We start from the raw sequence: 56,073 nt of genomic DNA, 5'->3' as shown, positions 1-56,073 counted from the left end.
GATCTCGTCGTCCGAGGGGCGCAGATCGGAGGTCTCCACCGCCTTGCCCTCGGAATCGTCCGTGTCCGTCTCGGTGCCGAAGCGCACGGTGAAACGGTAGGTCTTGCGGCCGTCCATCACATAGGGAACGGTCTTGGTGGCCTCGCCGAAGGCGATGGGCAGGCAGCCGGAGGCCAGCGGGTCGAGGGTGCCCGCATGTCCGGCCTTCTTGGCCCCGAAGATGCGCTTCACCACCGCCACCGCCTGGGTGGAGGTCATGCCGGTGGGCTTGTCGAGCAGCACCCAGCCATCGAGGTCGCGCTTGGGCGCGCGGGGGCGGTTGTCCTGCTCGCGGCTGGCGCGGGGCGCGTCGCCGGCGGGGGGCGCTTCGGCCGCTTCAGGAGCGAGGGCGGTCTCGACAACGGATTCAACGATGGGCTCGGCGGCGGCTTCAGCCGCGGCTTCGGCAGTGGCTCGGACGGTCATTCGGCGTCGGTCTCTTTGTCGGTCGGAGTCTGGTCGGGCGCGTCCTCGGAATGGCTCTCAAGGGCATCGAGGTCGCGCTGCACCTGGGGGGAGCGCAGGAGGGCATCCATGCGCGCGCCTTCGTCGAAGGACGTATCCTTGCGAAAGCGCAGCTCGGGCACGCTCTTCAGCTCCACGCGCCGCGCCACCTCGGTGCGCAGGCGGCGGGCATTGTCGGCCAGCGCCTTGATGACGGGCGTGATGTCCTTGCCGCCGAGGGGCATGACGTAGCAGGTGGCGATCTTGAGGTCCGGCGACATGCGCACCTCGGGCACGGTGATGATGTGCCCGGCGAGCACCGGATCGATATGGTCGCCGCGGGACAGCACGTCGGCCAGGGCGTGGCGGACAAGCTCGCCCACGCGCAGCATGCGCTGGGAGGGGCCGCCTCCCGTGCGGGTATCGGGTTTCATTTTTGCTTCTGCTTCGTTCGGCGCCGGCAAAGCCGTGGCGCCTTCTCCTCGATTGTGGAGCGGACGGGCTTGGACCGTACCGTTCCGGTTAAGCGTCGACGCCTCCGGCCTTTTCCCGTTCGGGGAAGAGACCGGAGGCGGAAACGTCGAGCGTTGTGCCCGTCGTCAGGTCACAGCGAGCGCTGGATCACCTCGACGCGGTAGCACTCGATCACGTCGCCCGCGCGCATGTCCTGGTAGTTCTCGAAGGACATGCCGCAATCCTGGCCGGCGTTCACGGTGTTCACCGCATCCTTGAAGCGGTTGAGCGTCGCAAGCTTGCCCTCGTGGATCACCACGTTGTCGCGGATCAGGCGCACGTGCTGGCCCTTCTCCACGATACCGTCGGTGACCTGGCAGCCCGCCACCTTGCCCACCTTGGAGACCAGGAAGATCTCCTTGATGAGGGCGTTGCCCAGCATGGTCTCGCGGTTGATGGGCGCGAGCAGGCCGCTCATGGCCTTCTTCACGTCATCCACGAGGTCGTAGATGATGTTGTAGTAGCGGATCTCGATACCCGCCCGATCGGCCGCGTCGCGCGCTTCCTTGTTGGCGCGCACGTTGAAGGCGATGATCGCGGCGCCGGAGGTTTCCGCCAGCGTCACGTCGCTTTCGTTGATGCCGCCCGCGCCGGAATGGATGATGCGGGCCTGCACCTCGTCGTTGCCGACCTTCTCCAGCGCGCCGATGATGGCTTCCACCGAGCCCGACACGTCGCCCTTGATGATGAGGGGGAATTCCTTCCGCCCCGAAGCCTTCACCTGGCTCATCATCTGCTCCAGCGAGCCGCGGATGGTGGCGGAACGGGCCGCCGCCTTCTCGCGCTTCTGGCGCTGGCGGTAATCGGTGATCTCGCGGGCGCGGGCTTCGTTCTCCACCACCGCGAGGCGGTCACCCGCCTCCGGCGTGCCGTTGAAGCCCAGCACCTCCACGGGCAAGGAGGGGCCGGCCGCGTCCACGGTGGCACCGGTATCGGAGATGAGGGCGCGCACGCGGCCCCACTCGGCACCGGCCACCACGATGTCGCCCACGTGCAGGGTGCCGCGCTGGACGAGGACGGTGGCCACGGGGCCCCGGCCGCGATCGAGCTTGGCTTCCACCACGGTGCCTTCGGCGTCGCGGTTCGGATTGGCGCGCAGATCGAGCAGTTCCGACTGGAGGGCGATGGCCTCCAGGAGCTTGTCGAGGTTGAGGTGCTCCTTGGCGGACACCTCCACCTCGAGCGTCTCGCCGCCCATGCTCTCCACCTGCACTTCGTACTGAAGCAGTTCGGAGCGCACGCGCTCGGGCTTGGCGCCGGGCTTGTCGATCTTGTTGATCGCCACAATCAGCGGCACCCGCGCCGCGCGGGCGTGGTTGATGGCTTCCACCGTCTGGGGCATCACGCCGTCGTCGGCCGCCACCACCAGCACCACGATGTCCGTCACCTTGGCGCCACGGGCACGCATGGCGGTGAAGGCGGCGTGGCCGGGGGTGTCGATGAAGGTGATCTTCGAGCCCGAGGGCGCGGTCACCTGGTAGGCGCCGATGTGCTGGGTGATGCCGCCGGCCTCGCCGGAGACCACGTTCGCCTTGCGGATGGCATCCAGCAGCGAGGTCTTGCCGTGGTCGACGTGGCCCATGATGGTCACGACGGCCGGGCGCGGCAGCAGGGTCTCGGGGGCGTCCGGAGTATCGAACAGGCCTTCCTCGACGTCGCTCTCCGACACGCGGCGGACGGTGTGGCCGAGATCCTCGGCGATGAGCTCGGCGGTATCGGCGTCGATCACGTCGGTGATCTTCACCATCTGCCCCTGCTTCATCAGCATGCGGATCACGTCCACGGCCCGCTCCGACATGCGGTTGGCGAGTTCCTGGATGGTAATGGTCTCGGGCAGGATCACCTCGCGGGCGATCTTTTCCTTGCTCTCCTGCTGCCGGTGCCCGGTCATGCGCTGGGTGCGGCGGCGGAACGAGGCGACCGAACGCTGGCGCTCTTCTTCACCCGACTGGGCGGTGACGAGCGTCAGGCGGCCGCGCTGCTTCTCCTGGCCGGCGGGGGCACGGGGCACCTTGACCGGGGCGACCGGACGCGCGGCGGGGCCGCGGCGGACGGCACCGCCCCCACGGCGCTCCTCTTCCTCGCTGCCACCTTCCGCCGGAGCGGTGGTACCAGCCGGACGCGGGGTGAGCGGACGCGCGGTGGTCGTGCCGGCGGGACGGGCGCTCGCGCCCTGCTCCTCGCCGCCGAAGCGCTTGCGCGCTTCCTGCTCGGCCTTGCGCTTCTTGTCTTCTTCCTGGGCGCGGCGGGCCTCGTCCTCGCGCTTGCGGGCCTCGGCGGCCTCACGCTCGGCGCGCTCGGCACGCTCGCGCTCGGCGCGGCGACGGGCCTCCTCCTCGGCAGCGCGGCGCTCCTCGGCCATGCGCTGCTCTTCGACCGCGCGGACGCGGGCGTCGGCCAGCGCGCTGGCGCGGGCGTTGCGCTCTTCCTCGGTCAGCGTGCGCAGCACCACGCCCGAACCGCCGGGACGCTGCTGGCCGGGACGCGAGGGACCACCACCGCCGCCGGGACGGCGATCACGATCCGAACCCGGACCGCCGGACCGCGGCGGCTGGCCGGGACGCGACGGAGCGTTGGGACGCGAAGACGACTGGCCGGACGAGCCGGTACGGGACGGCTGGCCGGAACCCGACCGCGATCCCTCGGCGGGACGCGGGCCGGAGGCCGCCGCAGGACGGGCCGCGGCGGGAGCGGGCGCAGCCGGCTTCGGCGCGGCAGCAGGGGCAGCGGCGACGGGAGCGGGCGCAGCAGGCGCCGCCTCCGGCTTGGCGGGAGCCGGCTCGGCAGCGGCAGGCGCCGCGGGCGCCGGAGCGGCCACAGGTGCAGCGACCGCCTCGGCAGCGGGTGCGACCGGGGCCTTGGCTTCTGCCGGAGCGGGCGCGGGAGCCGGAGCGGCATCCGGTGCAGCCACCGGGGCCTTGGCCTCCACCGGAGCGGCGGGCGCAGGAGCGGCAGGGGCGACAGCCGCGGGCGCGGGAGCCGGGGCGGGAGCGGCCGGCGCCGGACGGGCGGCCGCAGCAGGGGCCGGAGCCGGAGCCGGAGCGACAGGCGCCTTCGCCTGCGCAGGCGGGGCAGCCGGAGCCGGCGCCGCAGGCGCGCTCCCGTGGCCAGCCTCACCTGGGGCGATGACGCGGCGCTTCACCTTCTCCACCACGACCGCCTTGGAGCGGCCATGGCTGAAGCTTTGGCGCACCGTTCCCTGCTCCACCGGGCGCTTCAGCGTGAGCGTCTTGCCGGGGGCGGGATGCAGCGTCTTGTCGCCTGGGGTCTTGGTGTCGTTCATTCCGTATCCGTTCCTTGCATCCGGCCGGGGTCATGCGGGAGATCAGCACCATGGCTCAAATCGTTGCCATGGCTGGGGTTTGGACCCTGCCCGAGCGTCTCGCCGATGGACGTACCCGTCCGCCAGCGCGAGAGCCTGTGGCAGCGCTCCAGAAACCCTTTGGCCGTCGGATGCGCGAGCAGCGCCGCATGTACCACATTTGACCGCCCTAACGCCAAGTCCAAATCGATGCCGGGAAAGCAATCGACCACGGCAGCCGCGCGGAAACCGGCAGCCTCGACCTGTCGCAGGAGGGCATTGAGCTTGCGCACCCCGTCCGGGCGCGCGTCACTGGCGTTGAGGACGACCAGCACATCGCCGGTGCCCAGGGCCGCCTCGACCTTGGTGTGGCCCGTCACGACCCGTCCCGCCTTGTTGGCGAGGGAGAGGGCGGCGAGCGCGTCTTTATAGATGAGCCGGTCCACCAGATCGGCAAGATCGGGCGCAGCCTTGCCACGGCCCTTGAAGGCGCGGCCGAAGGCCTTCTTCTTCAGCGCCGCGTCGAAATCGGCCCGGGTGGCACCCACCCAGGCCCCACGGCCGGGAAGCTTACGCGAAAGATCCGGGATGATGGCGCCGTCGGGCGCCACCACGAAGCGCATCATGTCCGCCACCGGCAGCACCCGCCGCGTGGCGAGGCACAGGCGCGACAGAGGCGCCCGCGCCGCAGACAAGCTGCGCGGCCCCCCGTCCGTCTCGTCCTCGTCCAGTATCGCGGGCACCAGTGGTCATCTCCTTAGGCTCAGGCGTCTTCGGCCGGGGTGTCTTCACCCTCGGCTTCAGGCTCGGCCTCGATCCAGCCCGCGGCGACGCGGGCCTGCATGATGAGGGCTTCGGCGTCCTCGCGGGAGAACTCGAAACCGTCCAGAGCGCCGGCATGGCGGATGGTCTCGCCGTCCTTGCGCTCGCTCCAGCCGACCAGATCGTCGGTGGCGCAGCCAGCGAGATCCTCGATCGTCTTGATGTCGTTCTCGCCGAAGGCCACCAGCATCTTGGAGGTGACGCCGGGCACGGTCTTCACCTCGTCCTCGACACCCAGCTCCTTGCGGCGGGCGTCGAGCGCCTCTTCCACTTCGGCGAGGTGCTTGAGGGCGCGGGACTGCAGCTCGGCGGCGGTGTCCTCGTCGAAGCCTTCGATGGAGGCGAGCTCCGAGATCGGCACGTAGGCGATCTCCTCCACCGAGGTGAAGCCCTCGGAGGTGAGCAGCTGGCCCATCATCTCGTCGAGATCGAGGGCCTCGGAGAACATCTTGGTGCGCTCGGCGAATTCCTTCTGCCGCCGCTCGCTCTCCTCCTGCTCGGTCATGATGTCGATGTCCCAGCCGGTGAGCTGGGTGGCGAGGCGCACGTTCTGGCCGCGGCGGCCGATGGCCAGCGACAGCTGGGCGTCGGGCACCACCACCTCGATGCGCTCGCGCTCCTCGTCGAGCACCACCTTCACCACCTCGGCGGGGGCAAGGGCGTTGACGATGAAGGTAGCGATGTCCGGGTTCCAGGGGATGATGTCGATCTTCTCGCCCTGCAGCTCGTTCACCACGGCCTGCACGCGCGAGCCGCGCATGCCGACGCAGGCGCCGACCGGATCCACCGACTGGTCGCGGGAGATGACGGCGATCTTGGCGCGGGAGCCGGGATCGCGGGCCACGGCCTTGATCTCGACGATGCCGTCGTAGATTTCCGGCACTTCCTGCGCGAACAGCTTCGCCATGAACTGGGGATGGGTGCGGGAGAGGAAGATCTGCGGGCCGCGCGGCTCGCGGCGCACGTCGTAGATATAGGCGCGGATGCGGTCGCCGGTCTTCACCGTCTCGCGGGGCAGCAGCTCGTCGCGGCGCAGGATGCCTTCGCCGCGGCCGAGGTCCACCACCACGTTGCCGTACTCGACGCGCTTCACGAGGCCGTTCAGCACGTCGCCGATGCGGTCCTTGTATTCGTCATACTGCCGGTCGCGCTCGGCCTCGCGCACCTTCTGCACGATGACCTGCTTCGCACTCTGCGCGGCGATGCGGCCGAAATCGAAGGGCGGCAGGGTGTCGGCGATGGTGTCGCCCACCTGCGCCGCGGGATTGTGGCGGCGAGCGCCGTCCAGCGTGATCTCGGTGGCGGTATTCTCCACCTCGTCCACCACGAGCAGGTGGCGCGCGAGGCGCAGTTCGCCGGTCTTGGAGTTGATGTCGGCGTGGATGTCCGTCTCCTGGCCGTAGCGCGAGCGCGCGGCCTTGGCGATGGCATCTTCCATGGCGGCGATGACGATGCTGCGGTCGATGGACTTCTCCCGCGCGACCGCATCGGCGATCTGCAGGAGCTCCAGCCGGTTTGCGCTGACGGCGACCATCAGTGCTTCTCCTTCACGCTGCTGGCGTTGGCCGAGGAGGCGGCCGTCTCGAGGCCCGCCTTCTTCTTGGCGTTGGACTTCTTTCCATCGGGCTTCTTGCCCGCAACCTTGGACTTCTTCGCCTTCTTGCCGGCGACCTTGCCCGTGGCGCCCTTGTTGGCGACGGGGCCGCGGGCCGGCTTGGCCGGGGCCTCTTCCGCATCGTCGTCCAGATCGCCCGGCTCGAACGTGTCGTCGGCCTCCAGCGGATCGACGGTATCGAGGAAGTCCTCGGCCTCCTCGTCGATCTCCTGACCGGCGGCCTTCGCCGCGCGCAGCGCCTCGCGGATCAGCGCGTCGGTGAGCACGAGGCGGGCATCGTGGATGTCGCGGAGCGGCAGGCGGACGGTGGCTTCCTCGTCGGCGCGCGCATCGGTGCGACGCACCAGCGCATCGCCGTCCTCGGCGCCGGTGAGGATGCCTCGGAAGCGCTTGCGGCTGTCCACCGGCACGCTCATCTCCACCTTCACCTCGTGGCCCGCCCAGCGCACGAAATCCGACAACCGCACCAGCGGCCGGTCGATGCCGGGCGAGGACATTTCCAGGCGGTAGGCGCTGGTGATGGGGTCTTCCACATCGAGCACCGGCGACAGGGCGCGCGAGGCGGCCTCGCAATCGTCGATGGACATGGTGCCGTCGGGGCGCTCGGCCATGATCTGCACGGTGCCGCCGTCGCGGTTCGTCACCTTCACGCGGACCAGCCGATAGCCGAGGCCGCCGAGCACGCCGGAGGCGATGGCGGCGATGCGGGCCGCCACTCCGGTCTCGGTGATGAGGCGCGGCTCGTTGGGATCGTCGAGCACGGCGTTGATCTCGGTCATGTCACTCCGGGTGCGGATCGCTTCGCGCCGGCTTGCCGCCGGGCGTCGTCCGCTGGTTCATTTTCCGCCGGACGCGGCGGCTCGGCACCGACGCCCGAAATTCATATGGCCATCAGGCCCGCCCGGCACCCCGAAGGGCGCATCCCGATGCCGTTGGACACCGGATAAGCAGAAAAGGAGCGGGTCCCGACCGGGGCCCACTCTCATCACCTTCGACTGCGATGGCGCTGAGGCATCCCCATGGGGGACGGCGCTAATATAGACGGAAATGCCGGACACGCAAGTCCGGCGTTCAAGTTACCGCTTTGCCGGCAATGACCTGCGATTCGCGCATGGCACCTCCGCCGCCCCCGGACCGGACCGCCGCAATTGCGCCGCACGCGGGGTGTTCAAGCCCGCCGACCGCGCTCCGCTTCGACCCGTCGATGGCGACGCCCGGCGCCGAAGAGCCCGCCATCGCCCATCTCGATGGCCCGTCCGCGTCAGGCCTGCCGCGCCCGATCCGCCAAAGCTGCCGGATCAACCAGACATTCGAACCGCCGTCCCGAGCGAGGATCAAGTCCTTGCGTTTCTCGCCGGGCCGCGCGACCGCCGGGACGGAGCGATCCGTCCCGGCGGTTTACGCTCTCAGGCCAATCCGTCCAGCTCCTGATCGGTCAGCGCCCCCGGCACGATGGTGACGGGGATGGGAAACCGCGCCGCATGGCCGGCGGCGAGCGAGGCCACCAGCGGCCCCGGCCCCTCCTTTCCGGTCCCTGCGGCAAGCACCAGAATGGCGATATCGCGGTCCTCCTGGATCACGGAACCGATGGCCTCCGCCAGAGCGCCCTCGCGGATCACGGTCTCCGGGGCGACGCCGGCCACCTGCCGCGCCCGCGCGACATATTTTGCGAGCCGCGCCTCCATCTCCTCATGGGCCTCGGCCCGCATCAGGTCGGCGACGCCGAGCCATTGCTGGCTGACACCCTCAAGTTCCAGAACGCCCAGCATCACCACCCCGCCCTCGGTGCCGGCGGCACGACGGGCGGCGTAATAGACGGCGCGGTCGCATTCCGGGGTATCGTCCACCACCACCAGGAACTTGCGACGATGCCCGGGCTCGCGGCTCTGGCGCGGGGCTACGGTCCGCGTGGGGATCATGACGGCTCTCCCGGATCGGATCTCTGGGGCGGGGCCGCCCATGGTGGCACGGCGGCGGGGGCGCGGGGGAGAGGATTTTCCGCCCCTCCCCACCCGGTTCGCATCGGGCCCCGCATGGGCTAGAGGGAGGCGTCAGAGGCAATCGCGACGCCGCCCGGCGTCCGAAGGGGAAAGGACCAAGGCGTGTCGGAACTCAAGCTCGAACAGGCCCAGACCATCGTCACGACCGCGCTCGCCCATGCCCGGGCCGGCGGCATGAACCCGCTCGCCGTCTGCGTTCTGGACGCGCGCGGCGCGCTCAAGGCGGCCGGCTCCGAGGACGGCACCAGCCTCAACCGCATGGACATCGCCCTCGGCAAGGCCAAGGGCGCGCTGGCGCTTGGCATGGGCTCTCGCGCGCTGTTCAAGCGGGCGAAGGACCAGCCCTTCTTCATCGCCGCCGCCACGTCCGCCATCGGCGGCTCGCTGATCCCGGTGCCGGGCGGCGTGCTGATCCGCTCCGGGGATGGCAAGGTGATCGGCGTGGTCGGCATCTCCGGCGATACCTCCGACAATGACGAGGCCTGCGCCATCGCCGGCATCACCGCCGCCGGCCACGTGCCCGACCAGGGAGCGGACTGAGCGACCTCGCCCGACCAGGGCGCAGACTGACGAGGCCGACCGACCGGCGCCCGGAGGCGGCGAAACATTCCGCTGGCCGGGCGCGGAAATTTGGCTATAGTCCGCCGCGCGGACGGTGCCCCTCGGGGCGCCGCGTTTTCTGTTGGCAGCATAATATGCTGATAGCCATACGGAAACGGCAACGGGCGGTCGCTGGACCGGCCCTGCGTTTCGCGCAGCCTCGACCGTGCTGGACGACATCCCGGCCCGGCCGAGCGGAGACCGAGAGCCCGCCGCTACCTCCTGAAGGGACTTCTGGAGGAACGTGGCGCCAGGGCTTCCGGCTCCTTCCCACTCTCTGTTGAAAGGATTGACCGATGTCGATCACGGCGGAGCGCAAGCAGGCGCTCATCAAGGACTTTGGTGCCAAGGACGGCGACACGGGTTCGCCCGAGGTGCAGGTGGCGATCCTCACCGAGCGCATCACCAACCTCACCGAGCACTTCAAGTCCCACAACAAGGACAACCACTCGCGTCGCGGGCTGCTCAAGCTCGTCTCGCAGCGGCGCAGCCTCCTCGACTATCTGAAGAAGAAGGACGAGGGCCGCTACAAGTCCCTCATCGGGCGTCTGGGCATCCGCCGCTGACGCCGGTTTCCGGCGCCGGCCGGCGACAGGCTGGCGCCGCGCGCCCCCGCCACGGGGGCGCATATACGCAGCGGGCATGGGGCCTGCTGCGGGTCCGTGAATGGAAGAAGCCATGGCAGGATCGCCGGACGCAACCGTCGGAGCCCCCGTATGAGGGTTTGGCTTCGCGCGGCGCGTCCGGCCGTCTTGCTCATGGCTTTTTTCGTTCGCGCCTGAACTGAAAGAGCAAGACATGTTCGACATCCACCGCGAAGAGCTGGACTGGGGCGGAACCACCCTCACCCTCGAGACGGGCAAGATGGCCCGCCAGGCCGACGGCTCCGTGCTGGCCACCTACGGCGACACCAAGGTTCTCGCCACCGTCGTTTCGGCCAAGGAGCCGAAGCCGGGCCAGGACTTCTTCCCGCTGACCGTGAACTACCAGGAAAAGACCTACGCGGCCGGCCGCATCCCCGGCGGCTACTTCAAGCGCGAGGGTCGTCCGTCCGAGAAGGAGACGCTGGTCTCCCGCCTCATCGACCGCCCGATCCGCCCCCTCTTCCCCGAGGGCTACAAGTGCGACACCCAGGTGGTCGTCACCGTTCTGGCGCATGACCTCGAGAACGATCCGGATGTGGTCGCCCTGGTCGCCGCCTCCGCCGCGCTGACCCTCTCCGGCATTCCCTTCATGGGTCCGGTGGGCGCCGCCCGCGTCGGCTTCATCGACAATGAATACGTGCTCAACCCCACCGTGGACGAGGTGAAGGAAAGCTCCCTCGACCTCGTGGTCGCCGGCACGGGCGACGCGGTGCTGATGGTGGAATCGGAAGCGAAAGAGCTGCCCGAGGAGATCATGCTCGGCGCCGTGATGTTCGGCCACCGCCACTTCCAGCCGGTGATCGAGGCCATCATCAAGCTCGCCGAGAAGGCCGCCAAGGAGCCCCGCACCTTCGCGCCGCTCGACGTCTCGGAGATCGAGGCCAAGGTGAAGGAGATCGCTGAGCACGATCTGCGCACCGCCTACAAGATCAAGCAGAAGCAGGAACGCTACGCCGCCGTCGGCGCTGCCAAGTCCAAGGTGAAGAAGTATTACGAGGAGCTCGCCATCGGCGGCACGTCCGTGCCGAACCCGCAGGTGGTCTCCGAGGTGTTCAAGGCGCTCGAAGCCAAGATCGTGCGCTGGAACATCCTCGACGACGGCATCCGCATCGACGGCCGCGACGTGCGCACCGTGCGCCCGATCGTCTCCGAGGTCGGCATCCTGCCGCGCGCCCACGGCTCCGCTTTGTTCACCCGCGGCGAGACGCAGGCCCTCGTGGTCGCCACCCTCGGCACCGGCGAGGACGAGCAGTTCATCGACAGCCTGGAAGGCACCTACAAGGAGCACTTCCTGCTGCACTACAACTTCCCGCCCTTCTCCGTGGGCGAGACCGGCCGCATGGGTTCGCCCGGCCGCCGCGAGATCGGCCACGGCAAGCTCGCCTGGCGCGCCATCCATCCCATGCTGCCGGCCAAGCACGAGTTCCCCTACACCCTGCGCGTGGTGTCGGAGATCCTCGAGTCCAACGGCTCGTCCTCCATGGCCACCGTCTGCGGCACCTCGCTGGCGCTGATGGATGCCGGCGTGCCGCTGCGTCGTCCGGTGGCGGGCATCGCCATGGGCCTGATCCTCGAGGATCAGAAGTTCGCGGTGCTCTCCGACATCCTCGGCGACGAGGATCACCTCGGCGACATGGACTTCAAGGTGGCCGGCACGGAGCAGGGCGTGACCTCGCTGCAGATGGACATCAAGATCGCCGGCATCACCGAGGAGATCATGAAGGTCGCCCTCACCCAGGCGAAGGACGGCCGCGTCCACATCCTCGGCGAGATGGCGAAGGCCCTCACCACCGCCCGCGCGGAACTCGGCGAGCACGCCCCGCGCATCGAGGTGATGAAGATCGCCGTGGACAAGATCCGCGAAGTGATCGGTTCCGGCGGCAAGGTGATCCGCGAGATCGTCGAGAAGACCGGCGCCAAGATCAACATCGAGGACGACGGCACCATCAAGATCGCGTCCGCCAACGGCGACTCGATCAAGGCCGCCATCAACTGGATCAAGTCCATCGCTTCCGAGCCGGAAGTGGGCCAGATCTATGAGGGCACCGTCGTGAAGGTGGTGGACTTCGGCGCCTTCGTGAACTTCTTCGGCTCCAAGGACGGCCTCGTCCACGTGTCGCAGATGGCCAACGAGCGCGTCGCCAAGCCCTCCGACGTCGTCAAGGAAGGCGACAAGGTGAAGGTGAAGCTCATGGGCTTCGACGAGCGCGGCAAGACCCGCCTGTCCATGAAGGTGGTCGACCAGACCACCGGCGAGGACCTCGAAGCCAAGGCCAAGGCCGAGCGCGAAGCCGGCCGCACCGCCTCCGAAGGCGAGGCCGGCGCGGCGGAGTGATCCTCCGCATAAGCGTTGAATCGAGAGGGGCGGCCGCGAGGCCGCCCTTTTCTTTTCGGAGCCGCACGGCCGTCCCCAAGCGCGAAGATATTTCTATAGAAATTGTCCCGTGCTATTCTTTCCATATGAATACACCGGGAGCCCCCATGCGCGCTGCCCCTCTCGCCGACGTCCCCCTCAGCCAGGGCGCCGTGCTGACCAAGGCGCTGCTGCGCGCCGCCGACCGGTTGGGCGTCACGGGCGCGACACTCGCCGCCGTCATCGGCCTCAGCCCCGCCTCGCTGACTCGCATGAAGAAGGGCGAATTCGCGCTGGAGACCGGCACCAAGCCGTTCGAGCTGGCCATCCTGTTCGTCCGCCTGTTCCGCTCGCTGGACGCCATCGCCGGCGGGGACGAGCGCATCGCCCGCGCGTGGCTCGCCAGCCCCAACACCGCGCTGGACGCCGCCCCCATCGAGAAGATCAGGACCATTCCGGGATTGATGGATGTCATCGCCTATCTGGACGCCCGACGCGCTGTCGTCTGAGGCGCGGCCCTATGCCGGGCGCTGCTGGCGGCTGGTGGAGGCACAGCACCTCACGTCCACGCTCAAGCTGGTGGACGACACCGACGAGCAGAAGGTTCTGGAAGACCTCATCGAGGCCACCAAGCCGCCCCTGCCGCCGGAGTGCCGGCATCTCGACTACCTGCTGTTCACGCCCTTCCGCTACGAGCCGCCCTACCCCCACGGCTCGCGCTTCCGCCGTGCGGGGCGAACGGCCGGCGTCTATTACGCGGCGGAGCGACCTGAGACGGCGCTGGCGGAGCTGGCCTTCTACCGCCTGCTGTTCTTCGCGGAATCGCCGGGCACCCCCTGGCCGCAAAGCGCCGGCCAGTACACCGCCTTCGCCGCCGAGGTGCGGACGGACCGCCACCTCGATCTCACCAGGGCGCCGCTGAGCAGAGAGAGCGCGGCCTGGACCCACCCCATCGACTACGCGCCCTGCCAGCACCTCGCCGATGCGGCACGGGCGGCGGCGGTGGAGATCATCCGCTACCGCTCCGTGCGCGATCCCGATGCCGGGGCGAACCTCGCCGTGCTGACCTGCGGGGCATTCGCCGCGCCGGCTCCGGTGGAGCGCCGGACATGGCACATGCTGATTGGCCGCACGGGCGTCTCAGCCGTGTGCGAGGCGCCGCGCCAGCGGCTCTCCTTCGGACGGGAGGCGTTTTCCGCCGACCCGCGCCTTGCCGGCATGGTCTGGGAGCGCTGAAATCAGAACAGCTTCAGGCCCGGCGGCAGCGCAAGCCCGCCGGTGAGGGACTGCATCTTCTCCTGCATCACCCGCTCGGCCTTGCCGCGGGCATCGGCCAGGGCGGCGACGATGAGGTCTTCGAGGATCTCCACCTCGTCCGGCTTCACCAGCGAAGGGTCGATGCGCACCGCCTTGCATTCGCCCTTGGCCGTGACGCGCACCGAGACGAGACCGCCGCCGGAGGCGCCGTCCACCTCGACGGTCTCCAGTTCCGCCTGCATCTGCTGCATGCGGTCCTGAAGTTCCTTGGCCTGCTTCATCATGCCCATGAGGTCGCGCATGGTGCTGTCATCCCTGTCTAGAATTCGATCTCGTCGTCGGCACCGGGGCCGGCGAGGTAATCCTCCTCGGAGGGCGCGAGGCCCTCGTCGGCGGGGGGCTCCTCGCGGGTGCGCACGTCCACCACCTCGGCGCCGGGGAAGCGGGCGAGCACGGCGGCCACCAAAGGATGGGCCTTGATGCCCTCCTCCCGCTCGGCTTTGACCGCCGCATTCTCCTCCGCCAGCGTCGGCCCGCCGGACTGGGAGGAGACGGAGACCATCCAGCGCCGGCCGGTCCATTCGTTGAGCTTGCGGGAGAGATCCTGAATGAGGCTGCCCGGCGCGCCGGGCACCAGCGCCACCTCCAGGCGCCCGTCCTCCACATGCACGGGGCGCAGCTGCGTCTCGATGCCGTGCTTGAGGGCGAGGTCGCGGCGGGCTGCGGCGAGCGCCGCGACATCGGCAAGGCTGCCGAGCCGCGGTCCCTCGGCGGGCATGGCCGCGCGCGCATCGGTCCGGATCTCCGTGCGCGGCTGGGGATGGGCTTCCACCGGGCGGGGGGCGAGGGAGAGGCGCGGACCGCCACCGCCACCACCACCGCCGCCGGAGGGCAGGGACGGAGCGGCGGGCGCCGGCTGGTCCTTCAGCCGCCGCAGCGCGTCGTCCGGGGTCGGAAGGTCCGCGGCATAGGCGAGGCGCACCAGCACCATCTCCGCCGCCTGGGCGGGCTTGGGCGCCTGCTGCACTTCGCCGATGCCCTTCGAGAGCATCTGCCAGGCACGGGCCAGCACCCGCATGGAGAGGCCCTGCGCCATCTCCGACCCGCGCACCCGCTCGGCCTCCACCAGCGCCGCGTCGTCGGCCGCGTCGGGCACGATCTTCAGGCGGGTGACGAGATGGGTGAAATCCGCAAGGTCGGTGAGGATGACGGCAGAGTCGGCGCCGGAATCGTACTGGTCGCGGAATTCCGCCAGCGCACGGGCGATCTCGCCCTTCATCAGCGCCTCGAACAGGTCGATGACGCGCCCCTTGTCGGCGAGGCCGAGGAGGCGGCGCACCTCATCCGCGCTCACCGTGCCGCCGCCGTGGGCGATGGCCTGATCCAGCAGGGAAAGGCTGTCGCGTACCGAGCCCTCGGCCGCGCGGGCGACGATGGAGAGCGCCTCCGGCTCGATGGTGACGCCCTCGCGGGCGCAAATGCCGGAGAGGTGCGCGGCCAGCGTGCCCGCCTCCACCCGGCGCAGGTCGAAGCGCTGGCAGCGGGACAGCACGGTGACGGGCACCTTGCGGATCTCGGTGGTGGCGAAGATGAACTTCACATGCTCGGGCGGCTCTTCCAGCGTCTTCAGCAGCCCGTTGAAGGCCGCCGTGGAGAGCATGTGCACTTCGTCGATGATGTAGACCTTGTAGCGCGCCATCACCGGGCGGTAGCGCGCGCTCTCGATGATCTCACGGATGTCGTTGATGGAGGTGTTGGACGCGGCGTCCATCTCCATCACGTCCACATGGCGGGATTCGATGATGTCGCGGCAGTGCTTGCCCATCAGCGCGAGATCGAGGCTCGGGCCGCCGGCGGCGCCGTCCGCCGGCTCATAGTTCAGCGCGCGGGCGAGGATGCGGGCGGTGGTGGTCTTGCCCACGCCGCGCACGCCGGTGAGGATATAGGCCTGCGCGATGCGCCCCGAGGAGAAGGCGTTGCGCAGGGTGCGGACCATGGCCTCCTGGCCGATCAGGTCCGCGAAATTCTGCGGGCGGTACTTGCGCGCCAGCACGCGATAGGCGCCGGGCGAGGCTGCGGCGGGTGTTGGGGTGGCGGCCGGCGCCGACGGCGGCGCAGCCTCGGGCAGGCCGAGGTCGAAGCCCGGTCCGTCCTGCTGGTCGTCGGTGTGCTGCTCGTCGCTCATCTGGCCGCCTTAAGGGCCGGCGCTGGCCCTCCCCATACATAGCATCGCGCGCCCGCACGTCGATGGGCGGGGCGGCAAATCCCCACCGTCCACGGCTTTGCCCTTGGACGGGCCGAGAAAGCTGGCGTCCGGCGCGCGGTCGTGCTTACACCCGATCGCCCCCAAACGCCGGACCCCATCGTGACCCAGCCTGCCCCCTTCATCGCCATCGTCGGCGCCGGTCCCGCCGGGCTCGCGGCCGCCGAGGTGCTGTCGGCCGCAGGAGTGCGGGTGTCGCTCTATGACCGCATGCCCTCCGCCGCGCGGAAATTCCTGATGGCCGGGCGCGGCGGGCTCAACCTCACCCATTCCGAGCCGGCGGACGCCTTCCTCGCCCGCTACGGCACGGCGGCGGAGCGCCTCGCACCCGCGCTCGCGGCTTTCCCGCCGCAGGCGCTGCGCGACTGGGCGGCGGGTCTGGGGGAAGAGACCTTCGTCGGTTCCAGTGGGCGCGTTTTCCCGAAAAGCTTCAAGGCCTCGCCTTTGCTCCGCGCCTGGCTGGGCCGGCTGGCGGCCAACGGCGTCACCTTCCATCCCCGGCGTGAGTGGCGGGGCTTCGACACCAGCGGCGCGCTCCTGTTCGCCACGCCGGATGGTCCGGCCGCGGTGAAGGCCGATGCGGTCATTCTCGCCCTCGGCGGCGCCTCCTGGCCGCGGCTGGGATCGGATGCCGGCTTCGTGCCGGTGCTGCGCGCCCTCGGCGTGAGGATGAACGACTTCGTGCCGGCCAATATGGGCGTCTTCGTCCCGTGGTCCGAGATTTTCCGGCAGAAGTTCGCGGGCACGCCGCTGAAGCGCATCGCGCTTACCTTCAACGGCGTGACGGTGAAGGGCGAGGCCATGGTGAGCGCGGCGGGGCTCGAAGGCGGCGCCATCTACGCCCTTTCCGCACCGCTCCGGCGGGCGCTGGCGGACGGACCCGTGACGCTTCATGTGGACCTGCGGCCCGACCTTGATGGCTCCGCGCTGGCGAAGCGACTCGGCGGCGGGCCGGGCAGCGCCTCCCTCTCCACCTTCCTGCGCAAGGCGGCGGGGCTGGCGCCCGTGGCGGTGGGGCTCATCCGCGAGGCGACCGGTCCGGCGCGGCCCGATCCGGCGACGCTGGCCCGCCTCGTCAAGGCGCTGCCGCTCACCATCACCGGCCATGCCGGGCTGGAGCGGGCCATCTCATCCGCCGGCGGCATCGCCTGGGAGTGCATCGGCCGGGACTTTTCGCTCAACGGCCTGCCGCCGCACCTCCCGCCGGTGTTCGTCGCCGGCGAGATGCTGGATTGGGAGGCGCCCACGGGCGGCTACCTCCTTCAGGCGGTCATCGCCACCGGCCGGGCCGCCGGAGAAGGCGCAAGGGCGCGCCTCAGCCGCTGAAGCCGCCGTTTGCCAGATAGTCCGACTCTTCCGGCGTGGTCTCGCGGCCGAGGATGGCGTTGCGGTGGGGGAAGCGGCCGAAGCGGTCGATGCACTCCTGATGGATGAGCGCGAAGCGCAGCCCGTCCTCCTGCCCCAGCGCCCGATAGAGCGCCACGCATCGCGCCTGCGCCGCCCGGTCCTCGGCATGCATGAAGGGCAGATAGAAGAAGCTCCGCAGCGCATCCGGAATGGAAGGGTCCTTGTCGAAGCCGCGATCCACCGCCTTCTCCGCCGCCGCCAGCGCCATGGCATCCGTGGCGAAGGCCTGCGGCGTGCCCCGGAAGACATTTCGCGGCACCTGATCCAGCAGGATGATGCGGGCCAGCGCGCCGGGCGCGGTGCCCTGCCAGCCATCGAGGGCGCTTTCGGCCGCCGCCTCATGGGCCGGCAGCAAAGCGGCGCGCACCTCCGCGTCGAAGGCCGGGCCGCCGCCGAACCACTTCTCACGGCCGGCGGCCTGCCAGAAGGAGAGCACCGCCTCGGGGGTGGGGACGGGGGCGCTCATCGGGCCATCCCCGGAGGCGCCAGCGGATTGTCGGTGAGCGCGGCGCGGTCCGGCATGTCCACCTGGGGGATGCCGAGAAAGGCGTTGAACAGGCGGGCGATCACCTTGGGGTCGAGGTCGCGCACGATCATCACGAGGCGGCTCCTGTGGTCGTCGTCGGGCCAGCTGGGAAGGCGGGCGGGCGGATGCATCACATGCTGCACGGCATGAATCACCACCGGCGTGTCCGGTTCCTCGGCGAGCTTCACGATGCCCTTCATGCGCAGCAGCTTGGCGCCATGGGTGCCGCGCAGCAACTCCAGAAAGAGATCGAGAGTTGCCGCCGGGATCGCGGCATCGGTGGCGAGGGTGAAGGCGCGGATGCGGCTGTCGTGGCGGTTGGGATCGAGGCCGGCGGGATCGACCTCGGCCTGCGCCGCGGCCACATCCTCGGCAGCGAGCCAGCGGGCGACGTCCGGGATCCGCGTCTTCGCATCGAACAGGCCGGCGCCGAGCAGGGCGTCCGCCGTCGCCTCCCCCGCCGCCGCATCGACGATCTTCGCCGCCGGGGCGAGGCGATGCAGCCGCGTCTTCAGCGCATCAAGGGCCTCGGTGTCCGTCACCAGGTCGGACTTGGTGAGGACGATGCGGTCGGCCACCGCCGCCTGCTTCACCGCCTCGTCATGGGCATCGAGGGTGGCGTCGCCGTTGACCGCATCCACCACGCAGACGATGCCATCGAGCCGGTAGCGCAGGCCAAGATAGGGGTGGGTCATCAGCGTGTGGATCACCGGTGCCGGATCGGCAAGGCCGGTGGTCTCGATGACGACGCGGGAGAAAGGCGGCAGGCGATCGTTGTCGCGGCCGCGCAGCAGGTCTTCCAGCGCGGCGACCAGATCGCCCCGCACGGTGCAGCACAGGCAGCCGGACGAGAGCATCACGATGCCCTCCTCCACCGGCCGCACGAACAGATGGTCCAGCCCCACCTCGCCGAACTCGTTGATGAGGACGGCGGTGTCGGCCAGCGCCGGATCGGCGAGGAGCGCGTTGAGCAGCGTCGTCTTGCCCGCGCCGAGGAAGCCGGTGAGCACGGTGACGGCGATGGGATCAGGCGGCCCGCGGCGCGGCACGGTGGCTTCGGTGGCGGATGCGCCTTCAGAAGGGAAGACGTCGGAGGAGCCCGGCATGGGGTGTCTCCCGGAAGGAGGGATCGATTGCCTCCCTGCCTCTACGAGACGGTCTGCCGGGTCAAGGGTACCGTGACGGTTTGGACCGGTGCCTTATGTCGCCGAGCCTGTTGGGCGATCCGGCGACCGACGTCGCCGAACCTTCTGCGTGAACCGGCGACTTACGTCGCCGGTTTGGGCGCGGGAGCGGCGGCCTCGGGATTGGCGGGCGCGGGGGCCGGCTTCGGCTTGGGCTTCGGCGTCGCACTGCTGCCGGCCGCGACGGCGCCCTGCGGCTTGGCCGGCTTCTTGGCGGCATCCCCGGAAGCCTTTTCACCACCCGTCTTGGGCTTGTCGGCGGTGGCGGCCGACTTGCTGTCCGGCTTCGATCCGGCGGCGGCCTTGGGCTTCTTCGGCGGGTCCGGTTCGTAGGCGGTGGCGAAATCCTCCACCGCATTGCGCGTGCCCACATAGACCGGAACCGGCGGCATGGAGGGCGGCAGGGTCTGCAGCAGCTCGGCACCGGACTTGGGCAGAGCCGGCGTCGCGAAAGAGAAGCTGGAGCTGGTCTGCGGATCGGGCTCGTCGTCCGCCTCGGAGGCGGTCACGGCACGCTTGCCGCCGCACACTTCCGCCCGCATGTCATAGATCGGCCCGCCGCTGTTGGGGAGCGCGGACAGAAGCGGGGCGGCGGCACCGAACACCGACCAGGACGACTGGAAGCCCTTCTCGAACATCAGCGCCGCCTGCTCGGTGCGGGCGGTACCGGAGCGGGCGCCGAGGATGACGGCGATGAGGCGCTTGTTGCCGCGCGTGGCGGTTGCGACGAGATTGTAGCCGGAGCCGCAGACGAAGCCGGTCTTCATGCCGTCCGCGCCGGGATAGCGGTCGATCAGGCGGTTGTAGTTGCGCAGCACCACCTTGCCGATCTTGATGGCCGGGATGCGGAACAGCGCTTCCTGCTCGGGGAAATGATAGATGATGGCCCGCGCCAGGATGGCGAGGTCGCGGGCGGTGGTCACCTGCGCCGGGTCCGGCAGGCCATTCGGGTTCTCGAAATGGGTGCCGGTCATGCCGAGGTGCGCGGCAGTGGCGTTCATCTCGGCGACGAAGGCCGGCATGGAACCGGCGACGCCCTCACCCACCAGCCAGGCCATGTCGTTGGCCGACTTCACCAGAACCATCTTCAAGGCATTGTCGAGGGTGACGACGGTGCCGACCTTGAAGCCCATCTTGGAGGGCTGCTGCGCCGCGGCCGCGGGCGAGACGGTGATCGGCGTATCGAACTTCAGCCGGCCGTTGCGCACGGCATTGAGCGCCACATAGACCGTCATCAGCTTGGTGACGGACGCGGGATGCCAGGGACGCCCGGCCTCCTTCTGCTCGATCACCCGGCCGGTGTCGGCCTCCACCAGCAGGATCGGGTTGGCGCGGGCCGGGACACCGGCAGCAAGCACAAGCCCGAAAGCGGCCAGCAGGCAGCCGACAAACGAGGCTCGGAGGGCGAAACGTGATGTCGTGGGCGCCAACCGATCCGCTCCCTGTTGAGAAATCGCGCGCAGGAACTGTCCTTCCATAACCGGTTTCGCTTGCGCGGAAAAGGCGCAATGGGGCGCACGGCCGGTGCGGCACAGGTCGAAGCCTCGCCTAGTCTGCCACAATTCAGCCGCACTCCTTGAATGCGCGAAACCTTTACGATGAAGACTTCAGCTTGTCCTTGACGGTACGCAACCCTAAACCACCGTCCCCGCTCATGTCTCGGCGATCACCGCGGGCGCCGGCCGCGACGTCTCTTGCGCGCCGGCCATGAACTGCGCGCGGGCAAGCCCCGCGAAGCGGCCGCCGAGGCGCACCAGCTCGTCGAAGGAGCCCGCCTCCACCACCCGCCCGTGCTCGAACACCAGGATGCGATCGGCATTGCGGACGGTGGCGAGGCGGTGGGCGATGACGAAGGTGGTGCGGCCTTTCATCACCTCGTCCAGCGCCGCCTGCACCTTCACTTCCGTTGCGGCGTCCAATGCGCTGGTCGCCTCGTCGAGGATCAGGATGGGCGGGTTCTTGAGCAGCGCGCGGGCGATGGAGAGGCGCTGGCGCTCGCCGCCGGAGAGCGCGCGGCCGCGCTCGCCCACCACCGCCTGAAGGCCGAGCGGGTTGCGCTCCACCAGCTCCAGCGCCTGGGCGCGGGCCAGCGCCTCCCGCATCTCGTCCTCGGTGGCGTCGGGCTTGCCGACCTTGAGGTTGTCGGCGATGGAGCGGTTGAACAGCAGCGGTTCCTGGAACACCACGCCGATGGCGTGGCGCAGCGAGGAGAGTGTGACATCGCGAATGTCCTCGCCATCGATGCGGATGGCACCGGACTGGGGGTCGAACACCCGGTGCAGCAAGGCGAGCGCGGTGGACTTGCCGGCACCGGTGGTGCCGACGAAGGCGAAGGTCTGGCCCGGCTCGGCGTGGAACGACACGTCCGCCACCGCGGTGCGCTTGCCGTCATAGGAGAAGGACACGTCGTCGAAGGTCACGTCGCCCTTCACCGGCGGCAGGGGCTTCGCCCCCGGCCGGTCGCGCACCGCGCCCACCGTGTCCAGCACCTCGAAGAACTGGGCGAGCTGCGGCGCCGACATCATCAGCCGGTTGAAGAAGGAGACCGTATGGTCCAGCCGGCCGATCAGCATGTTGGCGAAGGCCACATAGGTGACGATGTCGCCGATGTTGGCGAGGCCCTGCATGTAGAGCCAGGTGCCGATGAGCAGGATGGCGAGAATGGTGAGCGTGGTCGCGGCGCGGGTGGCCATGGACACCATCGCCCACCACGACAGCACCGGAATCTGCACCGCCAGCACCCGGTTCACCGTGTCGCGGAGGCCGGAGACCTCGGCCTCGGTGCGGGTGTAGCTCTGGATGACCGCCACGTTGCCCAGCGCGTCGGAGGTCTGCTCGGCGAGGTCGGAATTGTATTCCTCCACCTGCCGCTGCATGGCCTCGGTGCGGCCGATGACATAAGCGGTGACGACGCCGAACACCGCCATCAGCACGATCAGCACCAGCCCCAGCCGCCAGTTGAGGTAGATGCCCACCGGCACGAGGATGACGAGGGAGAGAATCGCCGCGCAATCCTCCCGGAAGAAGGAGAGCCAGAGGCCCCACAGGGCATCGACGCCCTCCAGCATCACCTTCAGCAGGCGGCCGGAATGGGTTTCCCCGTGGAAGCTCAGGGGCAGTTGCAGCACATGCTCGAAATACTGCGTCAGCACCCCCAGCCGGCGGCGGTGGGAGAGCCGGTCGGCATGGAGCGAGATCAGCACCCCGGCGCCGATGTTGAACAGGCCGAAGCACACCCAGGCGGCGAGCAGCGGCACCAGATCGTCCGTATGCGGCAGGCGCTGGGCGGCCTGGGCGGTTGCCAGCGCATCGATGATGCGGCCGAACAGGATCGGCTCGGCGAACTGCGACACCGCTAGGGCGAGGTTCGAGCCGGCCAGCAGCGCCCCCAGCCGGGCCTCCGGTCCGAGGAGGCTGATGGTGCGGGCATAAACGCGCAGAAGGCTCATGCGGACGGGCTCCGGTCCCTTTCCGGCAGCAAAGCGAAGGCAGAGCCATGATGCAAGGGGATGGGACAATTCCGCCGGTGCCGAGCGTCACCGTGTGGGGCCTCGCTTGACATTCGCCGGCCCGCCCGCAGTCTGCACACAGCTTTGGCGGGGGTCTCGATTGGGCGAGGAACAGGCGGCGCACGCGCAGATCGCGACATCTCACGCGCCGGATCATTCCCTCGAGGCCAGCGCCGCGCGCATCCTTGCCCGGCATCGCGAGACCATCAAGGTGCGCAAGCCCCATCTGGCTGTGGCGAACCTCGCGCGCATCCTCGGCGCGGCGCTGACGCTCGCCAACCGCCACGGCTTCCACGCCATGACGCTGCGCCAGCTGGCGGAGGAATCCGGCCTCAGCATGGGCGGGCTCTATTCCTACCTCGACAGCAAGGACACGCTGCTCCTGATGATCCTGGAGGAGGTGGCAGAAGCGGCCGAAGGCGCGCTCGCGGACGCGCCGGAGGCGGTGCGCGCGGACCCGACGCGGCATCTCGCCTGGCTGATCGAGCGCCACATCCTTCTCACCGAGGCCATGCACCCCTGGTTTGTCTTCGCCTACATGGAGGCGAAGGCCTTTCCGCCCGAGGCCCGCAAGCGCGCGGTGGAGAGCGAGCGGACCACCGAGCGCATCCTCGCCGGGGCCATCGCCGAGGGCATGCGCCGCGGCACCTTCGCCGCCGGTGACCCGCTGTTCGCGGCGACGCTCATCAAGCCGCTGCTGCAGGACTGGTATGTGAAGCGCAGCAAATACCGCGAGCGCGGCATCGAGGCGCCGGCCTATGCGGCCGAGGTCAACGCCTTCGTGCGGAAGGCGCTGGCCTGATCGCTCAGGTGAAGGCCGCAGCCCGCGCGGCGAAGGCTTCGGCAAGGCCTGCGGTGTCGCCGGCCCCCTCGGAGGCGGCATTGCCGGCCTTGGCGCGCGCGGCGATGCCCTCGAAGATCACCGACCAGCGAAACAGGGCGAAGGCCATGTGGAAGTCGGTGAGCTGCGCGCCATGGGTCGCCGCCGCCTGATAGGCCGCCACGAACTCGGCGCGCGCGGGAATGCCGAGGGCATCGAGGTCGAGCCCGTCGATGCCGCCGTATTCCTCCGGCCGCGACACCCAGGCCATGGCGCAATGGGCGAGGTCCGCCAAGGGATGCCCCAGCGTGGACAATTCCCAGTCCAGCACCGCCACCACCTCCGGGCGGGTGGGGTGGAACATGAGATTTCCGATGCGGTAGTCGCCATGGGCGATGCGGCTCGTCTCGTCCGCCGGCACATGCTCCGGTAGCCACGCGACGAGGCGCTCGATATTGGCATCCTCGCGGGTCTTCGAAAGCTCCCACTGGCGGGTCCAGCGGGCGATCTGGCGGCTGAAATAATTGCCGGGACGGCCGAAGTCGGCGAGCCCCACCGCTGCGGGGTCCACGTTGTGCATGGCCGCCAGCGTGGTGGCCATGGCCTCGTACATGGCCCGGCGCTCCTGCGGGGACACGCCCGGCAAGGTGCAGTCGTGGAAGACGCGGCCGTCCACCTTCTCCATCACATAGAAAAGGGTGCCGATGACGGACTTGTCCTCGCACAGGGCCAGCACCGGCGGCACCGGCACGCCGGTCCCGGCCAGCGCATGCATGATGCGATATTCGCGATCCACCGCATGGGCGGAGGGCAGCAGCTCCCCCGGCGGCTGCTTACGCAGCACGAGGGCGCGATTGTCATAGGTGACGAAGTAGGTGGGGTTGGACTGCCCGCCCGAGATGGCCTCGAAGCGCGGCGCGCCGGAGAGGCCCGGCACGCGGGCCTTCAGCCAGCCGTCCAGCGCGGCGGCATCGAACCCGAGGGAGGAGGCCGGCGCGCTCATGCCGCCCCTCCGGCCACCGGCCAGTTCCAGAAGTCGTCGCCTTCCTTGTCCAGCAAGCGGTTGAGCACCATCTCGTGCACCGCATCGGCCCCGTCCACGATGCGGGCTTGACGGGCGTAGCGGTAGATCCACTCCAGCACCGTATCCTTGGAATAGCCGCGCGCGCCGTTGATCTGGATGGCAGTGTCGGCGGCGAGGTGCAGGGTATTGGCGGCCTTGATCTTGGCCATGGAGATTTCCTTGCGCGCGAATCCGCCGCGGTCCAGCTCGAAGGCGGCCTTCATGACGAGGAGGCGGCCGATCTCGATCTCCATGGCGATGCGCCCCAGCATGATCTGCACGCTCTCACGATCCGCCAGACGAATGCCGAAGCCCTCGCGCACCGCCGCATAGTCGCGGGCGATGGACACCGAGCGCATGGCGAGGCCGAGCCACCGCATGCAGTGGGTGAGCCGCGCCGGGCCGAGGCGGATCTGCGTCACCTTCAGGCCGTCGCCTTCCTTCATGAGCACATCCTCGGGCGGGATGGTGAGGCCGTCGAACTCCAGCTCGCAATGGCCGCCATGTTCCTCCGGCCCCATGATGGGGATGCGACGGACGATGCGCCAGCCCGGCGCGTCGCGGTGGAAGGCGAAGGCGGTCAGGCCCTTGCGCGCATCGTCCGAGGTGCGGGCGATGATGATGAAGTGCGCCGCCTCCTCCGCGCCGGTGATGAACCACTTGCGGCCATAGATGCGATAGGAGCCGTCCGGCTGCTTCTCGGCGCGGGTGAGCATCATGGAGGGGTCGGAGCCGCCGCCGGGATGGGGCTCGGTCATGACGAAGGCGGAGCGCACTTCGCCACGGGCGATGGGGGCGAGCCAGCGGGCCTTCTGGTCGGCGGTGCCGACCTGTTCCAGCACCATCATGTTGCCGTCGTCGGGGGCCGCGGAGTTGAACACCACGGGTCCGAAGATGGAGCGGTTCATTTCGGTGTAGCAGACCGCCATGCCCATGCGGCCGACGCCGAGGCCGCCATTCTCCGGCTTCAGCTGGAGGCACCACAGCCCCTCCGCCTTCGCCTTGGCGCGCAGGCGCTCCAGCGGCGCCGCCGCGATGTTTTCGTGGGCGTCATAGGCGGCCGGGTCGCTTTCCAGCGGGATGATCTCGTCCGAGACGAACGCGGCGATGCGGCGGCGGAGATCTTCGAGGGCCGGGGAGATCGAGAAATCCATGGGTGCGCCCTTCCAGGAAAAGCCAAAAACGAACGAGCGCTCGCTTTTTATCTTATCGACACGCCGATGGCAACGGGCCATCGGCGGCTCCGGCACGACTGTATCGCCGACCATCGAACGTGGCCGCAGAGAACCTCGTCAGCCGCATCGAACGCGAGGGAACCGGGTGGCACGGTTCGAGTTGATAGGCCAGCAGAGACAAGACTTCTACCGGAAGACTTCAACTTGTCTTTGCGCGCAGGCCAGTCGAGCCGGCGCTTCATTTCATGCACACGATGAGCAAGGCCTTGCGCGGATGCGTGCAAGGCAAGTGCTTCGGTGCACCTTGAACAGGGCCATGGGGCCAGAACACGTTCTCACGAGGAGGATACCATGAAGATGATGCCGATCTACGCTGCGACCGCGGCCGTTCTTCTTTCCACCACCGCCATGGCGCAGACGGCGGCGCCCACCGGCACCATGGGCGCCACCACCAGCGCGACCGCGGCCACCGGCATGGCGCCCACCTTCGTCACCCGCCAGATGGCCGACCAGCACATGGCATCCAACCTCATCGGCTCTGCCGTGCGCGGCCCGGCCGACGAGAATCTCGGTGACATCAACGATCTGCTCATCGACCGCTCGGGCAATGTCGCGGCCGTGGTGATCGGCGTCGGCGGCTTCCTCGGCATCGGCGAGAAGGACGTGGCGGTGCCGTTCCAGTCGGTCGAGGTGACCCGCGTCGACGGCAAGGACCGTCTGGTGCTGCGCAAGACCAAGGACGAGCTGAAGAACGCGCCGACCTTCACCGAGGCGGACAAGGCCCCCGCCAGCACCGGCAGCGTGAACACCAACCGTCCGGCCACCCCGCCGGCCACCCGCTGATCCACGCGGGAAGCCGGGGCGCGGATCTTGGGTCCGCACCCCGGAAGCCCTTGGGAAGACAGGCTTGCCGGCCCTGGTTTCTGGCCAGGGCCGGCTTCGCCGCGTCCGCTCGGCCCGGTCGGGCAGAAATGAACAGGGCCAGCGGCGGTTGATCCCGCGGCACATGCGGGGGCAATGTGGCGGCCCGATCGCCACAGGGAGCAGGGATGGACCTGTCCAGTCGAGGCCCCGCCGGCCTCTTCCTGAGAATCATCGCGGAGCAGCGGCCCCTGTGGTGGCGCCTCGCCTTTGCCTGCACCGTCATCGTGGCGGCGCTGGCGCTCAGGCTCGGCCTCATCCTCTGGGTGCTGGATTTCCCGCCCTACCTGTTCCAGCTGCCTGCGATCATCGTTGTGTCGCTGGTGTGCGGCGCGGAGATCGGCCTTGCGGCCATCGCTTTGCTCGCCGGCGTCAACGCCGCGCTGGTGCCGGAAAGCGGAAGCAGCGGCATCGCCAGTCCGCCGCTGGCCTCGCTCCTCTCCTTCGTCATCAATGCCATTGCCGTATGGGGCATCGCGGCCCTCGTGCGCACCACCCTGCGCCGCCTCGAATCGGCCCATGCCGCACTGCTGTCGGCGGCGACCGAGCAGACCGCCGTGGTGGCGACGCTGGAAGCGCTGCTGCATCATGCCCCCGTGGGCTTCGCCTTCTTCGATGCCCAGCAACGCTTCATCCGCGTCAACGAGATGCTGGCCCGCATCGACGGCATCCCGGCCCGCGAGCACGCCGGCCGCTCCCTTGCCGACATGCTGCCCCAGCTCGCCGGTGCGGTGACGCCATCCCTCGAACGTGTGCTCGCCACCGGCGAGGTCATCGCCGACGTGGAGCTGGAAGGCGCGACGCCGGCCGCGCCGGGCGTCTGGCGCCACTTCCTCGTCAGCTATTTTCCGGTGCGCACCTCAGGGCAGGCCATCAGCCTCGTCGGCATGATCGTGGTGGAGATCACCGAGCGCAAACGGGCGGAGAAGGCCATCGCCGCCAGCGAGCAGCGCTATCGCCTGCTCGCCGAGGCGCTGCCGAAGATGGTGTGGACCTCGTCCCCCGCCGGGAGCGGCGACTATTACAACCACCGCTGGGCCGAATATACCGGCGTCGAGGCACCGCCCGGCGAGGTGGTGGAATGGCACGCCTTCCTCCATCCGGAGGAGAAGAGCTGCGTGATGGAGGCATGGAAGGGGAGCCTTGCCAGCGGCAAGCCCTTCTCGCGCGAATGTCGGTTCCGCGCCAAGGACGGCAGCTATCGCTGGTTCCTCTGCCGCGCCGTTCCGGTGCGCGACGAGGACGGCCGGGTGGACCGCTGGTACGGCAGCTGCACCGACATCTCCGAGATCGTCGCCGCCCGCGAGGCGCTGTCGCGCACCAACGAGGACCTGGAACGCCTCGCCGCCGCCCGCACCACCCAGCTCGCCGCGGCCAACACCCTGCTCAAGCAGGAGATGGAAGAGCGCCTGCGCGCTGAATCCCAGCTCCGGCAGGCGCAGAAGATGGAGGCGGTGGGCCAGCTCACCGGCGGCATCGCGCACGATTTCAACAATCTGCTCACCATCATCATCGGCAACATCGAGGCCGCCGAGCGCCGGGTGCCGGCGGACCCCAAGGATACCCGCACGCAGGAGATCAAGACCGAGGAGATCCGCCGCTTCCTCGACTACGGCCGGCAGGGCGCGTTGCGGGCGGCCATTCTCACCCAGCGCCTGCTCGCTTTCTCCCGCCGCCAGCCCCTCGATCCCCGCCCCACCGACGCCAACCGCCTCGTCACAGGCATGTCCCACATGCTGCGCAGCGCGCTCGGCGAACGGGTGATGCTGGAGACGGTGCTCGCCGGCGGGCTGTGGCGCACGGAGATCGACCACAACCAGTTGGAGAATGCCATCCTCAACCTCGCGGTGAACGCGCGCGACGCCATGATGGACGGCGGCAAGCTCACCATCGAGACCGCCAACGCCTATCTGGACGAGGCCTATTGCGCCGAGCACGAGGACCTGACGCCCGGCCAGTATGTGGCGATCTTCGTCAGCGACACCGGCATGGGCATGGCGGAGGACGTGCGGGCTCGCGCCTTCGAGCCCTTCTTCACCACCAAGGGGCCGAAGGACGGCACCGGGCTCGGCCTCAGCCAGGTCTACGGCTTCGTGAAGCAGTCCGGCGGGCACGTGATGATCTATTCCGAGCGAGGCGACGGCACCACGGTGAAGCTATATCTGCCGCGGCTGGAGGAGGCGCCCGCATTGCCCGAGCCCGCCCCGGTGCGGACCGAAGGCGAGGCCCGCGCCGCGCCGGCCGTGGTGCTCATGGTGGAGGACGACGACCAGCTCCGCACCATGGGCGCCGCAACGCTGCGGGACGCCGGCCACACGGTGATCGAGGCCGCCGATGCTTCCGCCGCCCTCGACGCCCTGTCACGGGGCACCCGCCCCGACCTGCTCTTCACCGACGTGCGCCTCGGCGACGGGATGGACGGGCGGGGCCTCGCCGACGAGGTGAAGCGGCGGATGCCGCGAACCCCGGTGCTGTTCACCACCGCCTATGCCCGCAACGCTGTGGTGCATCAGGGGCGGCTCGATCCGGGCATGAAGCTCCTGACCAAGCCCTACAGCCAGTCGGAACTGGTCGCCAAAGTGAACGGAATGCTGGACGAACCCGCCCTCAGGGGCTCCGTCCTCCTGGTGGAGGACGAGCCCTTCGTCGCCATGGTGGCAAGCCAGGTCCTGGAAGATCAGGGCTTCAAGGTCACCATCGCCTCCCACGGCGAGGCGGCGCTCGCGCACGCCCGCGCCGTCAAGGCGGACATCGGCCGCGACGCGCTGGCGCTCGCCATCGTGGACATCGGCCTGCCCGACATGCGCGGCGACGAGGTGGTGCGACGGCTCGGCGAGATCGCGCCCGACCTGCCCATCATCGTCGCCACCGGCTATGCCGCGCAGGACATCTCCGATCTCTTCGTCGGGCGCAGCGACGTGGGGGTCATCTCCAAGCCCTATGACGGCGCCACGCTGGTGGCGGCGCTGGAGCGGCTCGGCTTCCGGCCGAAGGGGGAGGGATAAGCAAAAGCCGCCGGGGGATGGCCCGCCCGGCGGCTTCAGGAATGGTGCGACGGCCGGTCCCAGAACCGGCCAAGGCGGCGCGGATCAGCGGCGCAGCAGGATCTGGCCGAGGATGACGCCGACGCCCGCGGCGATGGCGCAGGCGGTGATGGGCTGCTCGCGGATGCTCTCGCGCAGGGTGAGGACCTGTTCCTCGGCCCAGTCGCCCACCTCGCCGGCGGCGCTCTCGGCCTCGCCCTTGGCGCCCTTCACCGAGTGCTTGGCGGTCTTGCCGAGGGTTTCCAGCAGTTTGGTGAAATCGGCCCTGAGCTGGTCGAGGTCCGACTTGACGTCGTTGAGGTTGGCCTCGGCGGCGGAGGCGGCTTGGGCGGTCACGATCTGCGGCTTGTCGACCATGGTTGTCTCCGGCAGGGTTTGTCACGCGCGGTGGGAGCATCCGCCGTTCGGGGCTCGCTCCATATCCGCTCGGGAGTGTAACGACCGACACGGCAATTGCGTGCCCGGGAAAGTTCGTAGTCCTCGCGATTTCCGCGGGGAGGCTGTCCGTGAGGCGCGCGCGAACCGTTCTTCAGGCGCTGCGCGCGAACCTCCTCGTTCAGGCGCTGCGCGCGGCTTCGGGCTCGGCGCGGGCCTCGTGGAAGAACAGGGCCTGCGCCACCGTCGCCTTCACCGTCTCGGTGAGGAACGGCTTGGTGATGAGATAGGTGGGCTCCGGCCGCTCGCCGGTGAGGAGGCGGTCGGGGAAGGCGGTGATGAAGATCACCGGCACGTTGAAGCTCTCGAGGATCTCCGTCACCGCCTCGATGCCGGAGGAGCCGTCGGCGAGCTGGATGTCGGCCAGCACCAGGCCGAAATTGCCGCCCTGCGCCAGCTCCACCGCCTTGGAATGGGTGGGGGCGACGCCGATCACCTCATGTCCCAGTTCGGTGACGAGGGTCTTGAGGTCGAGGGCGATCACCCATTCGTCCTCGATGATGAGGACGCGGGTGGCGAGCTGGCGGTCGATCTCGCGCTGCGCCGCCACCACCTGCGCCTCCACGTCGGAGAGGGTGGTGCCGAGAATGGTCGAGGCCTCGGCGAAGGAGAAGCCCTCCATGGCGGTGAGCAGCAGCGCCACCCGCGAGGAGGGGTCCATGGCCTGGAGCCGGGCATCGGCGCGCGAGGGCACCTGCCCGCCGGAAGACTGGCGGTTCCAGGTCTCGTGGAACGCCTTGTAGAGCGCGACCCGCGGCGAGACCGCGGGATCGATCGCGACCTTGCCGTCGAGAATCGCCTGCAGCGTGTTCTGCACCAGAAGATCGCCGGCCGCCTGCGATCCCATCAGGGCGCGCGTGTAGCGGCGCAGGAACGGGAGCTGCTTGATAAGCGGATTGGAAGCCATGCGAAAGTTCCCTGCCAAGCTGAACGTGCCAAAGGAGTGATGGCCGCCCTGAGCCACGTTTGTGATTGGCCAAGTTGAAGCCAAAGCCCGGTAACGCTTGCGTGCACGACAAGTTCCATGCGGGTGGAACCGGGCCGGCGCAAAACGCATTATAGTGGCACCCGAGCCCAGCGGGAGCGGCACGGTCGAAACTTGTCTGCGGGCATCCTGCGCGCGGACCGGAACGGAAAGGCAGGCGGCCGCACCGACACGGGGGCCAGGATACGAGGCCAGACACGCGGCCAAAAGAAAAGGCCAAGAGACGAGGCCACGCGTATTCATTGCATGACCCTCGGGAACGTTCCTCACCGGGAGCGTTCTTCCAGGAGGATGGGACGGGCATCGTCGCCAGAGCATGGCGCGCCTCGGCGCGGTATGGGTGAGGTCTCGCGGGGCGGTCTGCCAGCGGCGGACCGGCGACAGGCGCCTGTGTGGAGTTGTTTGGCGGAGCGACGATGGATCTGGAACGGGCGCAGGCCGCCAAGTCCCGCGAAGAAGGTTCCCGTGAAGAGCGTTGGCGCGAAAGCCCGCGTGACGACCTGTCCCGTGGCGGGCCCACGCCGGGCCAGCGGGAACGCACCTCCCTCTTTCCGCCGTCCACCACCCAGCCGCGCACCCTGTTCGACAGCGTCCGTCGCCGCCTGATCCTCATGGTGCTGCTGGCGCTGGCCCCCATCGCCACCCTCAACATCGTGCAAGGCGTGATGCAGCTTTCCGCCGCCGAGGAGGATGCCCGGCAGAACCTGCTGCGCCATGCGCTGGCCGCCGCCGCCTCCCAGCAGAATGTGATCGCCTCGGCGGAAAACGTGCTCTACGCGCTCCAGAACGTGGAGGAGGTGCGCACCGCGGGCCCGACCTGCCGCGCGACCCTGCGGGGGGCGACCGTCTCCCTGCCCTTCGCCGCCAATATCGGCGTGGTCAATGCCGCCGGGCAGCTCACTTGCTCCGCCTTGCCCACGTCCGACACCGACATGACCGATGACGGCTGGTGGCTTTCGGCGATCCGGCAGCCGGGCTTCAGCCTCTCGGGCCGGGTGCGCAGCACCGCCACCGACCGGGACGTGCTGGTGGGCCTTCTGCCGCTGCGCGATGCCGCCGGCCGGCTCGAAGGCGGCATGGCCTTGGGCATCGAGATCGGCTGGCTCGACAATCTGCTGCGCCAGCAGGTGCCGCCGTCCGAGGGCGTGGTGGCGGTGTTCTCGGCTTCGGGCGAGGAGCTGGTCTCCAATTCCCGCAGTCTCAGCGGCGCGCTGTTCCAGGCTGCTCCCTTCGCCGCACCCGACAATGCGCTCAGGGAGAGCACCGACGCCTCCGGCCGACGCTGGACCTATGCCACCACGCCCCTCGGCCGCGAGGGGCTGGTGGTGGCCTATGCCTCCCCGTCCGACCGGCTGTTCGGCTGGACCCTGGTGACGGTCGCCGCGAGCTTCGCCCTACCGGCGCTGGTGATGGTCGCCTCGCTCATCGCCCTGTGGGTGGCGGTGGACCGCATCGTGCTGCGCTGGCTGCTCTATCTGCGGCGGGTGACGGCGGTGTATGCCCAGGGCCATTACGGCTTCCGCCCGACCCGGCTCGATGCCGCGCCGAGCGAATTCCGCATGCTCGGCCACTCGGTGGAGAACATGGCCTATGCCGTGCGCCAGCGCGACGCGCGCCTGCGGGAAAACCTCGCCGAGAAGACCGCGCTGGTGCGCGAGATCCATCACCGCATCAAGAACAGCCTTCAGGTGGTGGTCAGCCTGCTGTCGCTCTATGGCGGCGGGATGGGCAAGGGCGAGGACCGCAAGCGGTTCGACCAGCTGCGCACCCGCGTGAACACCCTCGCCCTCGTCCACCGCATCCTCTACGAGGCGAGCGACGGCTCGCAGGTGCGCCTGCGCGAGTTGCTGGGGGAACTCGCCTCGCTGATCGAGGGCTCCTCCGACAAGAATCTGCGTCTGGTCGTCGAGGCAGAGGAGACGCGGCTGCCCACCGACATGGCGGTCCCCCTCGCCCTCATGGTGGTGGAACTGGTGCTCGGACTGACGCTCCGGCCCGGCAGTACCTCCCTCGGCATGCTCATCCGCGGCACGGTGGACGATGAGCGTCTGCGCCTCGTCCTTTCCGGCGCCGCCGATGCGCCGGAGGAGCCCTCCGGGCTCGCCGGGGGCTTTGCGGCCCAACTCGGAGGAACCCTGACCCGCAACCGGTCCGGAGACGCGCTGGTGATCGTCGGGGATTTCCCTTGTCCCGCAATCGCTTCTCCGGATACCGCTGCGCGGTCTCGCCCTAACGGAGCGTGACACCCGACGAAAGCGTGTTTTCGTCGGAACCACAGCCCTGCCTGCTTCGTTACTGCTTAGACCGTCCTGGCCACCCCACCGGCCGGAGGGCGGCCTATTGGCTTCAGTGCGGGCCGTTTTCGCTCCGGTACACAGCGCCGGATCGACCGGCCGGGTGCCGCGACGAGCGGCCGATCGCAGTCGGAGGAACAGGGCAAATGGACAAGGCGCGAACCAAGGGCACCTCCCAGCGCGGCTTTGCGGCGATGGACGCGGAAAAGCAGCGGGCCATCGCGCGCAAGGGCGGCGAGAGCGTCCCGGCCGAGAAGCGCAGCTTCTTCCAGAATCGCACGCTCGCCGCCGAGGCGGGCCGCAAGGGCGGACAGAGCGTCGCTGACGACCAGCGCAGCTTCTCGCGCGACCGCACCCTCGCCTCGCAGGCGGGACAGAAGGGCGGCCAGAAGAGCAGCCAGACGACCGGCACGGGAACGGGCAACGGCGGCGCCTGATCGCGCCGCTCTCGAGGGGGCGGCCGGGGCCCGCCCTCCGCGGCCGCATGGCGGGCGGAACCGGAAGCGCAGCAGCAGCGTTAGGCTCAGGTCACGCTTGAAGTCGTCTCCGCCAAGGGACGTCCAGCCGCCGCCCCGCCTTGGCGGGAACCGGGCGGACACCGCCGCCACAAAAGTCACGATTGCCGGAAAGAATAGGCTGCCCGATGGATCTGCCCGCGCCGAGCGAAAGGACCCGCCAAGAGATGGACGCCGCCGCCCTGCGCACGCAGGTGCTGGAGTTCCTTCCAGCGGTGCGCGCCTTTGCGCGGTCGCTGACGCGCAACCGCACGGAAGCCGACGACCTGGTCCAGGAGACGCTGCTGAAGGCGCTCTCCAACATGGACAAGTTCGACCCCGGCACCAACCTCCGCGCGTGGCTGTTCACCATCCTGCGCAACACCTATTACACCGAGATCCGCAAGCGTCGGCGCGAGAATGACGGCATGGCCGCGCTCGCCCAGCAGGACACCAATATCGGCCCGAGCCAGGAATGGTCGTCCACCCTCACCTCGCTGAAGGAAGCTCTCGCCCTTCTGCCCGACGACCAGCGCGAGGCGCTGGTGCTGGTGGGCGCGGCGGGCCTCTCCTATGAAGAGGCGGCGGAGGTCTGCGGCTGCGCGCTCGGCACCATCAAGAGCCGCGTCAACCGCGCCCGCGCCAAGCTCCTCGTGCTGATGGGCGCCGAAGCCACCGCCGACGTGGTGGAAGGCGACGCGGTCGCCATGTCCGCCGCGCGAAGCTCGCTCTCCGCATCCTGAGGCCGGGCGCGCGGGCCAGCCGGTCTCTGTGCCGGAGCGTCGGTGCTTGACACGGGCGCCGGGCCGTCGCTTGGTTCGCCCATGACATCTTTCGTCCGGAAGGACGTCGCCTCGAACACAGCCGCCGAGGCGCGGCGCGAGGCGGACGAGCCCCATTCCCCCGTGGTGCGCTTCGGCACCGGTGCCCCGCTCAGGCTCGATGCGGGCGTCGAGCTGAACCACCTGCAGATCGGCTACCAGACCTACGGCGAGCCCAACGCCGCCGGCACCAACGCGGTGCTGGTGTGCCACGCCTTGACCGGCGACCAGCACGCCGCGAGCCTCAATCCCGTCACCGGCAAGCCGGGCTGGTGGGAGACGATGGTGGGGCCGGGGCGGCCGATCGACACCGAGCGCTTCTTCGTCATCTGCGCCAACGTGCTCGGCGGCTGCATGGGCACCACCGGCCCCGCCTCCACCAATCCCGAGACCGGCCGGCCCTACGGCCTCGACATGCCCCTCGTCACCATCCGCGACATGGTGAACGCGCAGGCCATGCTGCTCGACCATCTCGGCATCGAGAAGCTCCTGTGCGTCGCCGGCGGCTCCATGGGCGGCATGCAGGTGCTGCAATGGGCGGCGAGCTATCCGGAGCGGGTGTTCTCGGCCATGCCCATCGCCACCGGCGCGCGGCACTCGGCGCAGAACATCGCCTTCCACGAGGTCGGCCGGCAGGCGGTGATGGCCGATCCCGACTGGCGCGGCGGGCGCTATCTGGCGGAAGGGGTGACGCCTCATCGCGGGCTCGCGGTGGCGCGCATGGCGGCGCACATCACCTACATGTCCGACCAGTCGCTGCACAACAAGTTCGGCCGCCGGCTGCAGAACCGCGAGATGCCCACCTTCGGCTTCGACGCCGATTTCCAGGTGGAGAGCTATCTGCGCCACCAGGGCGAATCGTTCGTGCAACGGTTCGATCCCAATTCCTATCTCTATGTGACGCGGGCCATGGACTATTTCGACCTCGCGGCCGACTATGGCGGCGTGCTGGCCAATGCCTTCCGGGGCTCGAAGACACGCTTCTGCGTCGCCTCCTTCACCTCGGACTGGCTGTTTCCCACCGAGGATTCCCGCGCCATCGTCCATGCGCTGAACGCCTCCGGCGCCAGCGTCTCCTTCACCGAGATCGAGAGCGACAAGGGCCACGACGCCTTCCTTCTGGAAGAGCCGCAATTGTTCGCCATCGCCCGCGGCTTCCTCGACAGCGCGGCCCGCGCTTTGGGCCTGCCGACCGGGAGGAGCGCGTGAGCATCGCGGTGCGCCAGCCGGTGCTGGATGAAAGTGCCGTCCGCGACCAGGGCGGGCGCGTCGACCTCGTGGTGGTGGCCGAAATGGTCGCCCCCGGCTCCCGCGTGCTCGATGTCGGCTCCGGCGATGGGGCGCTGCTCGAACTGCTCGCCACGACGCGCAATTGCGACGCGCGCGGCATCGAGCTGTCCCGCGAGGGCGTGAACGCCGGGGTGGCGCGCGGCCTCGCCATCATCCAGGGCGACGCGGACGTGGACCTCGCCCATTATCCCGACGACGCCTTCGATTACGTCATCCTCTCCCAGACGTTGCAGGCTACCCGCCGGCCGCGCTGGGTGCTGGAGCAGATGCTGCGCATCGGCCGCCGGGCGGTGGTGTCCTTCCCCAATTTCGGCCACTGGCGCTCGCGGCTCGATCTCATGATCAACGGCCGGATGCCGGTGACGGACAACATGCCCATCGCCTGGTACGAGACCCCCAACATCCACTTCTGCACCATCCGCGACTTCGTGGCCCTGGTGGAGGTGCTGGACGCCCGCATCGAGAAGGCCGTGGCGCTGGACTCATCCGGCCACCGGGTGCGCGTGAACATGCCGTGGTGGGTGTGGAATCTGCTGGGCGAGCAGGCGGTGTTCCTGCTGACGCGGGAGCGGTAGGGCCTTCAGGCAAAGCCGAGGAACAGGGCCAGCGCCCGGGTCACGCGCAGCATGTCCGCGTCGGTCGCCCGGCCGATGGTGGCGCCGATCTTGTCACTCGGCACCGTGTGCGCCTTGTCCACCATGATCTGGGACGCGAGTCGCAGGCCGTTTCCGCTTGTCGGCTCAAGCCCGATCCGGAACAGCGGAGCTTCGCGTCGTTCGCTGGTGATGGGCAGGACCGTCACCGAGGGATGACCTTCAAACAGGTCCGATTGGATGATGAGAGCGGGGCGCGGCTTGCCGTAGGCGCCCGGCAAGGCAATGAGGACGATGTCCCCTCGCCTCACTGCCAGCCCGAGTGATCGGCCACAGCCTCGATCTCATTCAGAACATCCCGCTCGGTGGGATCTCCGGCGACCAGGGCCGACTGTCGGCGGCATTCCTCGGCGAAGCCGGGCTGAGAGGTGTCGGGCACCCAGAGCCGCAGCGGGCGCAATCCCTTGCGGCGGGCCGCGACACTCGTCGCGGGGGCCGTCCGGGGTTCGGCGCGGTTGATGCGGGCCATGAGCGTCACTCCTTACGGCAGCAAATATGGCCCGCCTCCGCCGGCCCCGCAATGCGCTCACCCCGCCGGAACCCCCCCCGGCACCAGAACCGGCTCCAGCGCCGGTTCGGCGATGCGGCTGGGGCGGCGGACGGCGACGGGGCGGTAGAGCTGCTTGGTGGCTTCCACCACCAGCACGCCGGAGAAGGGCAGCGACAGGCGCGCGCCGACCCGTTCCCATGCCACCGCCGTATTGAGGAACCAGCGGCTAGGCGGCGCATAGAGCGCCTCGTCCCAGCCCACGGGGGTGAACAGCGCCTCGCGCAGCAGGCTCACCACCTGCCCGCGCGAGAAGGGGCGGCCGTTGCCGAAGGGCGTGGTATCGAGCCGCGCCCACACGCCCCGCCGGTTGGGCACCACCGCCAGAAGCCGCCCGCCCGGCGCCAGCACGCGCCAGACCTCGCGCAGCATCTCGGCGGCGTTGGGCGTCATCTCCAGCGCGTGGACGATCACCACCCGGTCCATGCTGGAGGTGGGGAACGGCAGCAGCGTCTCGTCGGCGAGGGTGGCCAGCGTCGGCGCGGCAGAGGGCCAACGCACCACGCCCTGCGCCGCCGGCATCACGGCGAGGCAGCGCTCGGCCTCCTCGCGGAACACGCCGAGATAGGGCGTGGGGTAGCCGAGCCCGAGCACGCGCATACCCGTCACATTGTCGAAGCGGGCGCGGATGGCGCGGCCGAGCAGGCGACGCGTCATGATTCCCACGGGCTGGGCGTAGAAATTGCGCAGGTCGACGACGTCGAGAAACATGCACCCTCGCTGTGGACAGCGGCCGGCCGGCCACACTTCCGCTCGCCCCCTTAATAGAGGATCATGCGCGCCGGGTCCGCAACCCGAGCCGTCAAGCCCGTCCCCTTCCGGAGATCGACACCGTGCCGGCCGACATCCGCCTGATCCCCTGCCTCAGCGACAATTACGCCGTCCTCATCCACGATCCCGTCACCGAAGCGACGGCGGTGGTGGACGTGCCCGAGCCGGGGCCGGTGATGACGGCGCTGGAGAAGGAAGGCTGGACCCTCACCCACATTCTTGTCACCCACCACCATGCCGACCACACCCAGGGCATCACGGCGGTGAAGGCGCGCTACGGCGCCACCGTCGTCGGCCCGAAGTCCGAGGCGGACAAGATCCCCGGCCTCGACGTGGCGGTGGTGGACGGCGATCCCGTCGCCGTGGGCTCGCTGGTGGGCCGCGTGCTGGAGACGCCCGGCCATACCGCCGGCCCGGCCTCCTATTTCTTCGAGGGCGAGAAGCTGCTGTTTGCCGGCGACACGCTGTTCACGCTCGGCTGCGGCCGGGCGCTGGAGTGCGAGCCGCCGGTGCTGTGGCATTCATTGCAGCGGCTGCGCGCCTTGCCGGAGGACCTCGACGTCTATTCCGGCCATGAATACACGCTGGGCAACGGCCGCTTCGCCTTGTCGGTCGATCCGGACAATGCGGACCTCGCGGCCATGTATGCCAAGGCGCAGGAACAGCGCGCCAAGGGCGAGCCCACCATGCCCTCCAAGCTCGGCGACGAGCTGAAGGCCAACCCGTTCCTGCGGGCGGATGATCCTGCCATGGCCGAGCGCCTCGGCATGCCCGGCGCGGACCCGGCCGAGGTCTTCACCGCGCTGCGCGAGCGCAAGAACAGCTTCAAGGGCTGAGAGATGGGCGAGACCGGCCTTCAGGCGCTCACCGCGGAGGCGGTGATCGCCCTGCTCGCGCTTCAGCCCCATCCCGAGGGCGGGTTCTTCCGGGAGACATTCCGCGAAATGGCACCGGACGGGGGGCGCGGCGCCTCCACGGCCATCTACTTCCTGCTGCGCGCGGGAGAGCGCTCCCACTGGCACAGGGTGGATGCCTCGGAAGTCTGGCATTGGCATGCCGGCGCGCCGCTGAAGCTCTCCATCGCGGAGGCCGGGGGACAGCGGGATGTGATGCTGGGGCCGGATCTCGCCGCCGGCGCGCGACCGCAGGGCGTGGTGCCGCCCTTCGCGTGGCAGGCGGCGGAAAGCCTCGGCGCCTGGACGCTGGTCGGCTGCACGGTGGCGCCGGCTTTCGATTTCGCAGGGTTTGAACTCGCCCCGCCCGGCTGGGAGCCGGGCCAGCCCTAGCTCAGGGTTGAGCCCTCACACCATCGCGCAGAGGGCTTCCATGCGGGCGCACACATCGCCAAGGCTCGGCGGGTTCGCGCCGCTGCGCTGGGCCATGAGGAAATCGGCGAGATCGCCGGCCTCCTGCTTGCGCAGGAACTTCACCACGTCCTCGACGCTGGACACCCGCGTCTCGGCGTCTCCGATCACGATGCGCAGAGAGGTCGGGGTAGTCAGAGGAAGGCTCTGGCCCATCATCGTCTCCGTTCGTCGGTCGCCACCTCCCGGACGGAGGTCAGCAACATCAGCCGGATGGTAAACGCGGCCTTATGGCGGCGGTTCCAACCCATGGCGTGATCGTGCGCGATTTTTCTCACGCCCCATGGGCGATGAGGTCTGGCAGGCGGCGCGTCAGGGTGCGCAGCACGCTCTGGGAGCCCTTGGACATGACGTCGAACACCCCGTCATTGGCGACATCCGTGCCGAAGCCGTCGTGGAAGAAGCGGAAATGGGTGCCGCCGGTGGGGGTGGGCGTCAGCGTCCAGGTCACCACCGTATCGATATAGTGGCCGAAGCCCTTCAGCTCCTCATGCCCGCCCTTCCAGCTGAACGACAGTTCCTTCTCGGGAATGCAGCTCTTCACCTGGCACTGGAATTCGCCGTCCCACCGCTCGATGGGCCGGCCCCAGATGGTGAACTTGTGACCCTCCAGCGGCTGGATGTCGTTGGGAAAGAACCAGACAGCGAGCCATTCGGAATCGGTGATGGCGCGCCACACGACATCCACCGGCTGGTCGAACTCGGCCTCGGTGAGAATGGAGCGGGTTTCGACAACATCCGACATGGAAGGACCTCCAAAAGCGGTCAATGAAATGCGGGCGCGGGCCTTTGGCTCGCGAAGCAAATTTTGGACCTCAGTCGGTTTGCGACACAGCCTCCCGCCCGCTGAGCGCATCGGCGAAGGCCAGCGCGAAGGCGGCGCAATCGGCTTCCTCAGGGAAGAGGATGTCGGCGCTCCACTCGGTGGTGAGCGTCCCGCCCGGCCACGCGCGCGGGGCGCGGTGCCATTGAAGGCCGGGCCAGCGCGGGTTGCGCAGGGTCTCGCCGGAGGCGTCGCGCCAGGCGGGGCGGCCGAGCGCCTGGTTGAGCCACGCCATCACCTCCGGCCCGAAGGCGAGGGCGAATGCGACGCCATGGCGGATGCTGCGCGGCGGGGCGCGCACCAGCGTCTGGCCGATCACGGCATAGGCCGGCGGCCCCTCATCCAGCGCCAGCTCGCGCATCACCAGCAGGCGGAAGCCGCCCGCGATGGGGATCACCGGCACGGCGGCGATGGCGGTGGGATCGTCGGCGCTCATGCGGCCATCCCCCGCCTTGGCACCGATCCTGCTACGCCGGGCAAAACCCGGATGCGAGCGGAGGCGGCGTGACCAAGGCGGACTACATTCCCGAACTGAGCGAGGTGCGCATGGAGCGCCGCGCCCCCGAGGGGCCGTTTCAGCTGGAAACGGAAGATCATGTCTATGTGCATGGGTGCCTCCGGCAGGTGGAGGCGGCGTTCGGGCTCGACGCCTTCCCCGGCATGCCGTTCGACGCCATTTCCGGCCGCGCGCTGATCCACCGCTTCATCGTGTGGTGGCGCACGCTGGAGCCGGAGAATGCGCAACAGGCGGAAGCCCACGCCCAGCTTCCCGGCGCCATCCGCCTGCTCGACACGGTGTCCGCCTTCCTGGAGGAGCGGGCGGGGCGCGGCTGAGCCGGCATCGCTCAGGCCTCCGCTTTCACCCCTTCAACGGCCCCCGGCTGGGGCGGGGCGCGGTCGGCGGCCTTCAGGGCATCGATGGCGGCGAACAAGGCGAGCCGCCCGTCCGCCTCCGCCGCTTCCGGCGTCTCGCCGATGCCGAGGCAACCCGGCACATCCGCGAAGCTCACGACGAACCCGCCCCCCTCCGCCTCAGGAATCGGCGCGACGGCCGAGGGATAGGCGGCGACATCCACCACCGTGCCCGGCGCCACCGTGCGCATGCGTACCGGCGCGGTGCCCTCGTCCATGCGGTCCACCATGGCCACGAACGCCTTCACGTGGGCCGCGCGGATCCTGTTCTTCATGGGCACCGCCACGCAGTTCGGCACGGCGGGATGGGTGAACACCACATGGGTCCCCGTCACCTTCCGGAACTTGATGGCATATTGGGAGGCGATGATCTCCAGATCCGCCGGCCGCCGCTCGTCGCCGGGGCTGGCACGCAAGGCCTCAAGCCTCTTGTTGTGCATGACGCTCAATCCATCAAAGAACGAAAGGGTGGAAAAAACCACGGACTGGAAAGGCTTCAGTGTAGGCCTGCCGGGAAAAGCGGCAAGCCGAAATGGTGGGCAGGAGGCTTAGCCAGAGCGCTGGTCCGGGATCCGCCAGTCTCCCGCGACAGGGACGGCACAGCCGGAGCTGCCCGGCGAAAAACTCAAGTCCCTCAAAGGGAGAAGCGCCCCCTCCCTCAGTGCACCCCCTTTTCCTTGCCTCCCCCGCCCGCGCAGGTGTAAGCGTCGATCTTCCCGCCCTTTTTCAGTCTGCCATTGCCCGTGTCCCTCACCGTCTGCACCTGGAACATCAATTCCGTCCGCATCCGCCTCGACATCGTGCGCGCGGCCGTGGAGCGGCTGCAGCCGGATGTGCTGTGCCTGCAGGAGACCAAGTGCCAGGATGACAAGTTTCCCCTGAACGCCATCCGCGACATGGGCTTTCCCCACATCGCGCTCCATGGGCAGAAGGGCTGGCATGGGGTGGCCACGTTCTCGAAGCGACCGTTCGCGCGCATCGAGAAGGGGGAGTTCTGCGGCAAGGGCGATGCCCGCCACATCGCGGTGACGCTCGACGGCGCGCACGCGCTGGGCCGGCCGCTCACCATCCATAATTTCTACGTGCCGGCGGGCGGCGACATTCCGGACCCGGAGCTGAACCCCAAGTTCGCCCACAAGCTGGCTTTCCTCGACGAGATCACGGGCTGGGCACCGCTGAAGCCCCACGCCGGCAACAACGACCACGCCATCGTGGTGGGCGACCTCAACATCGCCCCGCTCGAAACCGACGTGTGGAACCACAAGCAGCTGCTCACCGTGGTCAGCCACACTCCTGTCGAGGTGGAGCGGCTCGGCGCGTTCCAGGCGTCCGGCCCCTGGGTGGACGTGATGCGCCGCTTCGTACCGCCGCAGGAAAAGCTGTTCACCTGGTGGAGCTACCGCTCGCCGGACTATACGGCCAACGACCGCGGCCGCCGCCTCGACCATGTGTGGGCGTCCGAGAGCCTCGCCCCCTCCGCCACCGCAATGACCGTGCTGAAGGAAGCCCGCGGCTGGGAAAAGCCGTCGGACCATGTGCCGGTGGCCATGACCTTCGGCTGAGGGTCGCTCAGGGCTTCGCCGGTGCCGGAGGCGCCTCCGCCGGCGCGCCGCCGAGGCCGGGAATGCCGAGGGCGGCGCCGATCTTGCCCTTGGGCACCTTCATCACCTGGGTTCCGGGCGGCAACTGGAACTGCTTTTGGTCCTGCGGTGCGCGGGTGAGGGATGTCGCCTCGAACACCGTCTGCTTCGTGCCCTTGATCTCCACCGCCGTGCGCAGGGCGATGCCATCCGGCGTGATGCAGGCGGTGGTGGGGCCGAGGGCCGATTTCATCTGCGGATCGATTTTCCAGAGGTCGCACGCCTCGCCCGCCACCGTGTCCTCGCCCACCCGGAGGCCGGTGCCGGTGAGGGCGCCGAGCACGTATTCCGGCGGCAGCTCGATCTCCACCGCCATGTTCGGCAAATTGGGGGTGCGCACCAGCATGCTGCGCGCGTTCAGGTCGATGATGCCGACCATGCTTCCGGGAATGTTGGACTTCTGGATCTCCACCCGCATGCGGCCATGGCTGTGGGCGATGTCGATGGTGCCACCGCGCTTGAGGTCGGCTTTCAGGGCAAAATCGGTGGCCGGCAGCGGCACGGGATCGGCGCGGGCAGGAGACACAGACGGCAGGCCGAGGATCAGCACCCCGGCCGCAACGGCGAATGCCGGCACCGAAATACCTGCAACGGCACGGCAACGGCCGCAGCCGCCTGCTTGGCGCCGGCAATCCTTACCCATGGCCAATTCCTCCGCCCCTGGCCCGTCATAGCAGATGGACATGCCCGTTGGGCAAGGGCATGTCCGCGCCGACACGCCTTTCAAAAGACCTCACGGGATGCCCCGGAGGCACCTCCTGCAACGGTATGGCGCAGCAGACGCGACCCGGAGCGAAGACGCAACCCACCCGCGTGGGCCGGTCGCACGAGACTGGCGAAAACCGCGATCAATCAAATATCCGGAGGGTCGGTTGTCGTAATGCCTTCTTGGAGGGGCGCGAGCATCGTCCTTCAATGGAAGGGCTGCCGGGCCGGGGCGATTCGCCACAGGCGGATGGCCGGACGGGCGGTCGCGAAATGCGCCGGGAAGAAGCAGCGGGGCCGTGTAGGATGACGCGAAAGGGAGGGCGCGCCAGAATGATGCCGGAAGGGCCATCGCAGGACGGTCGCGAGGCCGAAGGACGCCAGCCGGAGAAGCGCGACACGGAAAAGCCCGCCCGTGCGCCGCGCGCTGCCGAGAGGCGTGCGCCGGTTGCCGAAACGCCCGTGCTGACGCCCGCCCCCGCCGCGCCTCTGTCTGCGCCGTCCGGTCTCGCGGCGTCGGGTCTTGCGGCGTCCCTGCCTGCGATGTCCCTGCCCGCGGCGACGGCGACGACCACGGCCGCGCCAGCACTGACGCCCGGCCCCCTGCCAGAAATCGCGGCTGCCCCCGCCCCCATGCCGGACCTCGCCCCCACGATTGCCGGCGCGGCGACAGCCTCCCCGCCCGTGGCTGCGGCTCCCGTGCCCGCCCGTCCGTCACCCGCAGCTCCCGTGCCGACGCCGGTCGCTGCCCTGCCCCCCGCGCCGAACGGCCGGAGCGGGCGGCGGAGCCTCGCACTGGTGGGCGCCGTCGCGGCGGTGGTCATCGGCGGCGCCGCGGCGGGCGCGCTCGATCCGCTGCTGGCCATCCTGATGGCGGCGCTACTGGTGGCGCTCTGGCTGTCGCTGCGGCCGGCCCCGCCGGCGCCGGTGCCCGTGGTGACGCCTTTGCCGGCCGCGCCGCCCCCGGCGCGGGACTCGCAGGCCTGCGCGGTGGTGGCGGCGCTGCCCGAACCGGCGCTGCTGCTCTCGGCCGCCGGCAACATCATCACCGCCAACCAGCGCGTCGCCCTGGCCCTCGGCCCGACGCGGGTGGGCGATCCCCTGTCCTTCGTGGTGCGCGTGCCGGAGGTGCTGGACGCGGTGCGCGCCGCGGCGGCGGACGGCGTGCCCCGGCGGGTGGAGTTCGCCGAGCGCATTCCCCTCGACCGCTGGCTGGAGGCACATGTGGTGCCGCTCCGGCTGCACGTCTCTCCCGAGCGCGCACCCGACGCCGTGCTGCTCACCTTCCGCGACCTCACCCAGCAGCGCCGCGTGGAGCAGATGCGGGCGGACTTCGTGGCCAATGCCAGTCACGAGCTGCGCACCCCGCTGGCCTCGCTGTCGGGCTTCATCGAGACGCTGCAAGGCCCGGCGCGCAACGACACGCCGGCCCGCGAGCGCTTCCTCGCCATCATGGCGGCGCAGGCGCGGCGCATGTCGCGCCTCATCGACGACCTGCTCTCGCTGTCGCGCATCGAACTGAACGCCCACGTGCAGCCGCAGACCAAGGTGGACCTTGGCGCCATCATCGCCCACGTCTGCGATACCCTCTCCCCCCTCGCCCGCGACCGCGGGGTGGAGCTGGAGCAGGTCCGCGAGACGGCCGACCTGGAAATCCTCGGTGATCGCGACGAACTGATCCGCCTGTTCGAGAATCTGGTGGAGAATGCCCTGAAATACGGCGCCGCAGGCAAGAAGGTGGAAGTGCGCCTCGCCCGCGAGAACGGCACCGCCGTGGTGAGCGTGCGCGACTTCGGCCCCGGCATCTCGCCGGAGCACCTGCCCCGCCTCACCGAGCGCTTCTACCGGGTGGACGTGGCGGCCAGCCGTGACCAGGGCGGTACGGGATTGGGGCTCGCCATCGTCAAGCACATCGTGGCCCGCCACCGCGGCCGGCTGGGCGTGGAAAGCGAGCTCGGCAACGGAGCAATCTTCTCCGTGCGGATGGAAGCTTTGCCGAACCCGGAAAAAAACCTATAAAAGGCAAGGGCGTAAGCTGTCATGTCCATGTCACGGACGCGTCATAGAACCTTGGCGCGCCGGGGCTAAGAGTCCTGAGCCCAGTTGCCCCGGCTCCTGCCGGAGCGGCAACCGATTTGGCAAGGAGAGATATCGTGAAGCTCACCACCGCTCTCGGCGTGATCGCCGTAGCTGGCTCGCTGTTTGCCGGCAGCGCCCAGGCTGTCGATTTCACCGGCGCTGGCGCGTCCTTCCCCGCCCCCGTCTACCAATCCTGGGGCGCCAAGTTCAAAGAGAAGACCGGCGCGACGCTGAACTACCAGTCGATCGGCTCCGGCGGCGGCCAGAACCAGATCATCAACCGCACCGTGGACTTCGGCGCGTCCGACGCGACGGTCCCGGGCGAGAAGCTCGCGGCCAACAACCTGCTGCAGTTCCCGACCGTGATCGGCTCGGTGGTCGCCACCGTCAACCTCGACGGCGTCACCACCAACCAGCTCAAGCTCACCGGCCCGGTGCTCGCCGACATCTATCTCGGCAAGATCACCAAGTGGAACGACAAGGCCATCGCCGACCTGAACCCCGGCGTGACCCTGCCCTCGAACGCCATCGTTCCCGTCTATCGTTCGGATAGCTCGGGCACGACCGCGATCTTCACCTCCTACCTGTCGGCCGTGAGCCCGGACTGGAAGTCCAAGGTCGGCTCGGCGACTTCGGTCCAGTGGCCCACCGGCGCCGGCGCCAAGGGTAACGAGGGCGTCACCGGCACCGTCAAGAACACCAAGGGCGGCATCGGCTACGTCGAGTTCATCTACGCCGCCGCCAACAAGCTGGTCGTGACCCAGCTGCAGAACAAGGCCGGCAAGTTCGTCACCCCCGAGGTCGCCGGCTTCCAGGCCGCCGCCGCCTCCGCCGACTGGAAGGGCGCCAAGGACTTCGCCGCTTCCATGATCGACGCCCCGGCCCCCGAGGCTTGGCCGATCGTCTCCCCCACCTACATCCTGCTGCCGAAGAACCCGACCAACGTCGAGGCTTCGCGTGAAGTGATGAAGTTCTTCGAGTGGGCCTACACCAAGGAAGGCGCCGACATCGCCGAAGGCCTGCACTACATCCCGCTGCCCGCGGCGGTGGTCGAGCAGGTGAAGGCTGCCTTCAAGGCCGAAGTGAAGGGTCCGGACGGCAAGCCCGTCCTCTGATCTGAAGAAGATCGCGCCGCTCTCCCAGGAGGGCGGCGCTTTTCCATCAGGCGACAGGTCCGGTAGCGCACACGCATCGACAAGCCGGGGCAGGGGATAAAATGGACGCGACGGTGGACGGCATGCGGTCTGGCTCGGCAGAGCCCATCAGCAAGGCCAAGGGCACGGGACGGATCGCCGATCCGATCTTCGTCACCCTCCTGTGGGCGAGCGGCATCTTCGTCCTCATCCTGCTCGGCCTCATCATCGCCGAGCTGTTCAAGGGCGGCCTGCCGGCGCTCCAGCACTTCGGGCTCGACTTCATCTGGTCGTCCGCCTGGAACCCGGTCACCGAGAATTTCGGCGCCCTGGTGATGATCTACGGCACGCTGTTCTCCGCCATCATCGCGGTGATCGTGGCGCTGCCGCTCTCCTTCGGCATCGCCTTCTTCCTCACCGAGATCGCACCCCAGCCGCTGAAGCGGCCCGTCGGCGTCGCGGTGCAGCTTCTGGCTGCCGTGCCCTCCATCATCTACGGCATGTGGGGCTTCTTCGTCGTCGTCCCGCTGATCGCCGCTTATGTGCAGCCTCCGCTGATCGACCTGTTCGGCGACCTGCCGGTCATCGGCGCCCTGTTCGCCGGCCCGCCGCTCGGCTCGGGCATGCTCACCGCCGGCCTCATCCTCGCGGTGATGATCCTGCCCTTCATCACCGCCATGTTCGTGGAGACGCTGGAAAGCGTGCCGCCCATGCTGAAGGAATCGGCCTACGGCATCGGCGCCACCACCTACGAGGTCTACAAGAACGTCTCGGTGCCCTACGGCAAGACCGCCATGGTGGGTGCCATCATGCTCGGCCTCGGCCGCGCGCTGGGCGAGACCATGGCCGTGACCTTCGTCATCGGCAACGCGACGCGCCTGTCCGCCTCCCTGTTCGCGCCGGGCGCGACCATCGCCTCCACCATCGCCAACGAATTCCCCGAGGCCCCGATCGGGTCGCTGAAGCTCACCTCGCTGCTGCAGCTCGGCTTCATCCTGTTCGTGATCTCCTTCATCGTCCTTGCACTGTCCCGGGCGCTCGTGCGCTCGCGGCTCGACTGACCGGGAGCTTCAGAACCATGGCTTCCCTCGCCGCGCGCCGCGCCACCGACCGGGCCGTCAAGGCCATCTCCACCGGCTTCGCCGTCTTCGCCCTGTTCCTTCTCGGCTGGATCCTCTGGACCCTGCTCTCCCGCGGCCTGCCCGCGCTGGGATTGAACGTCTTCACCCAGGTCACCAAGCCGCCGGGCCAGGGCGGCGGCCTGCTGAATGCCATCGTCGGCTCGCTGATCCAGATCGGCATCGCCATGGCCATCGGCGGCCCCATCGGCATCTTCTGCGGCACCTTCCTCGCCGAGAACGGCAAGGGCACCAAGGTCGGCGCCGCCGCCCGCTTCGTGAACGACATCCTGCTGTCGGCACCGTCCATCCTGGTGGGCCTGTTCATCTACACCCTGCTGGTGGTGCCGCTCGGCGGCTTCTCCGGCTGGGCCGGCTCCATCGCCCTGGCGATCCTGGTGATCCCGGTCATCGTGCGCACCACCGAGGACATGCTGAACCTCGTGCCCGTCGGCCTGCGCGAAGCCGCCTTCGCGCTTGGCGCGCCGCAGTGGAAGGTGGTGATGTTCATCACCTGGCGCGCGGCCCGCGCCGGCATCGTCACCGGCGTGCTTTTGGCCATCGCCCGCGCCGCCGGCGAGACCGCGCCGCTGCTGTTCACCTCGCTCGGCAACAACGCCATGTCGACCGACCTGTCGAAGCCGATGGCGAGCCTGCCCATCGCCATCTACCAGTTCGCCGGCAGCCCGTTCGACGACTGGGTCTCGCTCGCCTGGGCCGGCGCACTGCTCATCACCGTGGGCGTGCTGGTGCTCAACGTGGCGTCCCGCCTCTTCCTGGCGCGGAGCCACTAGCTCCCGCCGCCGCCCTTTCCATTTCCTCCGAAGCAAGGCCAAGGCCCAAGCGAGGACAAGATGACTTCAGCCGTCGATCCCACCTTCAATCTCGCCTCCGCCGTGGGTGCCAAGCCGGACGCGCCGCCGGCCCCCGCCAAGATCAAGGTGGAGAACCTGCAGTTCTACTACGGCAGCAACCATGCGCTGCGGAACATCAACTTCGAGGTTCCCGAGAAGCGCGTGACCGCCATGATCGGCCCGTCGGGCTGCGGCAAGTCCACGCTGCTGCGCGTGTTCAACCGCATGTTCGACCTCTACCCCGGCCAGCGCGCCGAGGGCTCGGTGCTGTTCGACGGCGTGAACATCGTCGGCAAGGAGCTGGACCCCACCATCGTGCGCACCCGCATCGGCATGGTGTTCCAGAAGCCCACGCCGTTCCCCATGTCGATCTATGACAACATCGCGTTCGGCGTGAAGCTGCACGAGAAGCTCTCCAAGGCACAGATGGACGAGCGCGTGGAATGGTGCCTGCGCAAGGCCGCCATCTGGGACGAGACCAAGGACCGCCTGCACACCTCGGCGCTCGGCATGTCCGGTGGCCAGCAGCAGCGCCTGTGCATCGCCCGCACCATCGCGGTGAAGCCGGAAGTGATCCTGCTCGACGAGCCCACCTCGGCCCTCGACCCGATCTCCACCTCGAAGATCGAGGACCTGATCGACGAGCTGAAGCAGGAATTCACCATCGTCATCGTCACCCACAACATGCAGCAGGCCGCGCGCTGCGCCGACATGACCGCCTTCTTCTATCTGGGCGAGCTGATCGAGATGGCGCCTTCCGACGTGATCTTCACCAATCCGAAGGAGATCAAGACGCGCGACTACATCACCGGCCGCTTCGGCTGACGGATTGAAGGATCACTGAGATGCCGGATCATATCGTCGCCTCCTTCGATCAGGAGTTGAAGGAAATCGGCCGCAAGGTCGTCGAGATGGGCGGGCAGGCCGAGCGCCTGGTCGCCGACAGCGTCACCTCGCTCATCCGCCGCGACAGCGCCCTCGCCCAGAAGGTGGTGCTGCTCGACGCGACCGTGGACCAGGTGCAGCGCGAGATCGAGGACCGGGCCATCCTGGTCATCGCCAAGCGCCAGCCTGTGGCCATCGACCTCAGAGAGATCGTCGCGTCCATCCGCATCGCCAACGACCTCGAGCGCATCGGCGACCTCGCCAAGAACGTGGGCAAGCGCGTCATCGCCATCGAGGGCGAGTATCACCCGGCGAAGCTGGTGCGCGGGGTGGAGCACATCTCCGACCTCGTGCTCGAGCAGCTCAAGGAAGTGCTCGACGCCTACGCCGCCCGCAACGAGGCGAAGGCGCTGGAAGTGTGGGGCCGCGACGGCGCCATCGACACCATGTACACGTCCCTGTTCCGCGAACTCCTCACCTACATGATGGAAGACCCGCGCAACATCTCCGTGTGCACGCACCTGCTGTTCTGCGCCAAGAACATCGAGCGCATCGGCGACCACGCGACCAACATCGCGGAAATCGTCTACTACATGGTGACGGGCCAGAACCTGCCGGAGAGCCGCCCCAAGGCGGACGCCTCCAGCGACACCACCCTGCCCTTCCCGGGCCGCACCACCACCGTTCAGAGCTGATCCACCAGACCTGAAGACGGGGCGGAGAGCCCCGATAGTGACGGATAGACCAAAGTGCCGGCGCGTATTCTGATCGTCGAGGACGAAGAGCCGTTGACCCTCCTGCTCCGCTACAATCTGGAGTCGGAGGGTTACGGGGTCGAGAGCGTGGGACGCGGCGACGAGGCCGAGACCCGGCTGCGCGAAAGCGTGCCGGATCTCATCATCCTCGACTGGATGCTGCCCGGCCTCTCCGGCATCGAACTCTGCCGGCGCCTGCGCACCCGGCCGGAGACCGAGCGCCTGCCCGTCATCATGCTCACCGCCCGCGGCGAGGAGACCGAGCGGGTGCGCGGCCTCGCCACCGGCGCGGACGACTATGTGGTGAAGCCCTTCTCGGTGCCCGAGCTGCTCGCCCGCGTGCGCGCCCTGCTGCGCCGGGCCAAGCCCGAGCATGTCGCCACCCTGCTGCGGGCCGGCGACATCGAATTGGACCGCGAGACCCATCGGGTCCATCGCGCCGGTCGCGAGATCCATCTCGGCCCCACCGAGTTCCGCCTGCTCGAATTCCTGATGCAGAGCCCCGGCCGGGTCTTCTCCCGCGAGCAGCTGCTCGACGGCGTGTGGGGCCAGGACGTCTATATCGACGAGCGCACGGTGGACGTGCATGTGGGCCGCCTGCGCAAGGCCATCAACCGCGGCCGCCAGTCCGACCCCATCCGCACCGTGCGCGGCGCCGGCTATTCCTTCAACGAGATGTTCGCCCGCGCGCACTGAGCGTTGCTTCGCTGAGGCGGAGAGCGGGCTTTTGGGGCGTTGCGCCTCAGCATTAAAAGGCACCGTCATGGCCGGGCTTGTCCCGGCCATCCACGTCGTGCCGCTGGCGCTACTGCCCGAAATCTATTCCCAGCCGAACCGCGTGGATGCCCGGGACAAGCCCGGGCATGACGGCGGGATTCGAAAGGCGGCCACCGAAAGAAGCGGCGGCGACCTTAACCGAAACGCCCCCCTCACCCCGTCCGGACCCCCAAAAGCCCAAGCGCCTGCTTGGCCGCGCGCTCGCCGGAGAGCCAGGCGCCGCCCACCGTGCCCCACAGCGTCTCGTGGGTGTGCTCACCGGCGAAGACCAGCCGGCCGCCCACCGTCTCGGTGAAGGCGCGGCGCATGTTGCCGAAGCCCGGCAAAGCGCAGGAAAAGGCGCCCAGCGCCCACGGCTCCTTGCTCCAGCGGGTGGCGAATACCTTGCCGACGCGCGCGGCGGTATCCGCGCCGAATTCATGCGTCAGCGCCGCCTTCACGAAGGACGCCGCTGCCTCGGGCGGACTGTCGGCGAGGCCGGCAGCCACGTCGCCCCCCACTTCAAGGCTGTAGAGGTCTGTGCCGCCGATGCGGGCGCGCAGGGCATAGGCGCGCGGGCCGTCGGCGCGGAAATAGACCAGTTCGTCGGCGCCGAGATTGCCGGGATTGCGCGGCAGGCGGAAGCCGATGTGGTCCAAGGCGCCCAGCGTGATCTTCTCCACCGCCGTGCGGTAGCGCTGCGGCAAGGACGGGCCGATGCGCAGCTTGCCGGCCGCAATCAGGCTCGGCGGCACGGCGACGATCACCGTGCGCCCGGTCACGCTGCCCTTGTTGGTCTGCACCGAGACGAGGCGCGGGCTGAGATCGATGGAGCGCGCCACCACCTCGAGCCGCACGGTCAGCGGACGGGCGAGCTGCGCCACCAGCGTGCCCACGCCCTGCCGGCAGATGTCCTCGCTCTCGCGCTCGTCGAAGCGCGAGACATCCACGGTGGAGACCTGATCCAGTTCCTTGGCGCAGTTGAACGGGCCGAGGACGAAGCGGGCGCTTGGCCCCCAGGGTCCGAGATCCGGCAAGGCGCGGGAGGCGGCCATGTCGCGGTTGGCATCGCCGGCGGCGACGATGGCCCGCTCGCCACGGCGGACCGTGGCGATGAAATCCTCATAGTCGGTATCACCCGCCTCGCGCCCGCCCACATAGAGCCGGCCGCCATCGGGCGCGCGATAGATGTCGAGACCTTCGGCCCGGCCGAAGGCGGCCATGGGGCGCGCCGCCGGCATGTTGAGCCGCGCCGCGCCGAGGTCGAACGGCACGCCAAACTGGGTGGTGTCCGTCACCGTGCGGCCGCCCACCTGCTTGCCGGCCTCCAGCAGCACATAGCTGCGCCCGGCCTCGGCGATGCGCCGCGCGGCGGCGATGCCGGCCGCGCCCGCACCGATGATGACGACGTCCGCGTCAGTCTGCTGGCCGAGCGCCCGCGAGGTGGCAAGGCTCATGCCCACGAGCGGCGTGGCCGCCAGGGCAACACCACGGGCGAGCAGCGCGCGGCGGGAAAGAGGGGGGCGATCGGGTTCGGTCACGGCCGGAACGCTACCATGGGGCGTGCAACGGAGCGAGAGGGCAGACCGCCCCGCAGGTAAATGCGCGACACCACGCACTTTCCCGCCGGATCGCCCCCAACCTTCGCAAAATTGTAAGCCGGCATGTGGATAAAGGGGCGCGTGGCCGGCGCGGCTTCGCTCGCGCTCGGGACATGTCGGGGGAGACCCATGAAGGATCCGGTTCAGAAGACCATCGGCTACAGGCTCACCCACACGGCGCGCCTGCAGAAGGCGCTGTCGGCCCGTCTCCTCGCCGGCCTCGGGCTGTTCCCGGGACAGGAATCCGTGCTGAAGCTTTTGTGCGAGGCGGACGGCCGCACCATGGGCGACCTTGCATCCGCGCTGCGGGTGCGCCCGCCCACGGCCTCCAAGACCATCGCCCGCCTCACCACCCAGGGGCTCGTCGAGCGCCGCGCCACCGATGGCGACGGCCGGCTCGTGCGGGTCTTCCTCACAGATGCGGGGCGCGAGCGCGGCGCCTCCATCGATCATGTGTGGGACCAGCTGGAGGCCGAGATGGTGGTTGGCCTCGACAGCAAGGAGAAGAAGCGGCTGCGCAAGCTCCTGCGCAAGGTGGAGAAGAACCTCGCCTTGCGCCTCGGTGCCGACGGCGGCCTCGACGACGAGGCCGAACCCGGCGACGAGGACGAGGACGCCTGAGAGCCGCAGACGCCCCCTCCATCACCGTCACCCAGGCCTGCCCTCGACTTTCCGCCTTGCATCCGGCGCATGGAGCGGTGCGGCACTATGCACCGCGCCGGGCTTTTCTCCCGGCCGATCCCGCGCTATGCCTTGTCCGATCGGTTTTCAATCGATTAAAAACACACCGGCACAGCCGCCGCGCCAACGGCAGAATCAGGATCGCCGGCCGGATCGGCGACGCACCGGGGGAAACATGTCCAACGCCATCGATCTCAACGACCGCTTCGCCATCGTCACCGGCGGCGCGCAGGGTATCGGCCGCGCCGTGGTCGAGCGCTTCATCGCCTCCGGCGCCCGCGTCGCCATCTTCGATCGCGACACCGACCTCGTGGTGAAGACCGCGGACGACCTGGGCCGCGCCCGCGTGATGCCCGTGACCGTGGACGTGAGCCGCCTCGCCGACGTGGAACGGGCCGTGGCCGAGGTGCATGCCGAATTCGGCCGCATCGACATCCTCGTGAACAATGCCGGTGTCGCGGGCGCGAACCACAAGACGTGGGACTACCCGGAAGAGGAATGGAAGAAGGTGATGGCCATCAATCTCGACGGCCCCTTCTTCTGCTGCCGGGCGGTCGCGCCGCACATGATCGCGCAGAAATATGGGCGCATCGTCAATGTGGCCTCCATCGCCGGCAAGGAGGGCAACCCCAACGCCTCCGCCTATTCGGCCTCGAAGGCGGGCGTGATCGCCCTCACCAAGTCGCTGGGCAAGGAACTGGCCGAGTACGACATCGCGGTGAACTGCGTGACGCCCGCCGCCGCGCGCACCGCCATCTTCGATCAGATGAGCCAGCAACACATCGACTATATGCTCTCCAAGATTCCGCGCGGGCGATTCGTGCAGGTGGACGAGGTGGCGGCGACCATCGCCTTTGCGGCCTCGGCGGACTGCTCCTTCACCACGGGCGCAGTGTTCGATCTTTCCGGCGGCCGCGCCACCTACTGAGGACCGCCATGCGCGCGCCGGGAGACAGAGAGGTCACGCCGGCCCCGGCGCCGCTGGTCGGCATCGCGCTCATGTGCCTCGCGGTGATGAGCTTCGCGCTGACCGACACCACGGCCAAATGGCTGAGCGCCCACATCAACGTGCTTATCGTGGTTTGGGCGCGCTACGTCATCCACTTCGCCTTGTCGCTGCTGGTGTTCAATCCCTGGACCGTGCCGGGACTGATGCGCACCCAGCGGCCGGGACTGCAGATCGTCCGCTCGGCGCTGCTCTTCGCCACCACGGCCCTGAACTTCACGGCCCTCCAGTTCCTGCAGCTGGATCAGACAGTCTCCATCATGTTCTCCATCCCCTTCTTCGTCGCCCTGTTCGCGGGGCCGCTGCTGGGGGAGCGGGTGGGGCTGGAGCGCTGGCTCGCCATCATCGTGGGATTTGCCGGCATCCTGCTGGTCGTGCGGCCGGGGGCCGGCGGCATCCATCCCGCCGCGATCCTCTCGCTGGTGGCCGCCGCGACCTATGCGCTCTATTCCATCACCACCCGCATGCTGGCGCGCACGGATGCCAGCAAGACGACGCTGTTCTACACCGCGCTGGTCGGCTCGGTGGTCGCGAGCATTCCCCTGCCCTTCGTGTGGGAAACGCCGCGAGACCCTGCGGTGATCGGTGCCATGATTGGCCTCGGCGCGGTGGCCGGCGCGGGGCATTTCGTGCTCATCCTTGCCCATGCCCGGGCGCCTGCCGCGACACTCGCGCCCTACATCTACACGCAGATCCTGAGCATGATCGCGCTGGGCTGGCTGGTGTTCGGCCAAGTGCCGAGCCTGTGGACGCTGGCGGGGGCCGCCATCGTCATTGCCTCCGGCGCCTATCTCCTCGTGCGCGACGCGCAGATGCGCCCGCATTGAGCACAAAGGGCGAAAGCCTTCTCGGTTTCGCCAGATTGCAGCCTATGCTGGGCATTGTTCTTCCTCAGCCCGCAGGATCATCATGAGCGCCGCCCGTCTTCTCGTCGTCGAAGGAAACACCGCAGAGGCCCGCGCCCGGCAGGTGGCTTTCGGTGGACAGGTGGCGAGCGAGGGCTATGCCCAGCTCCTGCGCGAGCTGTTCCCCGGCACGGTGACGGTGGACATCTGCTATCCCGCCGATGCCGGAGCGAACCTGCCAGATGCCAGCGGACTCGAGGGCTATGATGGCATCGCCATCACCGGCTCCTCGCTCAACATCTACACCGGCGGGCCGGAGATCAGCCAACAGATCGACCTCATGCGCACCGCCTTCACCACGGACGTGCCGGTCTTCGGCAGCTGCTGGGGACTGCAATTGCTCACGGTCGCTGCGGGCGGGGCCGTACGGCGCAATCCGCGGGGGCGGGAGGTGGGTTTCGGCCGGCGCATCCGCATGACGGCCCAGGGCGTCGAGCACCCCATGTTCGATGGCAAGCCCGCCGTGTTCGAGGCCATGACCGTGCATCTCGACGAGGTGGAGACGCTGCCCGAGGGCGCACGGCTCCTCGCGAGCAACGACCATTCGGTGGTCCAGGCGGCGGAGATCCCCGTCGGGCGCACGGTGTGCTGGGGGGTGCAGTACCACCCCGAATATCCCTTCCGCGAAATGGCCGCCATCTTCCGCCGGCTCCAGCCCTCGCTCGTTGCGGAGGGCTTCTTCCCGGACGAAGAGGAAGAGGCCACGTTCATTGCCGACCTCGAGCATTTCGAGCGCGAGCCCGCCAACGCCGCGCTCGCCTGGCGCTACGGGATCGATGGCGCCGTGATCCGCAAGGATATCCGCACCCTTGAAATCGCCAACTGGATCACCCACCAGGTGCTGCCCGGCCGGGCGCGCCGGCTCAGGGGCTGAGGCGAGAGGCGTCGCCGCTCACGGTGCCGGCGCCTCATCGCGCCGTCGATCATCTCGACAAGCCCCGACGTCAAATCGCAATCGAATCGGAATCGTCGAACAGCGCTCCTACGCGCCACCCATGAAGGGGCGCTGGCGCCAAGAGCTGGCGTGCGGGACAGCTTTCGCTTTGGGTTTTGAGGGGATGATCAA

Annotated in this window: 55 protein-coding genes (1 of these 55 only partly in view); 29 read left to right on the top strand and 26 right to left on the bottom strand. The window is 69.0% G+C overall.

The window, feature by feature from the left end; translation table 11 throughout:
- The 7 genes from truB to V5F74_RS18980 all read right to left on the bottom strand — a co-directional run.
- Window positions 1-465: the 5' portion of a tRNA pseudouridine(55) synthase TruB gene (gene truB, locus V5F74_RS19010; protein ID WP_394009687.1), read on the bottom strand. 642 nt of this gene lie to the left of the window's left edge; 465 of the gene's 1,107 nt are visible here — the first part of the coding sequence; it begins with the start codon at window positions 463-465; its stop codon lies beyond the left edge, outside the window.
- Window positions 462-917, bottom strand: coding sequence for a 30S ribosome-binding factor RbfA (rbfA, locus tag V5F74_RS19005; protein WP_024281313.1), 456 nt, complete (start codon window positions 915-917; stop codon window positions 462-464). The genes truB and rbfA overlap by 4 nt, the downstream gene beginning before the upstream one ends.
- Window positions 918-1,087: 170 nt before the next feature.
- The gene (gene infB / locus V5F74_RS19000; protein ID WP_394009686.1) at window positions 1,088-4,279 is read right to left on the bottom strand and encodes a translation initiation factor IF-2; all 3,192 of its coding nucleotides are present in this window, start codon (window positions 4,277-4,279) and stop codon (window positions 1,088-1,090) included.
- Window positions 4,276-5,040, bottom strand: coding sequence for an RNA-binding protein (locus V5F74_RS18995; RefSeq protein WP_245279305.1), 765 nt, complete (start codon window positions 5,038-5,040; stop codon window positions 4,276-4,278). Before V5F74_RS18995 ends, infB begins: the two co-directional genes overlap by 4 nt.
- Window positions 5,041-5,060: 20 nt before the next feature.
- The gene (gene nusA, locus V5F74_RS18990; protein ID WP_374254590.1) at window positions 5,061-6,653 is read right to left on the bottom strand and encodes a transcription termination factor NusA; all 1,593 of its coding nucleotides are present in this window, start codon (window positions 6,651-6,653) and stop codon (window positions 5,061-5,063) included.
- The gene (gene rimP, locus V5F74_RS18985) at window positions 6,653-7,513 is read right to left on the bottom strand and encodes a ribosome maturation factor RimP (RefSeq protein ID WP_250167736.1); all 861 of its coding nucleotides are present in this window, start codon (window positions 7,511-7,513) and stop codon (window positions 6,653-6,655) included. Before rimP ends, nusA begins: the two co-directional genes overlap by 1 nt.
- Window positions 7,514-8,140: 627 nt before the next feature.
- Entirely contained in the window at window positions 8,141-8,653 is a 513-nt protein-coding gene (locus V5F74_RS18980; protein WP_394009685.1) for a universal stress protein, read from the bottom strand.
- 183 nt (window positions 8,654-8,836) lie between these two features.
- Here V5F74_RS18980 and V5F74_RS18975 point away from each other — a divergent pair, with 183 nt between their 5' ends.
- The 5 genes from V5F74_RS18975 (at window position 8,837) to V5F74_RS18955 (ending at window position 13,567) form a co-directional block, all read left to right on the top strand.
- Window positions 8,837-9,274, top strand: a complete 438-nt coding sequence (locus tag V5F74_RS18975) for a GlcG/HbpS family heme-binding protein (protein ID WP_029556425.1) — start codon at window positions 8,837-8,839, stop codon at window positions 9,272-9,274.
- Window positions 9,275-9,630: 356 nt separating this feature from the next.
- Complete coding sequence (gene rpsO / locus V5F74_RS18970; protein ID WP_024281319.1) at window positions 9,631-9,900, top strand: 30S ribosomal protein S15; 270 nt, start codon at window positions 9,631-9,633, stop codon at window positions 9,898-9,900.
- 232 nt (window positions 9,901-10,132) lie between these two features.
- On the top strand, window positions 10,133-12,313 hold the full coding sequence (gene pnp, locus V5F74_RS18965) for a polyribonucleotide nucleotidyltransferase (RefSeq protein ID WP_029556424.1): 2,181 nt from the start codon (window positions 10,133-10,135) through the stop codon (window positions 12,311-12,313).
- A gap of 146 nt (window positions 12,314-12,459) precedes the next feature.
- Entirely contained in the window at window positions 12,460-12,840 is a 381-nt protein-coding gene (locus tag V5F74_RS18960; protein WP_394009684.1) for an antitoxin Xre/MbcA/ParS toxin-binding domain-containing protein, read from the top strand.
- Window positions 12,800-13,567, top strand: coding sequence for an RES family NAD+ phosphorylase (locus tag V5F74_RS18955; RefSeq protein ID WP_394009683.1), 768 nt, complete (start codon window positions 12,800-12,802; stop codon window positions 13,565-13,567). The genes V5F74_RS18960 and V5F74_RS18955 overlap by 41 nt, the downstream gene beginning before the upstream one ends.
- Window positions 13,568-13,569: 2 nt before the next feature.
- Here V5F74_RS18955 and V5F74_RS18950 read toward each other — a convergent pair whose 3' ends face one another.
- Together V5F74_RS18950 and V5F74_RS18945 are read right to left on the bottom strand one after the other, a co-directional pair.
- Entirely contained in the window at window positions 13,570-13,890 is a 321-nt protein-coding gene (locus tag V5F74_RS18950; RefSeq protein ID WP_024281323.1) for a YbaB/EbfC family nucleoid-associated protein, read from the bottom strand.
- Window positions 13,891-13,907: 17 nt separating this feature from the next.
- A complete protein-coding gene (locus V5F74_RS18945) occupies window positions 13,908-15,773 on the bottom strand; it encodes a DNA polymerase III subunit gamma/tau (protein ID WP_394009682.1) in 1,866 nt (621 codons plus the stop codon).
- A gap of 180 nt (window positions 15,774-15,953) precedes the next feature.
- On the opposite strand from V5F74_RS18945, the gene V5F74_RS18940 reads away from it, so the two are divergent.
- Window positions 15,954-17,177, top strand: a complete 1,224-nt coding sequence (locus V5F74_RS18940; RefSeq protein WP_394009681.1) for a TIGR03862 family flavoprotein — start codon at window positions 15,954-15,956, stop codon at window positions 17,175-17,177.
- On the opposite strand, the gene V5F74_RS18935 is transcribed toward V5F74_RS18940, so the two are convergent.
- From V5F74_RS18935 to V5F74_RS18920, 4 genes are all read right to left on the bottom strand, one after another.
- Window positions 17,167-17,724 (bottom strand): DUF924 family protein, encoded by a 558-nt coding sequence (locus V5F74_RS18935; protein ID WP_394009680.1) that lies wholly within the window; start codon window positions 17,722-17,724, stop codon window positions 17,167-17,169. The genes V5F74_RS18940 and V5F74_RS18935 overlap by 11 nt on opposite strands.
- Window positions 17,721-18,890: a CobW family GTP-binding protein gene (locus V5F74_RS18930; RefSeq protein WP_394009679.1), complete on the bottom strand. Its 1,170-nt coding sequence runs from the start codon at window positions 18,888-18,890 to the stop codon at window positions 17,721-17,723. Before V5F74_RS18930 ends, V5F74_RS18935 begins: the two co-directional genes overlap by 4 nt.
- A 161-nt stretch (window positions 18,891-19,051) precedes the next feature.
- Window positions 19,052-20,398: a D-alanyl-D-alanine carboxypeptidase family protein gene (locus tag V5F74_RS18925; protein WP_374254574.1), complete on the bottom strand. Its 1,347-nt coding sequence runs from the start codon at window positions 20,396-20,398 to the stop codon at window positions 19,052-19,054.
- A gap of 222 nt (window positions 20,399-20,620) precedes the next feature.
- The gene (locus V5F74_RS18920; RefSeq protein ID WP_029556415.1) at window positions 20,621-22,417 is read right to left on the bottom strand and encodes a glucan ABC transporter ATP-binding protein/ permease; all 1,797 of its coding nucleotides are present in this window, start codon (window positions 22,415-22,417) and stop codon (window positions 20,621-20,623) included.
- 160 nt (window positions 22,418-22,577) lie between these two features.
- Here V5F74_RS18920 and V5F74_RS18915 point away from each other — a divergent pair, with 160 nt between their 5' ends.
- Window positions 22,578-23,279 carry a TetR/AcrR family transcriptional regulator gene (locus V5F74_RS18915; protein WP_250167727.1) on the top strand — a complete coding sequence of 234 codons (702 nt, stop codon included), beginning with the start codon at window positions 22,578-22,580 and terminating at the stop codon, window positions 23,277-23,279.
- A gap of 4 nt (window positions 23,280-23,283) precedes the next feature.
- On the opposite strand, the gene V5F74_RS18910 is transcribed toward V5F74_RS18915, so the two are convergent.
- Complete coding sequence (locus V5F74_RS18910) at window positions 23,284-24,300, bottom strand: phosphotransferase family protein (protein WP_029556413.1); 1,017 nt, start codon at window positions 24,298-24,300, stop codon at window positions 23,284-23,286.
- Window positions 24,297-25,514 carry an acyl-CoA dehydrogenase family protein gene (locus tag V5F74_RS18905; protein ID WP_394009678.1) on the bottom strand — a complete coding sequence of 406 codons (1,218 nt, stop codon included), beginning with the start codon at window positions 25,512-25,514 and terminating at the stop codon, window positions 24,297-24,299. Before V5F74_RS18905 ends, V5F74_RS18910 begins: the two co-directional genes overlap by 4 nt.
- 372 nt (window positions 25,515-25,886) lie before the next feature.
- Here V5F74_RS18905 and V5F74_RS18900 point away from each other — a divergent pair, with 372 nt between their 5' ends.
- A complete protein-coding gene (locus V5F74_RS18900; protein ID WP_250167724.1) occupies window positions 25,887-26,378 on the top strand; it encodes a PRC-barrel domain-containing protein in 492 nt (163 codons plus the stop codon).
- Window positions 26,379-26,584: 206 nt separating this feature from the next.
- Entirely contained in the window at window positions 26,585-29,461 is a 2,877-nt protein-coding gene (locus V5F74_RS18895; RefSeq protein ID WP_394009677.1) for a response regulator, read from the top strand.
- An 84-nt stretch (window positions 29,462-29,545) separates the two neighbouring features.
- Here the strand turns inward: V5F74_RS18895 and V5F74_RS18890 are convergent, their stop codons facing one another.
- Together V5F74_RS18890 and V5F74_RS18885 are read right to left on the bottom strand one after the other, a co-directional pair.
- A complete protein-coding gene (locus V5F74_RS18890) occupies window positions 29,546-29,857 on the bottom strand; it encodes a DUF883 family protein (RefSeq protein WP_250167722.1) in 312 nt (103 codons plus the stop codon).
- 199 nt (window positions 29,858-30,056) lie between these two features.
- Complete coding sequence (locus V5F74_RS18885; protein ID WP_394009676.1) at window positions 30,057-30,842, bottom strand: response regulator; 786 nt, start codon at window positions 30,840-30,842, stop codon at window positions 30,057-30,059.
- 494 nt (window positions 30,843-31,336) lie between these two features.
- On the opposite strand from V5F74_RS18885, the gene V5F74_RS18880 reads away from it, so the two are divergent.
- The 5 genes from V5F74_RS18880 to metW all read left to right on the top strand — a co-directional run bounded on the left by V5F74_RS18880 (window position 31,337) and on the right by metW (window position 36,394).
- On the top strand, window positions 31,337-33,163 hold the full coding sequence (locus V5F74_RS18880) for a sensor histidine kinase (RefSeq protein WP_394009675.1): 1,827 nt from the start codon (window positions 31,337-31,339) through the stop codon (window positions 33,161-33,163).
- Between the two features lie 197 nt (window positions 33,164-33,360).
- Window positions 33,361-33,651 (top strand): con-10 family general stress protein, encoded by a 291-nt coding sequence (locus V5F74_RS18875; RefSeq protein WP_038192852.1) that lies wholly within the window; start codon window positions 33,361-33,363, stop codon window positions 33,649-33,651.
- Window positions 33,652-33,896: 245 nt separating this feature from the next.
- A complete protein-coding gene (locus V5F74_RS18870) occupies window positions 33,897-34,451 on the top strand; it encodes a sigma-70 family RNA polymerase sigma factor (protein ID WP_029556405.1) in 555 nt (184 codons plus the stop codon).
- An 81-nt stretch (window positions 34,452-34,532) separates the two neighbouring features.
- Entirely contained in the window at window positions 34,533-35,738 is a 1,206-nt protein-coding gene (gene metX, locus V5F74_RS18865) for a homoserine O-acetyltransferase MetX (protein ID WP_029556404.1), read from the top strand.
- Between the two features lie 2 nt (window positions 35,739-35,740).
- Window positions 35,741-36,394 carry a methionine biosynthesis protein MetW gene (metW, locus tag V5F74_RS18860; protein WP_029556403.1) on the top strand — a complete coding sequence of 218 codons (654 nt, stop codon included), beginning with the start codon at window positions 35,741-35,743 and terminating at the stop codon, window positions 36,392-36,394.
- A 5-nt stretch (window positions 36,395-36,399) separates the two neighbouring features.
- Here metW and V5F74_RS18855 read toward each other — a convergent pair whose 3' ends face one another.
- Genes V5F74_RS18855 through V5F74_RS18845 form a run of 3 tightly spaced genes read right to left on the bottom strand, consistent with a single transcriptional unit; the run spans window position 36,400 to window position 37,730 of the window.
- Entirely contained in the window at window positions 36,400-36,723 is a 324-nt protein-coding gene (locus V5F74_RS18855) for a type II toxin-antitoxin system PemK/MazF family toxin (RefSeq protein ID WP_374254559.1), read from the bottom strand.
- Window positions 36,720-36,941, bottom strand: a complete 222-nt coding sequence (locus tag V5F74_RS18850) for an antitoxin MazE family protein (RefSeq protein ID WP_394009674.1) — start codon at window positions 36,939-36,941, stop codon at window positions 36,720-36,722. The genes V5F74_RS18855 and V5F74_RS18850 overlap by 4 nt, the downstream gene beginning before the upstream one ends.
- A 57-nt stretch (window positions 36,942-36,998) precedes the next feature.
- Entirely contained in the window at window positions 36,999-37,730 is a 732-nt protein-coding gene (locus tag V5F74_RS18845) for a class I SAM-dependent methyltransferase (protein WP_250167718.1), read from the bottom strand.
- A 122-nt stretch (window positions 37,731-37,852) separates the two neighbouring features.
- On the opposite strand from V5F74_RS18845, the gene gloB reads away from it, so the two are divergent.
- Window positions 37,853-38,626 (top strand): hydroxyacylglutathione hydrolase, encoded by a 774-nt coding sequence (gene gloB / locus V5F74_RS18840; protein ID WP_024281342.1) that lies wholly within the window; start codon window positions 37,853-37,855, stop codon window positions 38,624-38,626.
- Window positions 38,627-38,629: 3 nt separating this feature from the next.
- Complete coding sequence (locus V5F74_RS18835) at window positions 38,630-39,076, top strand: cupin domain-containing protein (protein ID WP_394009673.1); 447 nt, start codon at window positions 38,630-38,632, stop codon at window positions 39,074-39,076.
- Window positions 39,077-39,091: 15 nt separating this feature from the next.
- Here the strand turns inward: V5F74_RS18835 and V5F74_RS18830 are convergent, their stop codons facing one another.
- The 3 genes from V5F74_RS18830 to V5F74_RS18820 all read right to left on the bottom strand — a co-directional run bounded on the left by V5F74_RS18830 (window position 39,092) and on the right by V5F74_RS18820 (window position 40,413).
- Entirely contained in the window at window positions 39,092-39,310 is a 219-nt protein-coding gene (locus V5F74_RS18830) for a hypothetical protein (RefSeq protein ID WP_024281344.1), read from the bottom strand.
- Window positions 39,311-39,428: 118 nt separating this feature from the next.
- Window positions 39,429-39,899, bottom strand: a complete 471-nt coding sequence (locus V5F74_RS18825) for an SRPBCC family protein (RefSeq protein ID WP_394009672.1) — start codon at window positions 39,897-39,899, stop codon at window positions 39,429-39,431.
- Between the two features lie 70 nt (window positions 39,900-39,969).
- A complete protein-coding gene (locus V5F74_RS18820) occupies window positions 39,970-40,413 on the bottom strand; it encodes a hypothetical protein (RefSeq protein WP_038192844.1) in 444 nt (147 codons plus the stop codon).
- A gap of 68 nt (window positions 40,414-40,481) precedes the next feature.
- Here V5F74_RS18820 and V5F74_RS18815 point away from each other — a divergent pair, with 68 nt between their 5' ends.
- Complete coding sequence (locus V5F74_RS18815) at window positions 40,482-40,811, top strand: hypothetical protein (protein WP_029556398.1); 330 nt, start codon at window positions 40,482-40,484, stop codon at window positions 40,809-40,811.
- Between the two features lie 11 nt (window positions 40,812-40,822).
- On the opposite strand, the gene V5F74_RS18810 is transcribed toward V5F74_RS18815, so the two are convergent.
- Window positions 40,823-41,329 (bottom strand): type II toxin-antitoxin system HicB family antitoxin, encoded by a 507-nt coding sequence (locus V5F74_RS18810; protein WP_348550877.1) that lies wholly within the window; start codon window positions 41,327-41,329, stop codon window positions 40,823-40,825.
- Between the two features lie 303 nt (window positions 41,330-41,632).
- On the opposite strand from V5F74_RS18810, the gene V5F74_RS18805 reads away from it, so the two are divergent.
- On the top strand, window positions 41,633-42,451 hold the full coding sequence (locus V5F74_RS18805) for an exodeoxyribonuclease III (protein ID WP_374254545.1): 819 nt from the start codon (window positions 41,633-41,635) through the stop codon (window positions 42,449-42,451).
- A gap of 7 nt (window positions 42,452-42,458) precedes the next feature.
- Here the strand turns inward: V5F74_RS18805 and V5F74_RS18800 are convergent, their stop codons facing one another.
- The gene (locus V5F74_RS18800; RefSeq protein WP_374254543.1) at window positions 42,459-43,106 is read right to left on the bottom strand and encodes a hypothetical protein; all 648 of its coding nucleotides are present in this window, start codon (window positions 43,104-43,106) and stop codon (window positions 42,459-42,461) included.
- A 671-nt stretch (window positions 43,107-43,777) separates the two neighbouring features.
- Between V5F74_RS18800 and V5F74_RS18795 the strand changes: the two genes are divergently transcribed.
- The 7 genes from V5F74_RS18795 (at window position 43,778) to phoB (ending at window position 50,754) form a co-directional block, all read left to right on the top strand.
- Complete coding sequence (locus tag V5F74_RS18795; RefSeq protein ID WP_394009671.1) at window positions 43,778-45,253, top strand: ATP-binding protein; 1,476 nt, start codon at window positions 43,778-43,780, stop codon at window positions 45,251-45,253.
- 134 nt (window positions 45,254-45,387) lie between these two features.
- On the top strand, window positions 45,388-46,428 hold the full coding sequence (pstS, locus tag V5F74_RS18790; protein WP_024281350.1) for a phosphate ABC transporter substrate-binding protein PstS: 1,041 nt from the start codon (window positions 45,388-45,390) through the stop codon (window positions 46,426-46,428).
- A 101-nt stretch (window positions 46,429-46,529) separates the two neighbouring features.
- The gene (gene pstC / locus V5F74_RS18785) at window positions 46,530-47,507 is read left to right on the top strand and encodes a phosphate ABC transporter permease subunit PstC (RefSeq protein WP_024281351.1); all 978 of its coding nucleotides are present in this window, start codon (window positions 46,530-46,532) and stop codon (window positions 47,505-47,507) included.
- Between the two features lie 17 nt (window positions 47,508-47,524).
- A complete protein-coding gene (pstA, locus tag V5F74_RS18780; protein WP_051460693.1) occupies window positions 47,525-48,358 on the top strand; it encodes a phosphate ABC transporter permease PstA in 834 nt (277 codons plus the stop codon).
- A 60-nt stretch (window positions 48,359-48,418) separates the two neighbouring features.
- A complete protein-coding gene (gene pstB / locus V5F74_RS18775) occupies window positions 48,419-49,243 on the top strand; it encodes a phosphate ABC transporter ATP-binding protein PstB (RefSeq protein ID WP_024281352.1) in 825 nt (274 codons plus the stop codon).
- Window positions 49,244-49,263: 20 nt separating this feature from the next.
- Window positions 49,264-49,998, top strand: coding sequence for a phosphate signaling complex protein PhoU (gene phoU / locus V5F74_RS18770; RefSeq protein ID WP_029556394.1), 735 nt, complete (start codon window positions 49,264-49,266; stop codon window positions 49,996-49,998).
- A gap of 54 nt (window positions 49,999-50,052) precedes the next feature.
- On the top strand, window positions 50,053-50,754 hold the full coding sequence (gene phoB / locus V5F74_RS18765; protein ID WP_024281354.1) for a phosphate regulon transcriptional regulator PhoB: 702 nt from the start codon (window positions 50,053-50,055) through the stop codon (window positions 50,752-50,754).
- A gap of 233 nt (window positions 50,755-50,987) precedes the next feature.
- On the opposite strand, the gene V5F74_RS18760 is transcribed toward phoB, so the two are convergent.
- Window positions 50,988-52,355, bottom strand: a complete 1,368-nt coding sequence (locus V5F74_RS18760) for a flavin monoamine oxidase family protein (protein WP_394009670.1) — start codon at window positions 52,353-52,355, stop codon at window positions 50,988-50,990.
- Between the two features lie 189 nt (window positions 52,356-52,544).
- On the opposite strand from V5F74_RS18760, the gene V5F74_RS18755 reads away from it, so the two are divergent.
- The 4 genes from V5F74_RS18755 to V5F74_RS18740 all read left to right on the top strand — a co-directional run bounded on the left by V5F74_RS18755 (window position 52,545) and on the right by V5F74_RS18740 (window position 55,881).
- Window positions 52,545-53,036 carry a MarR family winged helix-turn-helix transcriptional regulator gene (locus V5F74_RS18755; protein ID WP_024281356.1) on the top strand — a complete coding sequence of 164 codons (492 nt, stop codon included), beginning with the start codon at window positions 52,545-52,547 and terminating at the stop codon, window positions 53,034-53,036.
- Between the two features lie 235 nt (window positions 53,037-53,271).
- Window positions 53,272-54,024: an SDR family NAD(P)-dependent oxidoreductase gene (locus V5F74_RS18750; protein WP_029556392.1), complete on the top strand. Its 753-nt coding sequence runs from the start codon at window positions 53,272-53,274 to the stop codon at window positions 54,022-54,024.
- 8 nt (window positions 54,025-54,032) lie between these two features.
- Window positions 54,033-54,929: a DMT family transporter gene (locus V5F74_RS18745; protein WP_038192835.1), complete on the top strand. Its 897-nt coding sequence runs from the start codon at window positions 54,033-54,035 to the stop codon at window positions 54,927-54,929.
- Between the two features lie 82 nt (window positions 54,930-55,011).
- Window positions 55,012-55,881 (top strand): type 1 glutamine amidotransferase, encoded by an 870-nt coding sequence (locus V5F74_RS18740; RefSeq protein WP_394009669.1) that lies wholly within the window; start codon window positions 55,012-55,014, stop codon window positions 55,879-55,881.
- Window positions 55,882-56,073: the final 192 nt, after the last annotated feature.

Source organism: Xanthobacter aminoxidans (assembly GCF_043193615.1).
GTDB lineage: Bacteria > Pseudomonadota > Alphaproteobacteria > Rhizobiales > Xanthobacteraceae > Xanthobacter > Xanthobacter aminoxidans.
This window is presented reverse-complemented; position numbering and strand designations above follow the sequence as displayed.

Coding starts and splice junctions, on each gene's coding strand:
- pnp (WP_029556424.1), top strand. CDS start 10,133: ATGTTCGACATCCACCGCGAAGAGCTGGACTGGGGCGGAACCACCCTC.
- V5F74_RS18935 (WP_394009680.1), bottom strand. CDS start 17,724: ATGAGCGCCCCCGTCCCCACCCCCGAGGCGGTGCTCTCCTTCTGGCAG.
- V5F74_RS18830 (WP_024281344.1), bottom strand. CDS start 39,310: ATGGGCCAGAGCCTTCCTCTGACTACCCCGACCTCTCTGCGCATCGTG.
- V5F74_RS18810 (WP_348550877.1), bottom strand. CDS start 41,329: ATGCACAACAAGAGGCTTGAGGCCTTGCGTGCCAGCCCCGGCGACGAG.
- nusA (WP_374254590.1), bottom strand. CDS start 6,653: ATGGTCGCCGTCAGCGCAAACCGGCTGGAGCTCCTGCAGATCGCCGAT.
- V5F74_RS18795 (WP_394009671.1), top strand. CDS start 43,778: ATGTCCCTGCCCGCGGCGACGGCGACGACCACGGCCGCGCCAGCACTG.
- V5F74_RS18745 (WP_038192835.1), top strand. CDS start 54,033: ATGCGCGCGCCGGGAGACAGAGAGGTCACGCCGGCCCCGGCGCCGCTG.
- V5F74_RS18900 (WP_250167724.1), top strand. CDS start 25,887: ATGAAGATGATGCCGATCTACGCTGCGACCGCGGCCGTTCTTCTTTCC.
- V5F74_RS18950 (WP_024281323.1), bottom strand. CDS start 13,890: ATGCGCGACCTCATGGGCATGATGAAGCAGGCCAAGGAACTTCAGGAC.
- V5F74_RS18820 (WP_038192844.1), bottom strand. CDS start 40,413: ATGAGCGCCGACGATCCCACCGCCATCGCCGCCGTGCCGGTGATCCCC.
- V5F74_RS18875 (WP_038192852.1), top strand. CDS start 33,361: ATGGACAAGGCGCGAACCAAGGGCACCTCCCAGCGCGGCTTTGCGGCG.
- V5F74_RS18755 (WP_024281356.1), top strand. CDS start 52,545: ATGAAGGATCCGGTTCAGAAGACCATCGGCTACAGGCTCACCCACACG.
- rimP (WP_250167736.1), bottom strand. CDS start 7,513: ATGACCGAGATCAACGCCGTGCTCGACGATCCCAACGAGCCGCGCCTC.
- V5F74_RS18910 (WP_029556413.1), bottom strand. CDS start 24,300: ATGAGCGCGCCGGCCTCCTCCCTCGGGTTCGATGCCGCCGCGCTGGAC.
- V5F74_RS18880 (WP_394009675.1), top strand. CDS start 31,337: ATGGATCTGGAACGGGCGCAGGCCGCCAAGTCCCGCGAAGAAGGTTCC.
- V5F74_RS18890 (WP_250167722.1), bottom strand. CDS start 29,857: ATGGTCGACAAGCCGCAGATCGTGACCGCCCAAGCCGCCTCCGCCGCC.
- V5F74_RS18750 (WP_029556392.1), top strand. CDS start 53,272: ATGTCCAACGCCATCGATCTCAACGACCGCTTCGCCATCGTCACCGGC.
- V5F74_RS18885 (WP_394009676.1), bottom strand. CDS start 30,842: ATGGCTTCCAATCCGCTTATCAAGCAGCTCCCGTTCCTGCGCCGCTAC.
- V5F74_RS18905 (WP_394009678.1), bottom strand. CDS start 25,514: ATGGATTTCTCGATCTCCCCGGCCCTCGAAGATCTCCGCCGCCGCATC.
- pstA (WP_051460693.1), top strand. CDS start 47,525: ATGGCTTCCCTCGCCGCGCGCCGCGCCACCGACCGGGCCGTCAAGGCC.
- V5F74_RS18895 (WP_394009677.1), top strand. CDS start 26,585: ATGGACCTGTCCAGTCGAGGCCCCGCCGGCCTCTTCCTGAGAATCATC.
- infB (WP_394009686.1), bottom strand. CDS start 4,279: ATGAACGACACCAAGACCCCAGGCGACAAGACGCTGCATCCCGCCCCC.
- V5F74_RS18955 (WP_394009683.1), top strand. CDS start 12,800: ATGTCATCGCCTATCTGGACGCCCGACGCGCTGTCGTCTGAGGCGCGG.
- V5F74_RS18850 (WP_394009674.1), bottom strand. CDS start 36,941: ATGGCCCGCATCAACCGCGCCGAACCCCGGACGGCCCCCGCGACGAGT.
- V5F74_RS18945 (WP_394009682.1), bottom strand. CDS start 15,773: ATGAGCGACGAGCAGCACACCGACGACCAGCAGGACGGACCGGGCTTC.
- rbfA (WP_024281313.1), bottom strand. CDS start 917: ATGAAACCCGATACCCGCACGGGAGGCGGCCCCTCCCAGCGCATGCTG.
- phoU (WP_029556394.1), top strand. CDS start 49,264: ATGCCGGATCATATCGTCGCCTCCTTCGATCAGGAGTTGAAGGAAATC.
- V5F74_RS18960 (WP_394009684.1), top strand. CDS start 12,460: ATGCGCGCTGCCCCTCTCGCCGACGTCCCCCTCAGCCAGGGCGCCGTG.
- V5F74_RS18870 (WP_029556405.1), top strand. CDS start 33,897: ATGGACGCCGCCGCCCTGCGCACGCAGGTGCTGGAGTTCCTTCCAGCG.
- V5F74_RS18980 (WP_394009685.1), bottom strand. CDS start 8,653: ATGATCCCCACGCGGACCGTAGCCCCGCGCCAGAGCCGCGAGCCCGGG.
- pstC (WP_024281351.1), top strand. CDS start 46,530: ATGGACGCGACGGTGGACGGCATGCGGTCTGGCTCGGCAGAGCCCATC.
- pstB (WP_024281352.1), top strand. CDS start 48,419: ATGACTTCAGCCGTCGATCCCACCTTCAATCTCGCCTCCGCCGTGGGT.
- metX (WP_029556404.1), top strand. CDS start 34,533: ATGACATCTTTCGTCCGGAAGGACGTCGCCTCGAACACAGCCGCCGAG.
- V5F74_RS18930 (WP_394009679.1), bottom strand. CDS start 18,890: ATGCCGGGCTCCTCCGACGTCTTCCCTTCTGAAGGCGCATCCGCCACC.
- V5F74_RS18920 (WP_029556415.1), bottom strand. CDS start 22,417: ATGAGCCTTCTGCGCGTTTATGCCCGCACCATCAGCCTCCTCGGACCG.
- V5F74_RS18835 (WP_394009673.1), top strand. CDS start 38,630: ATGGGCGAGACCGGCCTTCAGGCGCTCACCGCGGAGGCGGTGATCGCC.
- V5F74_RS18845 (WP_250167718.1), bottom strand. CDS start 37,730: ATGTTTCTCGACGTCGTCGACCTGCGCAATTTCTACGCCCAGCCCGTG.
- V5F74_RS18825 (WP_394009672.1), bottom strand. CDS start 39,899: ATGTCGGATGTTGTCGAAACCCGCTCCATTCTCACCGAGGCCGAGTTC.
- rpsO (WP_024281319.1), top strand. CDS start 9,631: ATGTCGATCACGGCGGAGCGCAAGCAGGCGCTCATCAAGGACTTTGGT.
- V5F74_RS18740 (WP_394009669.1), top strand. CDS start 55,012: ATGAGCGCCGCCCGTCTTCTCGTCGTCGAAGGAAACACCGCAGAGGCC.